Origin of the sequence: Williamsia sp. (genome assembly GCF_016462415.1) — a bacterium.
In the GTDB taxonomy this organism is placed as follows: Bacteria; Actinomycetota; Actinomycetes; order Mycobacteriales; family Mycobacteriaceae; genus Williamsia_A.
The window spans coordinates 30,237-77,242 of the sequence record NZ_JAEMTF010000009.1; the positions used below are offsets into that span (position 1 = coordinate 30,237).

The 47,006-nt window shown below is 68.1% G+C and carries 44 protein-coding genes; 21 read left to right on the forward strand and 23 right to left on the reverse strand.

Annotated elements, in window-relative coordinates; all coding sequences use genetic code 11:
- A partial coding sequence (gene sepH, locus JHC79_RS03885; RefSeq protein ID WP_296388637.1) for a septation protein SepH occupies positions 1 to 788 on the reverse strand: 788 nt, incomplete at its 3' end.
- Positions 789 to 957: 169 nt separating this feature from the next.
- A complete protein-coding gene (serC, locus tag JHC79_RS03890) occupies positions 958 to 2,088 on the reverse strand; it encodes a phosphoserine transaminase (RefSeq protein WP_296388554.1) in 1,131 nt (376 codons plus the stop codon).
- A gap of 108 nt (positions 2,089 to 2,196) precedes the next feature.
- Here serC and JHC79_RS03895 point away from each other — a divergent pair, with 108 nt between their 5' ends.
- The gene (locus JHC79_RS03895; RefSeq protein ID WP_296388555.1) at positions 2,197 to 3,369 is read left to right on the forward strand and encodes a class I SAM-dependent methyltransferase; all 1,173 of its coding nucleotides are present in this window, start codon (positions 2,197 to 2,199) and stop codon (positions 3,367 to 3,369) included.
- Between the two features lie 7 nt (positions 3,370 to 3,376).
- Here the strand turns inward: JHC79_RS03895 and JHC79_RS03900 are convergent, their stop codons facing one another.
- Positions 3,377 to 4,480, reverse strand: a complete 1,104-nt coding sequence (locus JHC79_RS03900) for a citrate synthase 2 (protein WP_296388639.1) — start codon at positions 4,478 to 4,480, stop codon at positions 3,377 to 3,379.
- Positions 4,481 to 4,663: 183 nt separating this feature from the next.
- Here JHC79_RS03900 and pdxH point away from each other — a divergent pair, with 183 nt between their 5' ends.
- The 4 genes from pdxH to JHC79_RS03920 all read left to right on the forward strand — a co-directional run bounded on the left by pdxH (position 4,664) and on the right by JHC79_RS03920 (position 10,623).
- Positions 4,664 to 5,311 (forward strand): pyridoxamine 5'-phosphate oxidase, encoded by a 648-nt coding sequence (pdxH, locus tag JHC79_RS03905; protein ID WP_296388641.1) that lies wholly within the window; start codon positions 4,664 to 4,666, stop codon positions 5,309 to 5,311.
- On the forward strand, positions 5,311 to 6,576 hold the full coding sequence (locus tag JHC79_RS03910; protein WP_296388556.1) for an MFS transporter: 1,266 nt from the start codon (positions 5,311 to 5,313) through the stop codon (positions 6,574 to 6,576). Before pdxH ends, JHC79_RS03910 begins: the two co-directional genes overlap by 1 nt.
- 63 nt (positions 6,577 to 6,639) lie before the next feature.
- Positions 6,640 to 7,425, forward strand: a complete 786-nt coding sequence (locus tag JHC79_RS03915; protein WP_366782250.1) for a phosphatase PAP2 family protein — start codon at positions 6,640 to 6,642, stop codon at positions 7,423 to 7,425.
- A gap of 153 nt (positions 7,426 to 7,578) precedes the next feature.
- Positions 7,579 to 10,623, forward strand: coding sequence for an MMPL family transporter (locus JHC79_RS03920; RefSeq protein WP_296388558.1), 3,045 nt, complete (start codon positions 7,579 to 7,581; stop codon positions 10,621 to 10,623).
- 10 nt (positions 10,624 to 10,633) lie between these two features.
- Here the strand turns inward: JHC79_RS03920 and JHC79_RS03925 are convergent, their stop codons facing one another.
- The 4 genes from JHC79_RS03925 to JHC79_RS03940 all read right to left on the reverse strand — a co-directional run bounded on the left by JHC79_RS03925 (position 10,634) and on the right by JHC79_RS03940 (position 13,922).
- A complete protein-coding gene (locus tag JHC79_RS03925) occupies positions 10,634 to 11,218 on the reverse strand; it encodes a TetR/AcrR family transcriptional regulator (RefSeq protein ID WP_296388559.1) in 585 nt (194 codons plus the stop codon).
- Between the two features lie 89 nt (positions 11,219 to 11,307).
- A complete protein-coding gene (locus tag JHC79_RS03930) occupies positions 11,308 to 12,282 on the reverse strand; it encodes an oxygenase MpaB family protein (RefSeq protein WP_296388560.1) in 975 nt (324 codons plus the stop codon).
- Positions 12,283 to 12,360: 78 nt separating this feature from the next.
- The gene (locus JHC79_RS03935; protein WP_296388561.1) at positions 12,361 to 13,257 is read right to left on the reverse strand and encodes a biotin-dependent carboxyltransferase family protein; all 897 of its coding nucleotides are present in this window, start codon (positions 13,255 to 13,257) and stop codon (positions 12,361 to 12,363) included.
- Positions 13,254 to 13,922 (reverse strand): allophanate hydrolase subunit 1, encoded by a 669-nt coding sequence (locus JHC79_RS03940; RefSeq protein WP_296388562.1) that lies wholly within the window; start codon positions 13,920 to 13,922, stop codon positions 13,254 to 13,256. The genes JHC79_RS03935 and JHC79_RS03940 overlap by 4 nt, the downstream gene beginning before the upstream one ends.
- A gap of 52 nt (positions 13,923 to 13,974) precedes the next feature.
- Here JHC79_RS03940 and JHC79_RS03945 point away from each other — a divergent pair, with 52 nt between their 5' ends.
- The 5 genes from JHC79_RS03945 (at position 13,975) to JHC79_RS03965 (ending at position 18,547) form a co-directional block, all read left to right on the forward strand.
- Positions 13,975 to 14,919: an aldose 1-epimerase family protein gene (locus JHC79_RS03945; RefSeq protein WP_296388563.1), complete on the forward strand. Its 945-nt coding sequence runs from the start codon at positions 13,975 to 13,977 to the stop codon at positions 14,917 to 14,919.
- Positions 14,916 to 15,857: a carbohydrate kinase gene (locus JHC79_RS03950; protein ID WP_296388564.1), complete on the forward strand. Its 942-nt coding sequence runs from the start codon at positions 14,916 to 14,918 to the stop codon at positions 15,855 to 15,857. The genes JHC79_RS03945 and JHC79_RS03950 overlap by 4 nt, the downstream gene beginning before the upstream one ends.
- 74 nt (positions 15,858 to 15,931) lie before the next feature.
- A complete protein-coding gene (locus JHC79_RS03955; protein WP_296388565.1) occupies positions 15,932 to 17,257 on the forward strand; it encodes a citrate synthase in 1,326 nt (441 codons plus the stop codon).
- Positions 17,254 to 17,613: an FKBP-type peptidyl-prolyl cis-trans isomerase gene (locus JHC79_RS03960; RefSeq protein WP_296388566.1), complete on the forward strand. Its 360-nt coding sequence runs from the start codon at positions 17,254 to 17,256 to the stop codon at positions 17,611 to 17,613. The genes JHC79_RS03955 and JHC79_RS03960 overlap by 4 nt, the downstream gene beginning before the upstream one ends.
- Positions 17,603 to 18,547: an ROK family protein gene (locus tag JHC79_RS03965; RefSeq protein WP_296388568.1), complete on the forward strand. Its 945-nt coding sequence runs from the start codon at positions 17,603 to 17,605 to the stop codon at positions 18,545 to 18,547. The genes JHC79_RS03960 and JHC79_RS03965 overlap by 11 nt, the downstream gene beginning before the upstream one ends.
- Positions 18,548 to 18,646: 99 nt before the next feature.
- Here JHC79_RS03965 and JHC79_RS03970 read toward each other — a convergent pair whose 3' ends face one another.
- The 3 genes from JHC79_RS03970 to JHC79_RS03980 all read right to left on the reverse strand — a co-directional run bounded on the left by JHC79_RS03970 (position 18,647) and on the right by JHC79_RS03980 (position 21,230).
- Positions 18,647 to 19,000 (reverse strand): hemophore-related protein, encoded by a 354-nt coding sequence (locus JHC79_RS03970; RefSeq protein ID WP_296388570.1) that lies wholly within the window; start codon positions 18,998 to 19,000, stop codon positions 18,647 to 18,649.
- A 102-nt stretch (positions 19,001 to 19,102) separates the two neighbouring features.
- Positions 19,103 to 20,464, reverse strand: coding sequence for a HAMP domain-containing sensor histidine kinase (locus JHC79_RS03975; protein WP_296388572.1), 1,362 nt, complete (start codon positions 20,462 to 20,464; stop codon positions 19,103 to 19,105).
- A gap of 16 nt (positions 20,465 to 20,480) precedes the next feature.
- Positions 20,481 to 21,230 (reverse strand): response regulator transcription factor, encoded by a 750-nt coding sequence (locus tag JHC79_RS03980; protein WP_296388573.1) that lies wholly within the window; start codon positions 21,228 to 21,230, stop codon positions 20,481 to 20,483.
- 70 nt (positions 21,231 to 21,300) lie between these two features.
- Between JHC79_RS03980 and JHC79_RS03985 the strand changes: the two genes are divergently transcribed.
- The 3 genes from JHC79_RS03985 to JHC79_RS03995 all read left to right on the forward strand — a co-directional run bounded on the left by JHC79_RS03985 (position 21,301) and on the right by JHC79_RS03995 (position 25,387).
- A complete protein-coding gene (locus tag JHC79_RS03985) occupies positions 21,301 to 22,728 on the forward strand; it encodes a deoxyribodipyrimidine photo-lyase (protein WP_296388575.1) in 1,428 nt (475 codons plus the stop codon).
- 81 nt (positions 22,729 to 22,809) lie between these two features.
- Positions 22,810 to 24,075: an Nramp family divalent metal transporter gene (locus JHC79_RS03990; RefSeq protein ID WP_296388577.1), complete on the forward strand. Its 1,266-nt coding sequence runs from the start codon at positions 22,810 to 22,812 to the stop codon at positions 24,073 to 24,075.
- 58 nt (positions 24,076 to 24,133) lie between these two features.
- Positions 24,134 to 25,387, forward strand: coding sequence for an alpha-hydroxy acid oxidase (locus JHC79_RS03995; protein ID WP_296388579.1), 1,254 nt, complete (start codon positions 24,134 to 24,136; stop codon positions 25,385 to 25,387).
- A gap of 77 nt (positions 25,388 to 25,464) precedes the next feature.
- Here JHC79_RS03995 and JHC79_RS04000 read toward each other — a convergent pair whose 3' ends face one another.
- From JHC79_RS04000 to JHC79_RS04040, 9 genes are all read right to left on the reverse strand, one after another.
- The gene (locus tag JHC79_RS04000; RefSeq protein WP_296388581.1) at positions 25,465 to 26,523 is read right to left on the reverse strand and encodes an ABC transporter substrate-binding protein; all 1,059 of its coding nucleotides are present in this window, start codon (positions 26,521 to 26,523) and stop codon (positions 25,465 to 25,467) included.
- A gap of 10 nt (positions 26,524 to 26,533) precedes the next feature.
- On the reverse strand, positions 26,534 to 27,337 hold the full coding sequence (locus JHC79_RS04005; protein WP_296388582.1) for an ABC transporter permease subunit: 804 nt from the start codon (positions 27,335 to 27,337) through the stop codon (positions 26,534 to 26,536).
- Positions 27,334 to 28,113: an ABC transporter permease subunit gene (locus JHC79_RS04010; RefSeq protein ID WP_296388584.1), complete on the reverse strand. Its 780-nt coding sequence runs from the start codon at positions 28,111 to 28,113 to the stop codon at positions 27,334 to 27,336. Before JHC79_RS04010 ends, JHC79_RS04005 begins: the two co-directional genes overlap by 4 nt.
- A complete protein-coding gene (locus tag JHC79_RS04015; protein WP_296388586.1) occupies positions 28,110 to 28,946 on the reverse strand; it encodes an ABC transporter ATP-binding protein in 837 nt (278 codons plus the stop codon). The genes JHC79_RS04010 and JHC79_RS04015 overlap by 4 nt, the downstream gene beginning before the upstream one ends.
- Before the next feature lie 65 nt (positions 28,947 to 29,011).
- On the reverse strand, positions 29,012 to 30,277 hold the full coding sequence (locus JHC79_RS04020; protein ID WP_296388587.1) for an ABC transporter permease: 1,266 nt from the start codon (positions 30,275 to 30,277) through the stop codon (positions 29,012 to 29,014).
- Positions 30,274 to 31,170 carry an ATP-binding cassette domain-containing protein gene (locus JHC79_RS04025; RefSeq protein WP_296388589.1) on the reverse strand — a complete coding sequence of 299 codons (897 nt, stop codon included), beginning with the start codon at positions 31,168 to 31,170 and terminating at the stop codon, positions 30,274 to 30,276. The genes JHC79_RS04020 and JHC79_RS04025 overlap by 4 nt, the downstream gene beginning before the upstream one ends.
- 37 nt (positions 31,171 to 31,207) lie before the next feature.
- Positions 31,208 to 31,909, reverse strand: a complete 702-nt coding sequence (locus tag JHC79_RS04030; RefSeq protein WP_296388591.1) for a hypothetical protein — start codon at positions 31,907 to 31,909, stop codon at positions 31,208 to 31,210.
- Complete coding sequence (locus JHC79_RS04035) at positions 31,906 to 32,184, reverse strand: helix-turn-helix transcriptional regulator (RefSeq protein ID WP_296388592.1); 279 nt, start codon at positions 32,182 to 32,184, stop codon at positions 31,906 to 31,908. Before JHC79_RS04035 ends, JHC79_RS04030 begins: the two co-directional genes overlap by 4 nt.
- A gap of 58 nt (positions 32,185 to 32,242) precedes the next feature.
- Entirely contained in the window at positions 32,243 to 32,869 is a 627-nt protein-coding gene (locus JHC79_RS04040; RefSeq protein ID WP_296388594.1) for a TetR/AcrR family transcriptional regulator, read from the reverse strand.
- 192 nt (positions 32,870 to 33,061) lie between these two features.
- Between JHC79_RS04040 and JHC79_RS04045 the strand changes: the two genes are divergently transcribed.
- On the forward strand, positions 33,062 to 34,483 hold the full coding sequence (locus JHC79_RS04045) for a lipase family protein (protein WP_296388596.1): 1,422 nt from the start codon (positions 33,062 to 33,064) through the stop codon (positions 34,481 to 34,483).
- 4 nt (positions 34,484 to 34,487) lie between these two features.
- On the opposite strand, the gene JHC79_RS04050 is transcribed toward JHC79_RS04045, so the two are convergent.
- Positions 34,488 to 35,630 carry an NAD(P)-binding domain-containing protein gene (locus JHC79_RS04050; RefSeq protein ID WP_296388599.1) on the reverse strand — a complete coding sequence of 381 codons (1,143 nt, stop codon included), beginning with the start codon at positions 35,628 to 35,630 and terminating at the stop codon, positions 34,488 to 34,490.
- Positions 35,631 to 35,671: 41 nt separating this feature from the next.
- Here JHC79_RS04050 and JHC79_RS04055 point away from each other — a divergent pair, with 41 nt between their 5' ends.
- The gene (locus JHC79_RS04055) at positions 35,672 to 36,403 is read left to right on the forward strand and encodes an enoyl-CoA hydratase (protein ID WP_296388600.1); all 732 of its coding nucleotides are present in this window, start codon (positions 35,672 to 35,674) and stop codon (positions 36,401 to 36,403) included.
- Positions 36,404 to 36,412: 9 nt separating this feature from the next.
- On the opposite strand, the gene JHC79_RS04060 is transcribed toward JHC79_RS04055, so the two are convergent.
- Positions 36,413 to 36,847, reverse strand: a complete 435-nt coding sequence (locus JHC79_RS04060; RefSeq protein WP_296388602.1) for a (2Fe-2S) ferredoxin domain-containing protein — start codon at positions 36,845 to 36,847, stop codon at positions 36,413 to 36,415.
- A 185-nt stretch (positions 36,848 to 37,032) separates the two neighbouring features.
- On the opposite strand from JHC79_RS04060, the gene JHC79_RS04065 reads away from it, so the two are divergent.
- The gene (locus JHC79_RS04065) at positions 37,033 to 38,727 is read left to right on the forward strand and encodes a hypothetical protein (RefSeq protein WP_296388604.1); all 1,695 of its coding nucleotides are present in this window, start codon (positions 37,033 to 37,035) and stop codon (positions 38,725 to 38,727) included.
- Between the two features lie 79 nt (positions 38,728 to 38,806).
- Entirely contained in the window at positions 38,807 to 40,300 is a 1,494-nt protein-coding gene (locus tag JHC79_RS04070) for a carboxyl transferase domain-containing protein (protein ID WP_296388607.1), read from the forward strand.
- A 47-nt stretch (positions 40,301 to 40,347) separates the two neighbouring features.
- Here the strand turns inward: JHC79_RS04070 and JHC79_RS04075 are convergent, their stop codons facing one another.
- Together JHC79_RS04075 and JHC79_RS04080 are read right to left on the reverse strand one after the other, a co-directional pair.
- Positions 40,348 to 40,923: a lysozyme gene (locus JHC79_RS04075; RefSeq protein ID WP_296388609.1), complete on the reverse strand. Its 576-nt coding sequence runs from the start codon at positions 40,921 to 40,923 to the stop codon at positions 40,348 to 40,350.
- Between the two features lie 100 nt (positions 40,924 to 41,023).
- A complete protein-coding gene (locus JHC79_RS04080; RefSeq protein WP_296388610.1) occupies positions 41,024 to 41,563 on the reverse strand; it encodes a lysozyme in 540 nt (179 codons plus the stop codon).
- A 218-nt stretch (positions 41,564 to 41,781) separates the two neighbouring features.
- On the opposite strand from JHC79_RS04080, the gene JHC79_RS04085 reads away from it, so the two are divergent.
- The 4 genes from JHC79_RS04085 to JHC79_RS04100 all read left to right on the forward strand — a co-directional run bounded on the left by JHC79_RS04085 (position 41,782) and on the right by JHC79_RS04100 (position 46,989).
- The gene (locus tag JHC79_RS04085; RefSeq protein ID WP_296388612.1) at positions 41,782 to 42,984 is read left to right on the forward strand and encodes a cytochrome P450; all 1,203 of its coding nucleotides are present in this window, start codon (positions 41,782 to 41,784) and stop codon (positions 42,982 to 42,984) included.
- Positions 42,981 to 43,175 carry a ferredoxin gene (locus JHC79_RS04090; protein ID WP_296388614.1) on the forward strand — a complete coding sequence of 65 codons (195 nt, stop codon included), beginning with the start codon at positions 42,981 to 42,983 and terminating at the stop codon, positions 43,173 to 43,175. The genes JHC79_RS04085 and JHC79_RS04090 overlap by 4 nt, the downstream gene beginning before the upstream one ends.
- 110 nt (positions 43,176 to 43,285) lie before the next feature.
- Positions 43,286 to 45,019 carry an ABC transporter ATP-binding protein gene (locus JHC79_RS04095; protein WP_296388616.1) on the forward strand — a complete coding sequence of 578 codons (1,734 nt, stop codon included), beginning with the start codon at positions 43,286 to 43,288 and terminating at the stop codon, positions 45,017 to 45,019.
- A complete protein-coding gene (locus tag JHC79_RS04100) occupies positions 45,016 to 46,989 on the forward strand; it encodes an ABC transporter ATP-binding protein (RefSeq protein WP_296388618.1) in 1,974 nt (657 codons plus the stop codon). The genes JHC79_RS04095 and JHC79_RS04100 overlap by 4 nt, the downstream gene beginning before the upstream one ends.
- The last annotated feature ends 17 nt before the right edge of the window (positions 46,990 to 47,006 follow it).

Sequence of the window (47,006 nt, forward strand, 5' to 3'; positions counted from 1 at the left end):
TCGGCCTCGTACGGCTCGGCCTCGATCGGCTCGGGGTCGGGCGCCTTCGCCGTGCGCGGTGCCGGCTCGCGGGGCGCGGAGTCGAACGGGTCCGGGTCCTCGTGGCGTGCACGCTGCGCACCGATGACCTCGTCGGCCTCGACGGTGAACTCGGCGGTCGGGGACGACGCGAAGGTCGCAACCGACGTGAGACCCCGCAGGGGACGACTCATGTCGGGATCGGTGATCTCGTCGGCGGTCTCGTCGAGGGGCTCGACGGCACCGCCGCTGGAACCCGGGAGATACCGCCAGTGCGCATGATTCTCGGATCGACCCACACGCCAACTCACCTGGACCACCCAGCGGTTGTCCTCGCCCTTCCAGGCGTCCCATGTGGTGTCGTCGGGGTTGTGGCCGCGGGCGCCGAGCGCGGCGGCGACCACCTCGCTCAGGGTCGACAGGGCGGGGCCGTCGACACGGATGGGGTGCGCCGACGATGCGAGCTCGGCGGCGCGGGACCGTTCCAGGAGTACCGGGTGTGCGAAGCGGGCGACCTTGTCCGCGGTGACCCCGGCTGCGGCAGCCACCTGGGCGACGCTGGCGCCGGCCCGGATCCGGGACTGGATCTCGCGGGGACGCAGCGAGCTCTCCATCTCGATCTCGATCTGGCCGAGTCGGGACAGGTCGCCGCGAGCAGCCGCGCGCAGCCGATCGTCGGCAGCGATGTGGAACTTCTCGCCCGACTCGGGATCCTGGCAGACCACCGAACTGCCGTCGGCTTCCAAGCCGATCACGCGGAGTTCACGCATCTGCCCCTCCTCCTCGAGTGAGTGCGGGAGTTTCACATCTCGCGAATGTAGATTCTGACAACCCTAGTTCAGGGCACGCCGCCGACGCGGGTGACACACCGAGAAAAGGCCAGCTCAGAAAGGCTGTATCGCCGACCCCACGTGTCCCATCCGTCACGGGTGAACTGTGCTAGAGGGCAGCGACCACGTGATCGATGCAGGCGGTCAGCTGGGAGATGTCGTCGGGCTCGACGGCCGGGAACATGCCGATGCGCAGCTGGTTGCGTCCCAGCTTGCGGTAGGGCTCGGTGTCGACCACGCCGTTGGCGCGCAGGGTCTTGGCCACGGCTGCGGCGTCGACCGAGTCGTCGAAGTCGATGGTGCCCACGACCTGGCTGCGGTGCTCGGGCGCGGCGAACGGCGTCGCGAACTCGCTCTTCTCGGCCCACTCGTAGAGCCGGCTCGAGCTGTCGGCGGTCCGGCTGGTGCACCAGTCCAGACCGCCGTTGCCGTTCATCCACTCGAGCTGGTTGGCCAGCAGGAGCAGCGACGCGACCGCGGGGGTGTTGTAGGTCTGGTTCTTCGAGCTGTTGTCGACCGCGGTGGGCAGCGACAGGAAGTCCGGGCACCAGCGGCCCGACGCCTCGATCTTCGCGATGCGCTCGAGGGCGGCCGGGCTCATCAGGGCCAGCCAGATGCCGCCGTCGGAGGCGAAGCTCTTCTGCGGCGCGAAGTAGTAGACGTCGGCGTCGGCCGCGTTGACCGGGAGGCCTCCGGCACCCGATGTCGCGTCGATGACGATCAGGGCGTCACCGGCGGCGGACGGACGCGAGACGGGCACCGCGACACCGGTCGAGGTCTCGTTGTGCGCCCAGCCGATGAGGTCGACGTCGCCGGCCTGCTCGGCGGTGATGTCGGCCGGGTCCGGTGCGGTGCCCGGGTCGGTGGAGATGACCGTCGGGTTGTCGATGAACGGGGCCTTCTTGGCGACGCTGGCGAATTTCGACGAGAACTCGCCGTAGGTCAGGTGCAGCGACTTCTTCTCGATCAGACCGAACGAGGCGGCGTCCCAGAACGCGGTCGAACCACCGTTGGACAACACGACCTCGTAGCCCTCGGGCAGCGAGAACAGCGAGCTCAGACCGTCGCGGATCGCGCCGACGACGTTCTTCACCGGAGCCTGACGATGGCTGGTGCCGAACACCGATGCACCGGTCTCGACCAGCGACTGCAGCTGCTCGGGACGCACCTTGGACGGGCCGCAACCGAAACGACCGTCGGAGGGGAGCAGGTCGGCGGGGATCGTGATCGGTGAACTCATGAGGTCGATAGTAGTGGCCGGTCGCGACGCCCCGGACGGCGCATCGCGACGTCGGAGGCGGTCGCGGACATGACCGGTCGGCATCGGCGGGGTGGCACCATCGGGCCCGTGGACGTCGACACCTTTCGCACTCTGCTGACCCCGTCGGGTCAGGCGTTGCTGGCCGAGGTGCACGACCGCGCCGGGATCGAATCCGACCACGCGCTCGGTGCGCGCTTGCGGCAGGCCCACAACGGTGACCTCGTGGCCGCTGCGGTCACGCAGAACCATCTACGCGGCCTGGCCGTCGACCGTTTCGGGACCGACGCCGGCCGGATGTACTTCACCCACGAAGCTCTGCGTCGGACCACCGCGGCCCCGGTCGCCGACCACCGCGCGTACCGGATGCGCGCCCTCGGGGTGCGACGCGTCGTCGACGTCGGGTGCGGTCTCGGCGGCGACCTTCTCGGCTTCGCTCGCGTCGGGGTGGACGTCCGCGGCATCGACACCGACCCCGTGCTCGTGGAGATCGCCCGCGCCAACCTCGAGGCCCTGGGGTTACCCGGGTCGGTCGAGGTCGGGGACGCTCGCGATGTCGTGGCCGCCGAGGACGAGGTCGTCTTCTGCGATCCGGAACGTGGGGCGGCGCGCGGCGGGGTCGCCGGGCGCAACGCACTGTCGCCCCCGTGGGACCTGGTCAGCTCGATGCTGGCCGGTCGTGCGGTGGCGTCGGTGTTCCCGGGCGTGGCGCACGGCGACCTGCCCGACGGCGTCGAGGCCGAGTGGATCGGTACCGGGGGCGACGTCGTCGGCACCACGCTGTGGGGTGCGGGACTCGTCGACGGTGGATCGATCAGGAGGGCCACCCTGCTGCCGCGCGGCGAGTCGATCGCCGGCGACGGCGACGGCGATGCGCCGATCGGGGAGGTCGGACGCTTTCTGCTCGAGCCGCACGAGGTGGTCATCCGAGCCGGTCTGACCGCGCGGCTGGCGACCGATCTGGGTGGGTGGCTACCCGATCCGCAGCTGCACTGGATCAGCACCGACGACCCGGTCGACACGCCGTTCGCCCGCGTTCACACGGTGCTGCGCGAGCTCCCGTTCCGTACGCCGAAGCTGCGAATCGCGTTGCGCGACCGTGAGATCGGTGCGGTCACGGTGAAGTCCCATGGTCTGTTGATCGCGCCGGACGCCCTGATCGCGAAGCTGCGACTGGAGGGTCCGAACACCGCGACGGTCGTGCTCACCCGTGTGGCGGGCGAGGGTCGGGCGTTCCTGGTCGAGGCGAGGCCTCCGCGGTGAGCGGAGCTCAGGCGATCTCGCTCCACCCGTCGACGTCCTCGGGACGGCGCGGGCCGGGGCCGAGGTAGATCGCGGCGGGGCGGACGAGCTTGCCCAGGCGCTTCTGCTCCATGATGTGCGCGCACCAGCCCGCGGTCCGGCCGCAGGTGAACATCGCGGGCATCATGTGCGGGGGCACCTCGGCGAAGTCGAGGATGACCGCGGCCCAGAACTCCACGTTGGTCTCGATGGCGCGGTCGGGTCGACGTTCCCGCAGCTCGGTCAGCGCGGCCTGCTCCAGGGCCGCGGCCACTTCGTAACGCGGAGCGTTGAGCTCCTTGGCCGTGCGCCGCAGCACCCGGGCACGCGGGTCCTCGGCGCGGTAGACGCGGTGGCCGAAGCCCATGAGCTTCTCCTTGCGGTCGAGGATGCCCTTGACCAGGCCACGGGCGTCGTCAGTGCGTTCGACCTCGTCGATCATCGGCAGCACCCGGGCCGGTGCGCCGCCGTGCAGCGGCCCCGACATCGCGCCGATGGCACCGGACAGCGAGGCGGCGACATCGGCGCCGGTCGAGGCGATCACGCGGGCGGTGAACGTCGACGCGTTCATGCCGTGCTCGGCCGCGCTGACCCAATAGGCGTCGATCGCGCGGGTGTGGGCGGGATCGGGCTCGCCCTTCCATCGCGTCATGAACCGCGCGGTCACGGTGTCGCACTGGTCGATCTTGGCCTGCGGTACGGCGGGCTGGTGGATCCCGCGCGCCGACTGCGCGACGTAGGACAGCGCCATCACCGAGGCGCGGGCCAGGTTGTCGCGCGCGGTGGCGTCGTCGATGTCGAGAAGTGGCTGGTAGCCCCAGATCGGGGCCAACATCGCCAGACCGGCCTGCACGTCGACCCGGACGTCACCGGTGTGGATGGGCAGCGGGAACGGCTCGGCGGGCGGCAGACCGTCACCGAAGCGGCCGTCGACCAACAACGCCCACACATCGGCGAAGGTGACGTGGTTCTCCACGAGGTCCTCGATGTCGACGCCGCGGTAGCGCAGGTTGCCGCCGGCCTTGTCGGGCTCGGCGATCTGAGTGGTGAACGCGGTGACGCCTTCGAGTCCCTCCACGAAACCCTCCGGAATGTCCGGCTGTTCTGTTCCCGTTGCCTGTGTCACTTCTCGACTCCTTCGTCGGCCACCGCTGCCGTGACTGTTCTTGTCGCGACTCTAGTGGGCGGCATGGGCCGGGTTACCGGCGAGTACAGGGTGTCTTGATGCGGGAGTAGCGTCAGGCGCGTGAGTGGTGACGCTGTGGACGTGTCCGGGATGCGGGTCAGCTACGGGGGATCCGGCACGGGTGGGCTGACGCCCGATTCGTTGTCCGGCGAACCGGTCTGGCTCGATCTGTTCGAGCGCTGGTTGGCCGAGGGGGTGTCGGCGCAGATCCCCGAACCGAACGCGATGGTCGTCGCGACCGTCGACGCCGAGGGGGTGCCGGCGACGCGCACCGTGCTGTGCAAAGGGGTCGACGCGCGGGGAATCGTGTTCTACACCAACCACGATTCGGACAAAGGCCGCGCCATCGCGACGCATCCGGTCGCCTCGGCGACGTTCCCGTGGGTCGCGATGGAACGGCAGGTGCACTTCCGGGGACCGGTCACGCAGGTCTCCCGGGAGGAGACCCGGGCGTACTGGACGACCCGACCGCGCGGGTCGCAACTGGGTGCGATCGCCTCGGAGCAGTCCCGCCCGATCGCGTCGCGAGCCGCGCTCGAGGAACAGGCCGCCGACGTCGCGCGCCGGGCCGGTGGCGTGGACGGCGACGCGCCCATCGACGTGCCCGACAACTGGGGCGGGTACCTGATCGCCCCGACGGTGGTCGAGTTCTGGCAGGGCGGCGCCAACCGGCTTCACGACCGGGTGCGCGCGTCGCTGGTCGACGGCCGCTGGGATGTGGCCAGGCTCCAACCCTGATGGCGGGAATCCTCGCCGACACCACACCCCTGAGAAGTCCCCACTTCCGACGGCTGTGGTCGGCCAACATCATCACGGTCATCGGGGCGCAGCTCACCGTCGTCGTGGTCCCCGCGCAGATCTACTTCATCACCGGCAGTTCGGCCTACGTCGGTCTCGCCGGGCTGTTCGGACTGGTACCGCTCGTCGTCTTCGGTCTCTGGGGTGGGGCGTTGGCCGACATCATCGACCGTCGCATCCTGCTCATCGCCACGACGCTGGGTCTGATCGGTTGTAGCGCGCTGTTCTGGCTGCAGGCCGCGAGCGGCGTGAACAACGTGTGGGTGATCCTGACGCTGTTCGCGGTGCAACAGGCGTTCTTCGCGGTGAACCAGCCGACCAAGTCGGCCATCCTGCCCAAGATCGTCGCGATCAAGGACCTCCCGGCGGCCAACTCGTTGAACATGACGGTGATGCAGGCGGGCGCGATCGCCGGCCCGGTCCTCGGTGGCGCGTTGATCAAGCCGCTGGGGTACTCGACGCTCTACCTCGTCGACACCATCTTCCTGTTCGCGACACTGTGGGCGGTCATCCGTCTGCCGTCGCTGAAGCCCGAACGCAGCGATGACGCCCCGCGGGTGGCCGGATTCCGTTCGGTCATCGACGGTTTCGTCTACCTGCGCGGCCACAAGGTGCTGATGGCGTCGTTCGTCGTCGACCTGATCGCGATGATCTTCGGCATGCCCCGCGCCCTGTTCCCCGAGATGGCCCACGAGAGCTTCGGCGGACCCGACGGCGGCGGCATCGCCTTCGCGCTGCTGTTCGCGGCGATCGGCGCCGGCGCGGTCGTCGGCGGCGTGTTCTCCGGGTGGGTGTCGCGGGTCGAGCGCCAGGGTCTGGCCGTGATCGTCTGCATCCTCATCTGGGGTGCCTCGATCACCGGCCTCGGCATCGTCGTCGCGTTCGCCGGCGGGTCGGCGATGCCGATGCTCCCGATCGCGGTGGCGCTGTTGATGATCGGCGGCGCGGCCGACATGGCGTCGGCCGCGTTCCGTCAGTCGATGCTGCAGTCGGCCGCCAATGACGACGTGCGGGGCCGATTGCAGGGTGTGTTCACCGTCGTGGTCGCCGGTGGCCCACGCATCGCCGACGTCGCGCACGGTGGCGTGGCCGCCACGGCAGGCGTCGCGGTCACCACGGCGGGCGGCGGTATCGGGGTGATCGTCTTCACGGTGGTGGCCGCACTGGCCATACCGGCGTTCGTTCGTTATCGAATCACCCGCTGACGTGCGCGTTCGCGCTCACGATCGACGAATGGGTGCCGCAGGTACGCTGGCCCGGTGAAAGAGATGACCCTGCGGCTGGCGGGCAGCGTCGTGCTGCTGGCCGCCATGACGGTGGTCTATCTGCTGACGGTCTGGACCACGCGCGGACAGACGGTCGATCAGCGTGTCTACCTCGAGATGTACGGCGCCGACACCTGGCGGGACCTCTTGCACCACCTCGGTTTCGAGCAGGTCACCGATCCCCGCCTGTGGCTGGTGACCGCCGTGGCGGTGATCGTCCTCGGGGTCGCCGCGCGTAGACGATGGAGCATCCTCGCCCTGCTGGTCCTCCCGGCGGCCGGCGTCGTCATCGCGCGGGCGCTGCGGACGGTGATCCTGCCGCGGCCCGAGCTCATCGACATCGTCCTCGCGGCGTTCAACACGTTCCCCAGCGGGCACACCGCCGCGGCGTTCGGCTGTGTGGCGGCAGCAATCCGGGCCGCCCCGCGGCAGGTCGCGCCGGTGATCGCCGTCGTCGGCGCCATGTGGGTGACGGTGGTCGGTCAGGGGCTCATGGAGGTCGGTGCCCACCGACCCAGCGACGTCATCGGCTCACTGTTCATGGTCGGGGCCCTGCTGTTCGTCGTCCCGGACCCACGACGGGACGTCGGGGTGAAGCCCCGGACGGCGTTGCTGGTCGCGTGCCTCGCCGCGGTCGCGCCGGTGGTGTGGTCGGTCTACACCGGACACCCGGTGCTGGCCGTCGTCGGCATCGTTGCGGCCGCGGTCTCCGGGTTGCTCACGGTCGGGGTGGGCCGGACGAGCCCTGTCACCCCGTCGTCCCGGGAGAGCGTTCAGGCCGTCGCGTAGGCGAGGCAGTTGTCGGTGTCGGCCAGGTCGGCCACACCGATCTCCAGGAAGTCCGCAGTGCACTCGACGGTCTCGTTGCGCGTGCTTTTTTATGCGTTACTATGCGTAACACCATAGTGCGAAGGACGCGCTGGACGAGGGGTTGGGCACCACATGGCACATGGTCGGAGCAGGCTTTTCGAGTCGGTGGGCGCGTTCTGCGTCCGGCATCGCTGGTGGATCATCGGGTTCTGGTTCGCGGTGATCGTCGGTCTGAACCTCGCTGTTCCCCAGATCGAGAAGACGGTGTCGGAGCGATCGGCCGCGTTCCTCCCCGACGACATGCCCTCGGTCAACGCCCTGCGCGACATGTCCACCGACTTCGGGTCCCCGGCCTCGACTGCCGTGGGCAACGTGGTTCTCGCCGCCGACCGCGGCATCGACGACGCCGACGGTCGGTACTACGCCCAGCTCGTCTCGCGTCTGACGGCCGACCGCGACAACGTCGCCTACGTGCTGGACATGTACGGCAACCCGGCCACCCGGGACGCCGCACGCAGTCCGGACGGCAAGGCGGTCACGGTGATGGTGGCCGCGCAGGGCGACGTGGGCAGCACCCGCGCGCACCACAGCACCGTCGAGATCCGTTCTGCCATCGACTCGATCCCGAAACCGGACGGGCTGTCGGTGTACTACACCGGCGCCTCGCCGACGCTGGCCGATCTGTTCTCGTCGATCGACGTGTCATTGCTGATCATCACCGTGGTGTCGGTCGTGCTCATCACGCTGATGCTGCTCATCGCCTACCGCTCGGTCATCAGCGCGCTGATCCCGCTGCTGACGATCGGCATCGGTCTGGGTGTGGTGCGGCCGATCATCTCCGCGCTCGGCGCCCACGAGGTGCTCTCGATCTCGAACTTCACCATCGCCATCATGACCGCGCTGATCCTCGGCGCCGGAACCGATTACGCGATCTTCCAGATCGCCGGCTATCACGATGCGCGACGGGCGGGGGCCGACCCGGATGCGGCGGTTGCCATCGCCAGCGCGAAGGTCTCGCCGATCCTTCTCGCCTCCGCTCTCACCATCGCCGCCGCGGCCGGCGCGATGGCGTTCACGAAGGTGGGGATGTTCAAGACCGCCGGGCCGCCCACCGCCCTCGGGGTCCTGGTCGTGATGGTCATCTCGGCGACCCTGACCCCGGCCCTGATGGCGGTGGCCGGTCGGGCCGGGCGTCTGCAGCCGAAGGCGTCGACCGAGCGTCGGTGGCGTCGTCGCGGGGTGACGATCATCCGGCACGCCGGGCCACTGACCGCGGTGTCGATGGTGGTGCTGATCCTGCTCGCACTGGTGATCCCGACGTTCCGCGTGAGTTTCGACGAGGAGTCGGTGCAGCTGTACGCCAACGACTCCACCCGCGGGTACGACGAAGTGCTCGAACACTATGGCGTCAACGAGATCCTGCCGGAGTACCTCATCGTCCGAGCCGATCACGACATGCGCAACACCAATGACCTCGCCGCGCTGGAGATGATGGCGATGTCGGTGTCGAAACTGCCCGACATCGCCTACGTCCGGTCGATCACGCGTCCGGACGGCACACCGATCCCGGAGGCGTCCACCGGCTTCCAGGTCGGCCAGGTGGGCAACCGCCTCGACGACGCCCACCGTCAACTCGTCGCGGCGTCACCGCAGTTGCAGCAGCTCGCGTCGGGGGTGACCGCGCTGCGTGACGGGGCCGACGACGCCGCGGCGCAACTCCCACGTCTGGTCGACGGCACCGATCAGGTCGTGGGGCTCGCCGACGGAGTGCTCGACGCGGTCGACACCGCCGCCCGCATCGTGACCACCGCGTCCGACGGCCGACTCACCCTGCCGCAGGGGATCGGTCAGTTGTCCTCGCTCGCCGATGTTCTCGGGTCGCTGGTGAATGCGGTCTCGACGAGCAACGGCCGAACGCTCGCCGTCGCGGGCCGACTCGACGACGTGTTCGGACCGATGCTGACCGCGGCGCCCGACTCGAAGTGCCTGGCCGACCCGGCCTGCATGACCGCGCGCGCCGCGTTCGGTGTCGTCGACCGCGCAACGGCCGGAGCCGCCTCGCGGTCGCTGCGCCAGGTCGTCGGCCTGGCCGGCGTCCCCGGTGACGTCGTGGCGACCGCACGAGCGCTGTTGCCCGACATCCGGACCGGACTGACCCAGATGCGTGGTCTCCTCGACGGGCTCGGGGGCAGGACGCCCGAGCAACTCCGTGCCGACCTCGCCCAGCTGACCTCGGGCATGGCGCAGCTGTCGACGGGGATGTCGCAACTGGCGACCGGTCTGCGGCAGGTCAAGGACGGCACCGACAAGACGGTGTCGCTGACCGGGCAGCTCACCGCCGGCCTCGACACCGCGGGCGGGTACCTGACCACGATGGCCGGCGCCACGACCTCCGGTCCGGGGTCCGGGTTCTATCTCCCGGCCCAGGCGCTGTCCGATCCGCGGTTCGTCGCCGGGACCAAGCTGCTGCTGTCGCCGACCGGGAAGACCGCGCGGATGCTGGTGATACGCAGCATCAATCCCTACAGCGACGCCGCGATGCGCAGCGTCGGCGACATCGCCACGACCGCGAGGACCGCCACCGCGGGCACCGTCCTGGAGGGGGCGAACGTCTCGTCGACCGGCCTGACGTCGCTGTCGGCGGACATGAACAAACAGGTCAACCGCGACTTCGCGCTGTATGCGATCGTCGCCATCACCGCGGTGTTCTTGATCCTGTCGGTTCTGTTGCGCAGTCTGCTGGCGCCCCTGCTGCTGGTCCTCGCGGTGCTGTTGTCGTTCGCGGCGACGGTCGGCCTCGCCATCGCGTTCTGGCAGCACGGCCTGGGCATCGACCTCGACTGGTCGGTGATCCCGCTGGCGTTCATGGCGCTCGTGGCGGTCGGTGCCGACTACAGCATGCTGTTCGCATCGCGGATACGGGAACACTCGGCGACGGGCATGGTCGGCGGCATCATCCGCGGGTTCGGCACGACCGGCGGTGTGATCACCACGGCCGGTGTCGTGTTCGCGGTGACCATGTTCGCGTTGATGAGCGCGACGGTGATCAACCTGCTGCAGTTCGGGTTCACCGTGGGTGTCGGTCTGATCCTCGACGTGGTGATCGTCCGATCGATCCTGGTGCCCGCCGCGATGGCGCTGATCGGCAACCGGATCTGGTGGCCGGCGAAGGTGTGACGAGGACGCCTCAGGCGGGGGAATCCGGAAGGGCGTCGGCGACGATGCGGCGGAGCTCCGCGGCCACGTCGGTCAGCGGCGTCAGCGACCGGCGTGAGCGGGCGAGCACCAGCGCTCCCTCGAAGGAGGCGACGACCATCGATGCCAGTGGTTCCGAGCGCGCGGCGTCGACACCCCACGCGACGAGGCTCTCGGTGAGCGCGACGTGCCAGTCGGTGAAGATCTGCTCGACGGTGGCCTGCAGTTCGGAGCTGCTCTCGGCCCCGCTGACCGCAGCGGCGACCACGGGACAGCCGTGGGTGTAGTCGCTGGAGACCAGCATGTCGGTCCAGAACTCGACGAACGTCTCGATGGCATCGAGCGGTGAGGTCTGGGCACCGTTGACCACCATCGCCGTCATCAGGTCACCGGCGGTGCGCAGGGCCTCGGAGACGATCTGGTCGCGCCCGCCCGAGAAGTGGTGGTAGACCGACCCGCGGGGAGCGCCGCTGTCGGCGAGCACCGCATCGACCGTCACCGCCGCCGCGCCGTTGCGCTGCATCAGGGTGATCGCGCTGCGCAGCATCCGCGCGCGAGTGTCTGTCCGCCGAGCCATCAGTCCACCGTTCGAGTCGAAGTATGCCCTCCAGCATAGTCCGGCCCTCCATGGGGCGACGACGGAATCGCGATCCCTCCCGACGCGGGTCAGCGCCGCTGCCAGGGCAGATCGGCGCGTCGTGAGGCGTTGACCGGGCAATAGTGCACCGGCGAGTCTCGTTGGTCGGCAGGCGGGAGGTTCCGCGCGGGTGTCTCGACGAACGGCTCGGAAGCTCCGACCCGGCCCGAGATCCGGTCCCACCCGTCCCGTGCGCGTGGGTGCATCCGATACCGCGGCGGCACGAGTCGGAACGCACGGTCGACAACCCGACCGAGCCGTCGCAACCGACGTTCGTCGCGATCGGTCCAGGTCAGCCCGAGCATCTCGCGGACGGGTTCGTCGTACAGCCCGGTGGTGATCCACATGAACCCTCGGGCCACCGGAGCTGCGAGCCGTCGCCACACCGGGACCGGCATCCACGAGATCCACGGCGGCGGTGGGAGTTCGGTGATGTCCAGGACGGTCCGTACCGCGGGGTGATCGGTGAGGACGGTGCGGCACATGTGATCCCAGTAGACGAGGAAGTCCTCGTAGGTGTCCGGACACGGCCGCATGCTGACGCCGTAGGCGGCGTACCAGGTGCGGGATTCGGCGAACAGGGCACGTTTGTCCGCCTCGGTGATCGGCGGACCGAAGATCTCGGCGCATCGGATGTTGCCGTACCAGAACGTGGCGTGCGCCCAGTAGAAGACGTCGGGGTCGAGGGCGTGGTACCGACCGCCGTCGGGCATGTCCCCCTTGATGGTTCGGTGATAGTCGCGCACCTCGGCGCCGGTCCCGGTGGTCTGGTCGAACACGACGCCGATGATCGGGTAGAGCGAGCGCATCAGGCGTTCCCAGCGCTCGTCGAAGAAGTCGGAGTGCTCCCACACCGCCGCACCGAGTTTCGGGTGCATGTTCTGCATCGAACCGGACCACAGGCCCATCACCATCCCGCGCCAGCCGCCGAAGAACCGCCACGTGACCGAGTCGGGTCCCAGTGTCGTGTGGGCATCGTTCGTGGTCGCGGGCGAGGCCGTCATGAGACGGAACGCTATATTCGTCTCACCCGGCTGTCAACGGCCCGGCTGTCAACGGCTCGGCTGTCAACGGCCCGGGTGTCAACGGTGCAGTCGGACCCGTTGGCCGGGCACCAGCTGTGCGGCCCGATCGACCGAGTCGGCGGTCAACACCGCGGCGACGGGATAGCCGCCGGTGACCGGGTGGTCGGCGAGAAAGACGACCGGCTGACCGCTCGGCGGTATCTGCACCGAACCCAGCGCAACCCCCTCGGATGCGAGGGTCCCACCGTCCGAGCGGGTCTCGGGCAGCGGACTGCCGGGATCGTCGCGGTCGAGACGCACGCCGACGCGATTGCTCGACGGGTTGACCATCCAGAGACCGACGTACAGCACTTGTGGGTCGATCAGCGCCTGGGCCCGCGGACCCGGCTCGGCGTGCAGCGCCACGATCTCGTCGGTCGCCGATGTCATGGTGCCGGGCGCCTCGGTGGTGCTCGGCCACGCGCCGCGATCGGAGCCCACGGCGACGCGATCGCCGACGCGGAGCGGGGCGGGTCCCAGGTCCGAGAGGGTGTCGGTCGACCGTGACCCGAGTACCGCCGGGACGTCGATGCCGCCCCGGACCGCCAGATAGCTGCGCAGCTGCGACGGGGGAGTGCCCAGCGACACCGTCTGCCCGTCACGCACGACGAATGCGGCGCCCGGGCCGGTGGGCCGACCGTCGATGACCACCGCGCAGGGTGCGCCGGTCACGACCATCAGCAGGTCCCCGGCGACGGTGACCGACAACCCGCCCAGGGTGACCTCGATGGTCGCGGCGCCCTCCGGGTTGCCGACGAGGCGGTTCGCCAGTCGCTGCGCGCCGCGGTCGGCGGCCCCGGACAGGGGGACCCCGAGGTGTGCGTACCCGGGGCGGCCCAGGTCCTGCACCGTCGACAGCGCACCGGTGGCGAGGATGCCGAGGTGTTGCGGATACGCGCCGGACGGCGGGGTCATGTGGCCTCGAATCGCACGCGTCGGCCGGGCGTGAGAACCGCCGGCGGTCGGGCGTCGACGTCCCACAGCGCGATGTCGCTGCGACCCAACAGATGCCAACCCCCCGGACTCGACCGCGGATAGACCGCGCTGTACCCGGCAGCCACGGCCACCGATCCTGCGGGCACCGACGTCCGCGACTCCGGGCGACGGGGCACCGACCGCAGTGCGCCGAGGGGATCCGACCCCGATCGGTCAGGGACGAGATAACCGAAGCCCGGGGCGAACCCCATGAACGCGACTCGCCAGATCGTCTCGCGGTGGGCGGCGATCACCGCGTCGACGTCCAGGCCGGCCAGGTCGGCGACCGCGTCGAGATCGGGTCCGTCGTAGCGGACACCGATGACGACCGGGTCATCGCCTGACCCCTCCGTCTGGGCGGTGGCCCGTGCGGAGCGCGGGCTGCGCAGCGCCCTTCGCAGTCCGAGGTGGTCGAGTCCGCGGCCGGGGACCGCCTGCACGAGCACGGTCGTCTCGGCGGGCACCACGTCGATCACCGTGGGCAGCTCACCGCCGGTCATGGCTGCGCGTAGGCGGCCCGCGACCTCGAGGGCGCCGCGCCAGGGGGTGTCCTCATCCGAGAAGTCCAGCAGCAGCGCATCGCGTCCCGCGGGTAGCTCGCGCATGGGTCCAAAGCTATCGCAGAACGGCGCCCGATCCGTGTGCCAGACTCGCAATGTGGGTGAATACAGAATTGCTGCAGGCGAGTACAGCGCGCTGATCGTGGCCCGCGGTGCGGCGCTGCGCGAGGTGCGACACGGTGACCGACTGCTGACCGAGACCTGGGATGTGCCCGAGGGCGAGAAGCCGCCGCTGTCGGCGGGGTTGGTGCTCGCGCCCTGGCCGAACCGCACCGCCGACGGGAAGTTCACCTTCGACGGTGTCGACCACCAGCTCGACATCACCGAGAAAGAGCGCAACAACGCCAACCACGGGTTCGTCCGCACCGTGGAGTGGAATCTGCACGACGCCACCGAGCGGTCGGTGACCCTCGGTGTCCCGGTCGGGCAGCACCCGGGATGGCCCTTCGACATCACCCTGACCGTCGAGTACGCCCTCGACGCCGACGGCGGCCTCACCGTCACCCACACCGCGGCCAACACCGGCGACGTCCGGGCGCCGTTCGCGCTGGGGCAGCACACCTTCATCCGTGCCGGTGACGCCGAGGTCGACGACTGCACCCTGACCCTCGCCGCGGACTCCACCCTCCCGCTCGACCCCGAACGCCAACTGCCGCAGGGCGAACCGGTCGAGGTGGCCGGCACCGACCTCGACTTCCGGGCCGAGCGACGCCTGGCCGGGGTGTGGATGGACAACCCGTTCACCGATCTCGTCGTGACGGATGGCCGGCACCGCAGCCGGCTCACCGCACCCGACGGCGACTCGACCGAACTGTGGACCGACCGCAACTTCGGGTGGGCGCAGGTCTTCACCGCCGACCCCGACCACGGCCAGGGGTTCCCGGGCCGCGGCCGTGCGCTCGCCGTCGAGCCGATGACCGCCCCGCCCAACGCCCTGGCCAGCGGCACCGACCTGATCGTCCTCGAGCCGGGCCAACAGTGGTCGGGGACATGGGGGCTGCGCACCATCGCCGCTCACCCGGTGAGCACCCAGGTCTCATGAAGGAGATCGTCGTCTGCGGTGAGTCCCTGGTCGACCTCGTCCTCGACGCCCGCGGGTTCGACGGGCCGGGTCAGCCCCCGCTGCACCCCGCGCTGGGTGGAGGGCCGTTCAACGCCGCCATCGCGCTCGGTCGGCTCGGATCGGCGGTGTCGTTCTGTTCGCGGGTGTCCACCGACCACTTCGGCGACGAACTCGTCGCCTCGCTGCGCGCGGCGGGGGTGGACCTGTCGCTGGTCCAGCGTGACGACGCCCCCACCTCGCTCGCGCTGGCCGCGATCGGCGAGGACAACGCCGCGAGCTACACCTTCTATGTCGAGGGCACCGCAGACCGGCTCGTGACCGACCCCGGCGCCCTGCCGCGATCGGTGGCCGCACTCTGCTTCGGCACGCTGTCTCTGGTGCTCGAACCCGGGGCGTCGGTCTACGAGCAGATGATGCACACCCACCACGCGCAAGGGCGGCTGATCATGGTCGATCCCAACATCCGCACCGTCGCCATCGATGCGCCGGACGCCTACCGGGCGCGGTTCCGGTCGTGGCTGCCGTCGATCGACATCGTGAAGGTGTCTGACGACGACGCCGAGTGGCTCGGCCTGGGCCCCAACGGTTCTCACCCCGGCGACTGGCTCGCCGCGGGGGTGGGTGCGGTCGTCGTCACGCGGGGCGGCAAGGGCATCTCGGTTACCACCGCGGGCGGAACCGTCGACATCACCGCGCCGACGGTCACCGCCGTCGACACGATCGGGGCGGGTGACACCGTCGTCGGCGCCCTGCTGCACTGGCTCGGTGGGCACGGGTCCCTCGGCCAGCACGAGGTGCGGTCGATGGACGACGACGCCTGGCGGGAGGCCCTCACCTACGCCGCGCGGGCCGCCGCGATCACCGTCTCCCGGGCCGGCGCCGACCCTCCGTGGGCGAGCGAGCTGACGAACGACTAGGTTGTTCTCAGGCTTAAGTACACCCTTGTCAACCGGTCCACAAGACCGTTCCAGCCATTCGAAAAGGGGCCCGAGTGTCCGCCGAAGCAGTGTCGTCCAACGATTCGACAGCCCAGTCCGCACGTTTCACCTACCCGGGTGGCGAGCTCGATCTCCCCATCGTCGAGGCGACCGAGGGCAGCTCCGGCGTCGCTCTCGGCAAGTTCCTCTCCGAGACGGGGCTCACGACCTTCGACGGTGGTTTCGTCAACACCGCCTCCACCAAGTCGGCGATCACCTACATCGACGGTGACGCGGGCATCCTGCGCTACCGCGGGTACCCGATCGACCAGCTCGCGAAGCAGTCGACGTTCATCGAGGTCAGCTACCTGCTGATCTACGGCGAGCTGCCGACCCCGAGTGAGCTCGACGACTTCACCAACCGGATCCAGCGGCACACCCTGCTGCACGAGGACCTCAAGCGGTTCTTCGACGGCTTCCCCCGCAACGCCCACCCGATGCCGGTGCTCTCCAGCGCCGTCAACGCACTCAGCGCCTACTACCAGGACTCGCTCGATCCCAAGGATCCCGAGCAGGTCGAGTTGTCGACGATCCGTCTGCTGGCCAAGCTGCCGACGATCGCGGCGTACGCGTACAAGAAGTCGGCCGGACAGCCGTTCCTCTACCCGGACAACTCGCTGAGCCTGGTGGAGAATTTCCTGCGGATGACGTTCGGGTTCCCGGCCGAGCCGTACGAGGTCGACCCCGAGGTCGTCAAAGCCCTCGACATGCTGTTCATCCTGCACGCCGATCACGAGCAGAACTGCTCGACGTCGACGGTGCGGCTGGTCGGTTCGTCGCAGGCCAACCTCTTCACGTCGATCTCCGGTGGCATCAACGCACTCTGGGGCCCGCTGCACGGCGGCGCCAACCAGGCCGTGCTCGAGATGCTCGACGACATCAAGGCCAATGGTGGCGACACCAAGGACTTCATGAACCGCGTGAAGAACAAGGAAGCCGGCGTCAAGCTCATGGGCTTCGGCCACCGGGTCTACAAGAACTACGACCCGCGTGCGGCCATCGTCAAGGAGACCGCGGACAAGATCCTGCAAACCCTCGGTGTCACAGACGATCTGCTCGACATCGCCAAGGGGCTCGAGGACGTCGCCCTGCACGACGACTACTTCATCGAGCGCAAGCTCTACCCGAACGTGGATTTCTACACCGGACTCATCTACCGCGCCATGGGATTCCCCACGCGCATGTTCACCGTGCTGTTCGCGCTCGGCCGCCTGCCGGGCTGGATCGCGCACTGGCAGGAGATGAACGCCGACCCCGGCACCAAGATCGGCCGCCCGCGCCAGATCTACACCGGATACACCGAGCGCGACTTCACAGCTATGGGAGACCGTCAACAGTGAGCAAACCCGAGATCGATTTCCAGGAAGGCCCCGCGCCGACCGACCTGGTGGCCACCGACCTGGTCGTCGGCGACGGACCGGAAGCGGTTGCGCACGGCATGGTCGACGTGCACTACGTCGGCGTCGAGTTCGACACCGGCGAGGAGTTCGACTCGTCGTGGGACCGCGGCCAGTCCGCGAACTTCCCGCTCGATCGGCTGATCCCGGGTTGGCAGGAGGGGATCCCCGGCATGAAGGTGGGCGGTCGTCGTCAGCTCACCGTGCCGCCGGAGCTCGCCTACGGACCCGCGGGTGCCGGACACCGTCTGTCCGGCAAGACGCTGGTGTTCGTGATCGATCTGCTCGGTGTCGGCTAAGAATCTCGTCGCCGGCGTCGATGTCGGGGGAACCAACATCGAGGTCGGACTGGTCGACTCCCATCACCGGGTGATCGACCGCGCGAAGGCGAACACCCCGACCGAGGGCCCGGATGCGGTGCTCTCCACGATCGCCGAACTGGTGTCGTCGTTCGACGCCGATCCGGTGGCCGTGGGTGTCGGGATCCCGGGCGTCGTCCATGACGGCGACGTCCTCACCGTGCCGAACCTCTCGAACTGGCACGAGAAGGTCGAGATCGGGGACGAACTCGGCAAGTCGCTCGGCATTCCCGTCGCACTCGGCAACGACGCGAACGTCGGACTCCTCGGTGAGTGGCTCGCCGGAGCGGCCGACGGCGCGGACAACGTTCTCGGACTCTGGATGGGTACCGGCATCGGCGGCGCCCTGATCATCGACGGCAAGCCGTTCAACGGTTCCCGCGGTGCCGCCGGCGAGATCGGGCACGTGGTCGTGCAGGAACGTGGCGCGCTCTGTGGTTGCGGCCGACGTGGCTGCGTGGAGGCCTACGCCGGACGCCGCTCGATGGAGACCGCGGCGGCCGACATGGTCGAGGCGGGACGGTCGACGAATCTGTTCGACATCCGCGACGACCTCGGCAAGACCAAGATCACCTCGAAGGTGTGGAAGAAAGCGCTCGACTCCGGCGACGAACTGGCGGTGTCGTTGTTCGACACCGCGATCGACGCCCTGGGCGTCGCGATCGGGTCGACACTCAACGTGCTCGACCTCGACCTGGTGGTCGTCGGCGGCGGCCTCGCCGAGAAGCTCGGTCAGGATCTGGCCGATCGGATCGAAACCGCCACCGCGCCATGGGTTCTCCAGCCCAACCCGGACCGCAGGTTCGCGGTCTCGGCGCTGGGTGACGATGCGGGCATCGTCGGTGCGGCCTCACTCGGCCGCGCCCTCCTCTGACCTGACCTCTCACACGGAAATCGTCCGACCTGAGGCTCGCCTCCGGCACAGTGCCGACGGCGACGCTCCTGCCGGACGATGTCCGTCATCAGGGGTCGATCAGAAGCGGCTGCAGGTGTTCTCGATGACCGCGATGCGGTCCTCGATGGCCGGGCGGTACTGCCGCAGCTGCGGGTAGCGGTCCAGGTATCGCTCCGCCTCGGCACGCCGGGCCGCGTCGGGCAGGGTCACTACTCGCTCGAACTCGGCCTTGATGCGCGGGTTGTCCAGGTACCGCGACACCTCGGGCGCGTTGGCGTCGATCGACCGCTCGACCTGGCCCAGGGTGCAATTGGTGCCCGGCACCGGGGTGGTGGGGGGAGCGGCCGACGCGGTTGCGGGCACGGCCAGCGCGGCTGCGCCGATTCCCAGGGTGATGGCGCCCAACTTGATACGTGTGAAACGTGAACTCATGTGTGCCTCCTCGCGGGGTACGGGCTCATCGAGGGCAACACCGGCGTAGCTGCAGCGGCACCTCGGGCCCGGGATCCACCGTAGCGAGGAAAATCGGACATGTCAGGTCCATGCATCGATGGTGATGGCCAGCCGGGTGCCCCCGAGGGGGCTGTCGGACAGCTCTGCGGTGCCACGGTGCAGCGTCGCCTGCTGCGCGATCAGGGCGAGTCCGAGACCGGATCCCGATGCGGTCGTGGTGCCGCGCTCGAAGCGTCCGAACAGCCGCGCCCGGTCGGCCGGGGGGATGCCGCGCCCGTTGTCGTCGACCAGGATCACCGCGCCGCCTCGGTCGCCGAGCGAGTGCGCGGACAACCGGATCTCGGTCGCCTGTCCGTGACGGACCGCGTTGATCACCGCGTTCTGGACCGCCATCGCGATCCCGGTCTCGACCACCGCGGCCGGCACCGACTGGTCGCCGTCGAGCGAGAGGGTCACACCGTGCAGGCGGGCGGCCGATTCTGTCGCCACCCGGTCGAGGATGTCCACGATGTCCATCCGCACACGGTCGCGGCCCCCGAGCTCGCCCTGCGCCAGGTTCTCCAGCGAGGCAAGCGTTTCCAGGATCCGGCCGTGGGACCGGCGCAGGTCGGTGATGATCTCGGCGCGTGACGCGGCGTCGGGGGAGAAGGTGTCGAGGACCTCGAGGTCGGTGCGCATGGCGGTCAGCGGGGTGCGCAGTTCGTGCGCCGACACCGATGCGAAGTCACGCGCGGTCGTCAGTGCCTCCTGCGTGCGGGCCCGCTCGTCGTCGACGCGACCGAGCAGCGAGTTCATCGCCGCGGCGATCTCCTCGGCCTCGCGTGCGCCGCGAACGGTGTGCAGCGCAGCACGTTCGGGGTCCTCGGGTCCGGCGTCGACGGGTAACGCCTCGGTGTGTTTGGCCAGGCGGCGCAGCGGGCGGATGGCCAACCCGCCGAGCAGCCACGCCAGCACGGCCGAGGCCACCACGGCGGCCAGGCCGATCAGCAGCAGGCCGCGCCGGAGTCCGTCGATCCGATCCAGCGTCGCCTTCAGTGGGATGGCGACCGATATGTTGGCTCCGCCGTCGAGGACCGAGCTCTCGAGTACCGACACGGTCTTCACCCGGTACTTGGTCCCGTTGATGGTGGTGTCGCGGACTCCGACGCTCTGCTGAGGTATCTGGGTGGCGGTGCTGAACAACGACAACGGACCCACCCTGATCGTGGCCAGTGAGCCCGATGCGACGTTGTTGGCGATGGTGGTGGAGTTCGGGTTGGAGATGCTGGGTTGCGTTGCCGCCGAAAGGGTGTCGACACGTGCGTCGAGCTCCCGGTAGCCGCTGGTGCGTACCTGGGTCCAGGCGACCGCGCCCACGAGCCCGACGATGATCACCGTGACCAGGGCCGCGGCCAGCGTGACACGGGTCCGCAGAGAGGGCGAGCGCCGCCGCGCGCGCCGCATCACGCGGACCTCCGGATCATGCCGATCTCCTCAGGACGAACCCGACCCCCCGCACCGTCTGGATGATGCGGGGTTGATCGTTGGCCTCGAGCTTGCGGCGCAGGTAGCCGATGAACACGTCGACGACGTTGGTGTCGGCGGCGAAGTCGTAACCCCAGACCTGGCTGAGCAACTGGGTCCGGCTCAGCACCATCCCGGGGTGCTCGGCGAGCACAACCAGTAGTTCGAATTCGCGGCGCGTGAGGTCGACGGCGTGCTCGCCGCTGTAGACCAGCCGTGCCGGGATGTCGACGCGGAGGTGATCGAAGGCGAGGTGGTCGTCGGCGCTGTCCTCGCGACCGGTCTCGGGCGCCGGCGATGGCCTGCGGCGCAGCAATGCCTTGATGCGAGCGATGAGCTCGCCGAGATCGAACGGTTTGGTCAGGTAGTCGTCGGCGCCGGCCTCGAGTCCGGCGATGCGGTCGTCGACCGACGTCCGGGCCGAGAGCACGCACACCGGGATGTCGTCGCCGAGGGCGCGCAACGCGGTGACGACGCCGACGCCGTCGAGACCGGGCATGTTCATGTCCAGGATCAGCAGGGCGGGGCGGCGCAGCGTCATCGACCGCAGCGCCTCCGCGCCGCCGGTCGCGGTGCTGACGTCGAACCCGGCCAGGCGTAGGCCGCGCTCGAGCGAGTTGAGGACGTCGGGATCGTCGTCGACCACGAGGACGCTGACGTCGTTCCCGCGCTCGGGCGATGCGATCTGTTCGGTCATGGCCCCCATTGTGCCTGGGGGAACCGTCCGAACCGCCGATGGTGACGGCGTGCGGCGAGGCAGCAGGCAGGATGGATGCATGAGTTCCTCTACATCGCTGCTCTGGTTACGACGCGACCTGCGCCTGGCCGACCTCCCGTCGTTGCTCGCCGCCGCAGACGCGGCCGACCGCGTGTTGGCCTGTTTCGTCCTCGACCCGTGGCTGGTCAAGACCGCCGGTGACCGACGGCTGAAGTTCCTCTACGACTCGCTGCGGGAACTCGACGACAAGCTCGACGGCCGGCTGTTGGTGGTCCGGGGCAAGCCGGAGAACCAGATCCCGAAGATCGCGAAGGCCGTCGATGCGAACTCGGTGCACATCTCCGCCGACCACGCCCCCTACGGTGTCGCCCGCGACAAGCGTGTCGAGGAGGAGCTGGGTGGCATCACCGGCGGCGGCATCGAGCTGCACTCGACGGGGTCGTCGTTCGCGGTCACCCCGGGCCGGGTCACCAAGAACGACGGTGAGCCGTACAAGGTGTTCACGCCCTACTTCCGTGCGTGGCGCGAGCACGGTTGGCACTCCCCGGCGCGGTCGAGCGCGACGTCGGCGGACTGGATCGACCCGAAGGACGTCGTGGGTACCGGGTCGTCGGACGTCCACGCCGTCGACATCCCCGACATCGACGTCGAGCTGTCCATCCCCGCGGGCGAGGACGCGGCGAGCAAGCGCTGGAAGCAGTTTCGGCAGGGTGCGGGGGACTACTCCGAGCACTCGGTGGAGGACTACGACGACGCCCGCAACCGGCCCGATCTCGACGCCAGCAGCCGGATGTCGGCCTACCTGAAGTTCGGCAACATCCACCCGCGCACCATGCTCGCCGACCTCACCGAACTCGAGAAGGACCCCGACCACAAGGAAGGTGCGACGGCCTACCTGCGCGAACTCGGGTTCCGTGACTTCTATGCCTCGGTGCTGCGCGAGTGGCCGCACAGCGCGTGGCACAACTGGAACCGGAGCTTCGACACGATCGAGGTCGACGAGGACAAGGGCGCCCACGAGGCCTTCGACACCTGGAAGGCGGGCAAGACCGGCTTCCCGATCGTCGACGCAGGCATGCGGCAGCTCTCGGAGTCGGGGTTCATGCACAACCGGGTCCGGATGATCGTCGCGTCGTTCCTCGTCAAGGACCTGCACGTGCCGTGGCAGTGGGGTGCCCGCTGGTTCCTCGACCAGCTCATCGACGGTGACCTCGCCAGCAACCAGCACGGGTGGCAGTGGACCGCCGGCTGCGGAACCGACGCGTCGCCGTACTTCCGGGTGTTCAACCCGACCACCCAGGGTCTGAAGTTCGACCCGAGCGGCGACTATGTCCGACGCTGGGTGCCCGAGCTCGCCGACGTCGAGGGCAAGGCGGTTCACGAGCTGAAGGACGGTCGGCCCTCGGACTATCCCGAGCCCATGGTCGACCACAAGGCCGAACGTGAGGAGGCCCTGCGTCGCTACGGGCAGGTCTCCGGCAAGTGACCTGAGCAGCAGAGTTCGGGTGGCCGAAGAATATTATTCGCCCAAGTTGAAGAATGTCGGCCGCTGTGCGAGATTGTTCGGATGGCAGCTCCTCCCGTGGCACCCGAGACCGGCGAGAAGCCCGGTCGACCTGCGCGCCGGCTCGCCGGCGTAGCGCTGCTCGGGCCGGCCTTCGTCGCCGCGATCGCCTACGTCGATCCGGGCAACGTCGCGGCCAACATCACCGCGGGCGCGCGCTACGGCTTCCTGCTCGTCTGGGTGCTCGTGATGGCCTGCGCGATGGCGGTGGTGATCCAGTACCAGTCGGCCAAGCTCGGCATCGTCACCGGAAAGACGCTGCCGTCTCTGATCGGCTCGCGCCTCAAGCGCAAACACCGACTCGCGTTCTGGGCGCAGGCCGAGATCGTGGCCGCCGCAACCGACATCGCCGAGGTCATCGGTGGCGCCATCGCGCTGCACCTGCTGTTCGACCTGCCGCTGTTGCTCGGTGGGGTGATCGTCGGTGTGATCTCGATGGGGCTGTTGACCTTTCAGTCCCGCAACCGTCAGCGGACTTTCGAGTCGATCATTGCCGGACTGTTGTTGATCATCGTGGTCGGATTCCTGGCCGGGCTCGTTGTCAACCCGCCGTCCGCGGGCAACGTCCTCGGCGGGCTCGTGCCGCGACTGCAGGGCACCGACACCGTTCTCCTGGCGACCAGCATGCTCGGCGCCACCGTGATGCCCCACGCCATCTACCTCCACTCCGCGTTGGTGGTCGACCGCCACGGGTTCAGCCCGAGCGTCGTCCGCCGGCGTCGGCTCGTCAAGGCGACGCGGTGGGATGTGCTGGTGGCGTTGGTGATCGCCGGTGCGGTCAACATCGCGCTGCTGCTTCTCGCGGCGCAGAACCTCCAGGGTAAGGACGGCACCGACACCATCGAGGGTGCCCAGCGTGCGGTGGGCGACGCGATGGGACCGGTGATGGCCACGGTGTTCGCCGTCGGTCTGCTCGCATCCGGGCTCGCCTCGACGTCGGTCGGTTGCTACGCGGGTGCGTCGATCATGCAGGGTCTGCTCAACATTCACGTCCCCATGTTCGTCCGCCGGCTCATCACGCTGATCCCGGCGCTCGTCGTGCTCGGCAGCGGGGTGGACCCCACCTGGGCGCTGGTCATCAGCCAAGTGGTGCTGAGCTTCGGCATCCCGTTCGCGATCATCCCGCTCGGACGGTTGACCCGCGACCGCGAGATCATGGGTGAGTTCACCGACGCCGCTCCGCTGCGTGTCATCGCGATCGCGATCTCGGTCGTCGTGGTGCTGCTCAACATCGCGCTGATCTTCCTCACCGTCACCGGTATCGGCTGACCGCAGGCGGGCGCCTTCGATACGTTGGAGTCCTCGGGGCGATCGGAAGGTGTGTGCAATGAACCGTCGGGTACCCAGGGTCGCCGACCTCGCCCCGCTGATGCAGTTCAAGAAGCCGCAACTCAACGCGAAGCGTCGCCGTCTGGAGAAGGCGTTGACGATCGAGGACCTGCGCACGATCGCCAAGCGGCGCACACCGAAAGCCGCGTTCGACTACACCGACGGCTCCGCCGAGGCCGAGCTGTCCATCGAGCGGGCACGACAGTCGTTTCGCGACATCGAGTTCCACCCCGCGATCCTGCGCGATGTCTCCACCGTGGACACCAGCTGCCAGATCCTCGGAGGCAGTTCGAGCATGCCGTTCGGGATCGCGCCCACCGGCTTCACGCGGATGATGCAGACCGAGGGTGAGTACGCCGGGTCGCGGGCAGCCGCGCGTGCGGGTATCCCGTTCTCCCTGTCCACCATGGGCACCGCGTCCATCGAGGATGTCCGAGACGCCGGCCCGCATGGGCGCACATGGTTTCAGCTCTACATGTGGAAGGACCGGGACAAGTCGATGGCGTTGGTCGAGCGCGCCGCGGCGGCTGGATACGACACCCTGTTGGTGACCGTGGACGTCCCCGTGGCCGGTGCGCGTCTGCGGGACAAGCGCAACGGGATGTCGATACCGCCTGCATTGACCCCCGCCACCGTGCTGAACGCGCTTCCCCGCCCGCAGTGGTGGTTCGATTTCCTGACCACCGAGCCGCTGGCGTTCGCGTCGTTGGATCGGTGGTCAGGGACCGTCGCCGAGTTGCTGGACACCATGTTCGACCCGACGGTCACCTTCGACGACCTCGCCTGGATCACATCGCAGTGGCCCGGCAAGCTGGTGGTCAAGGGCATCCAGACCCTCGACGACGCGCGTGCCGTCGTCGACCTGGGTGTCGACGGCATCATCCTGTCGAATCACGGCGGGCGACAGCTCGATCGGGCGCCGATCCCGTTCCACCTGCTCCCCGAGGTCGCGGCCGAACTCGGCGGGCGTACCGAGATCATCCTCGACACCGGCATCATGTCCGGCGCCGACATCGTCGCGGCCATCGCGCTGGGCGCCGACTTCACGCTCGTCGGACGGGCCTACCTCTACGGTCTGATGGCCGGCGGCGAGGCGGGTGTGGACCGGGCCATCGAGATCCTGAGCGAGGAGATCACCCGCACCATGCGGTTGCTCGGCGTGACGTCGCTGGACCAGTTGTCGCCCGAGCACGTCACGCAACTCGTGCGGCTGGCACCCCGGCCGGCCGGGATCGACCGCTCACGAGGCTGAACGCGCGCCCATCGTTCGCCCGCGCGCGAACCTGGGCGCGCGTCTGATCGGTCGACGCGCGTTCACCGCGGGTGGCGTCAGACCGACTTCTTCAGGTCCGGGTTCTCGGCATAGACCTCGCCGAGCACCGACATGTCGAAGATGTCGGCCGCGGCGATGGTGTAGCCGGCCTTCGCCAACGCCTCGATGTTCTGCTCGATCAGGGCGTCGGTCATGGTCAGCAGACCGTTCGCCTTGGTGTCGGCGGAGACCACCAGTTCGTTCTGCGCGGTGGCCTCTTTGGTCTGATCGGCGACGTCGAGCTTCAGTGTCTTCCCGTAGACGTTGGCCGCGAGCTCCGCCGACTTCTGCGGGTTCGCGACGGCGTCGTTCCAGCCCTGGACCTCGGCCTTGAGAAACTTCTTGAGTTTGTCGCGCTCGTTGTCGATGGTCTCCTGGCGCACGACCAGTGTCTCGGCGACCAGGGGCAGGTTGTGGTCGGCGAAGAGCAGTGTCGCGGTCGGAAAACCGTTGGCGGCAAGTGTGATCGGCTCGTTGGTGCTGTAGGCGACCCAGCCGTCCACCTCGCCCTTGGTCAGCGGCGTCGGGTCGTACTGCACCGTGATCTTCTCGACGTCGCTCTCCGAGAGATTGTTCGCGGTCAGCAGGGCGCGGAAGACGTTCTCGTTCGAGGCCTGGACACCGATCTTCTTGCCCTTCATGTCGGCCGGTGTGTTGATGGGCCGCTTGGCGTCGGACATGATGCAGAACGGGTTCTTCTGATAGGTCGCCGCGACGGTCTTGAGCTTGGCGCCCTTGAGGATCACCGGTGCGGTGAGCTGTGGCGCGGTCATGCCGATCCACACCTTGTTCGACGTCAGGCCGGTCTCCACGCCGGTTCCCGCGCCGCCACCGGTGATGAGCTCGGGATCGCTCAGTCCGGCCGCCTTGTAGTAGCCGTTGGACAGCGCGTGGTACTCGCCGGCGAACTCGATGTTCTTGATCCAGGAGAGCTGTACCTTCACCGCGTCCGAACTCGATGACGAGGAACCCGAGCTGCACGCGGCGAGAACACCTGCGCCGCCGACGGTCCCGACGGCGCCGCCGGCGATGAGGGAATACCGCAGGAACGAGCGGCGGTCGAATGTGTGGGTCATGGGTGTCTCCTCATGTCGGTTCGGTGCCCATCCGGGCGAGGACGATCTTCTCGATGACGCCGACGATCGCGTACAGGACGATCGAGCTGACGGTGATGACGACGACCGAGGCCCACAGTTCGTCGTAGGCGGCGGCGGGCAGCGCCTGCTGCAGGCTGGCGCCCAGACCTTTGTTGGTGCCCAACCACTCGGCGACGGTCGCGCCGATGATGGCTCCGGGGACCGAGATCTTCGCCGCGGCGAACAGCGCGGGCACCGCGGATGGCAGAGCGGCCATCCGCATGGTGGTCAATCGCGTTCCGCCGTAGGCGGTGATCACGTCGCTGATCTGCCGCGGCGCGTTGTTCAGCCCGGTCATGATCATCACCAGGGCCGGGAAGAACACGATGATCCCGCCCATCACCGCGATACATGCGGGACCACGCCCGACGATCATCGTGATCAACGGCGTCATCGCGACCAGCGGCACCGACCGCAACAGCATCGCCAGCGGCATGAACGTCTGCGCGGCCGGTCGGAACATCACGAACACCGCCGCGACGACGACCGCGGCGAGCATCCCGGTGACGAATCCGATCGCCGTGTCACCGAGCGTGATCCACAGCTCGCCGAGGATGTCCGAGCGCTGGGTCGATGCGTCGGCTCCGGTGAACAGATAGCTGAACACGTCGATCGGGGTGCGCCCGATGATCGGTCCGATGTCGGGGAACGCCAGCAGGAACAGCGACCAGATCACCAGGATCAGCACGAGCGAACCCAGCAGCGCGCCGAGGAACTTGGCGGTCGCGGTCAGGGCGGGCATCCGAGTGGTCATGCGAACACCGCGTTCCCGGTCGACCATCGTGTCGCGAAGACGGAGACGACCGACACGATCGCGTAGCCGATGCCCGCGATGACACCGGCCAGCAGCGCGATCGCCCACACCTGGGGGATGGCCGCCTGCTGCTGCGCGAGGATCAGCGCCGGGCCGATGCCCTGCTCCGGCATCGACAGGAACTCTCCGAGAACCGCACCGAGGACCGCGGCCGGGCCGGCGATCTTCAGCGCGCCCAGGATGTTCGGCACCGCCGCGATGAGTCGGATGCGGACGAGCTGGGAGAAGGCGCCGCCGCCGTACACGCGAACCAGGTCGAGACTGGCCTGCTGTGGTGACCGCAGGCCGGTGAGGGTGCCGATCATCGTCGTGAAGAAGACCGAGATGGCGGCCAGGAACACGATCATCGTCTGCACCTCGGCGAACGCGACCTGCACGATGGGTGCGACCGCGATCAACGGCGTGCAGTAACTGATGATGGCCAACTGCGTGGCCAGGCCTTCGATCAGCGGGATGATCACGACCAGCAGAGCGAGCACGATCGCCAGCAGGTTGCCCCACAGGAACCCCCGCAGCGCGAGCTCGATGGTCGGGGTGAAGTTGGTGGAGTAGAACTCCGACCCCTGCTCACCGATCGCCCGGAGCACGGCGAACGGGGTCGGGATGGTGCCCTTGAACCACTCGAACACGCCCGCGATCCACCACACGGCGACGACCGCCACGAGCCCCACAGCGCCTGCGCCCCAGCGGGACCCGAAGGCGCGCACTCCGGTCATCCGGCGCCGTCCGCGTGCGCGAGGTCGGCGGGTGCCTGCGAGCGGCCGAACAACAGGCCGCTCAGGTGATCGTGCAGCGCATGGAACTCCGGCGTCCGCATCATCTCCGGCACCCGAGGACGGGGGAGGTCGATGGGCAGGATCTCGATGATCCGACCAGGGCGCGGGCTCATCACCGCGACCTCGTCGGACAGGAACACCGCCTCGGCGATGCCGTGGGTGACCATCAGGGTGGTGGCCGGCTTCTCGGTCCAGATCCGCAGCAGTTCGATGTTCAGCCGCTGCCGCGTCATGTCGTCGAGTGCGCCGAACGGCTCGTCGAGCAGCAGCGCCGTCGGTCGGACCACCAGTGCCCGGGCGATCGAGACCCGTTGACGCATACCGCCGGACAAGGTTGCGGGTTTGGCCTTCTCGAAGCCGTTCAGTCCGACGAGGTCGATCAATTCGGCGATCAGCTCGTCGTCGGCGGGGAGCCCGGCCACCTGCAGTGGCAGCTTGATGTTCGCCTCGACACTGCGCCACGGCAGCAGCGCCGAGTCCTGGAACGCGATGCCCAGGCCGTGATCGCCCTGCAGTTCCTTGGGGGAGCGTCCGTTCATCAACGCGGTACCCGAGGTGGCGGCCTCGAGACCGGCGAGGACACGGAGCACGGTGGACTTACCGCATCCCGACGGACCGAGCAGCGCGAGGAACGATCCCTCGGAGGTCTTCAACGTGACGTCCTCGAGCGCGGTGACCGTCTTCGAGCGACTGCCGAACACCTTGGTGAGGCCGCTGATGTCGATGCCCGTCCCCGGGGGACGGGCACCGGACTGCGGGGCGAGGTCAACCATGAGCGCGACGCTAGGCCGCGCGCGTTGCTGCGGTGTTACCCGACGGTTACGCCGATCTCACCCGCTCATCCGACCGGGGTCGGCGTGGACTTCTCCGTGGTCCGCGAGCCGCGCAGCGCCTCCGACCAGCTCACCTTGGATCCGGTCCGCAGGATCGACCGCTGATAGACGCGCGAGGCGACCCAGACGGCCACCAGGCACGCTGCGATCATGATGACGATCGTGCCCACCACCTGGACGGTGTTCGTCTCGCCTGCGGCGATGCGCATCGGCATCAGCGAGGCGGAGAACGGCGGGATCCAGCTGAGTGCCTTGATGAACGTGGAGTCGAGCGAGTTGATGCCGAAGATGCCGGCGTAGAGCACGCCGATCGACAGGATGGTCAGCGGCGCCGCGGTCGACCCCAGTTCCTCCTGCCGGGACACCATCGCACCCGTCGCGGCGTACAGGATGGCGAAGAAGAGGAAGCCGAGGAGGAACCACACCACGACAGCGCCGAGCATCGATATGGCCGCGCTGGGGACGGTGAGGACACCGGTCACCGACGCGGTGATCAACCCTGCACCGCCGAGAACCACCAACTGCGCGAAGGTGATCGCGCCGATCCCGAGGATCTTGCCCCACAGCAGGTGCAACGGACGGATCGTGGCGAGCAGCAGCTCGACCACCCGCGAGGTCTTCTCCTCGACCACGCCTGCCGACACCATGCCGCCGCCGGTCATGATCGCGAAGAGCAGCAGGATGACGCCCACGTAGGCGATCGCAAGTCGCTGGCCCTCGTCGGGCTTGTCCGGCTTGGTCTGGGTCACCTCCAGCGCCGACGCCGTCTGCTGTTGCTTGGCGAAGGACGCCGGATCGATGTTGCTGCGAGCCAGCGCCTCACGCTGCGCGAGCTGGGCGAGCGCGGTCCGCACGATCGTCTCCGACGTGCCCGACAGACCATCCTTCGTGATCGCCGTGTACGCGGGGCCGCCAGGGGCCCCGGTGCCCAGGGCGACCGAGACGTCGCCGGCGTCGACCTGGGTGCGCGCGGTCGCGGCGTCGGCCAGGGGGACGACCTCGACCGAGGTGCCGCTCAGCGTCCCGGCCTGCGTGATCGACTGCGACAGCGCGGCGTTGGTGCCGACCACGCCGATCTTCTCGGGCTTGTCGTCGCCGCCGGTGAAGATCGACGCGACGATGAGACCGCCGATGATGAGCACCAGCATCAGAGCGTTGGTGATCAGAAACGATCGGGTGCGGACGCGGGTCGTGATCTCACGGCGGGCGATCAGCGAGATCGCGCGGGTGGGGCCGAGGGTGGCCCCGCCGGTGGTCTTCGGTGTGCTCATGCTGAAACAACCTCTCGGAACAGATCGGTCAGATGGGGGTGGCTCGTGGCGAACCGATGAACCGGCCCATGGGCCAACGCCGTCGCGAGGAGCCTCTGGTCATCGGCGGTGTCGTCGATGCGCAGATGGGTGTCGGCGCCTCGGTAGTCGGCCTCGATGACGCCGGGCAGACCGTCGGCCCACCGCGTGGAGGTGTCCGGGCCGGTGACGTGCAGCGTCTTGCCGCCGCCGGCACGCAGCTCGTCGACGCGTCCCTGCGCGCGCATGCTGCCCTTGGTGATGATGCCGACGCGGTCGCACAGCCGCTGGACGAGATCGAGCTGGTGGCTGGAGAACAGCACCGGGACTCCCTCGGCGGCCTTCTCCTTCAACACGTCGCTCATCACGTCGACGGCGACCGGGTCGAGACCGGAGAACGGCTCGTCCAGCACCAGCACGGTCGGCTCGTGCACGAGCGCCGCGGCGAGCTGTGCGCGCTGCTGGTTGCCCAGGCTCAGGTCGCCGACGTTGTCGTCGATGCGCTCGCCGAGGCCGAGTCGGGTGACCCAGCGGACGACGTTGTCGCGTGCGTCGGCCGACGACAGGCCGTGCAGCTCGGCCAGGAACCGGAGCTGCTCACCGACCTTCATCTTCGGGTACAGGCCGCGTTCTTCGGGCATGTACCCGATCTGACGGCGCATCTCGAGGTCGATCGGGCGGTCGCCGAGGAGCACTCGCCCGGAATCGGCGGCCAGCACCCCGAGCACGATGCGCATGGTGGTGGATTTGCCGGCGCCGTTGCTGCCGACGAAGCCGAAGATCTCGCCGGCGTTGACCGTGAAGGTCATGTCCGACAACGCGGTCAGGGTGCCGTATCTCTTCGACAGGTGGTCGATGATCAGTGGATCGTTCACGATCTGCCTTTCTCGGGTGGATCGGGGGACGGATGGGTCACCAGGGCGCTGGGGCCGGTGGGTCCAGGTCGCGGGCCGCTGCCCTCGGTGTCGGCTCGGGTGCCGGTTGAGTCTCTGCTGCAGGGGTTTCGGGATGGGGATCGTCTTCCGCGACCTCGTCGACGTCGTCGTCTACGAAGTCATCCGGATCGGGATCGGCCTGCCACCACGAGGTGAGAATGGTGGGCGTGCAGGATCCGACGAGAACGAGGCTGATGAGCAGCACTCCGATCCCGTAGACGTTCTGACCTGAGACGAGATCGTTCGCCGAGCCGAGGAAGATCAACAGCAGGTACGGGATGAACATGAGGCTGAAGAGCACGATGTAGCCGATCGACCGAGCCGAGTTCCGCTGTGCGAGTTGGATCTCGTCGAGCGCAGAGACGGGCGCGTCGGCGACCGACCCGGTCACGATGCGAAGGATCGTGAGGGTGCTGACCGTACCGATCAGCCCGATGAGAAACGGGATCCAGAACCACAGGTGGGTGAACAGGGCGGCCACACCGGCGATGACGAGGGCCACGAGGAACGCCCCCAGCGTCAGGGCCAGTCGTCGGAAGGCCCGGCGGTTGCGCATCGTCGGGTAGCGACCCGCGTACTTGGCGATGGTGCGCTCGTACCGAACCGCGCGCCAGGTCTCGTATCGACGCCAGAGCTGCGGCTTGGCGTGCTCGGGGATCGCCGAGTTGGGATCGCTCATGATGACGCTCCGTTTCGTTTCGCGTACAGCTCGGACGACATGGCACCGAACTCTGTGCGGCTGAAGACGGCCTCGACCGGGAGGTCGAAGACCGCGCAGATCCGAAAGGCGAGGTCGAGGCTGGGGTAGTTGTCGCCGCGTTCCAACGCCCCCACCGACTGCACGTTGATCTCGACGAGGTCGGCGAGCTCGGCACGTGACATGCGCCGCTCGGCGCGGAGGACACCGATGCGGTTGTAGATCGGGAGCGAGGCTCCCCGTCTGACTGGGCTCACGCAATCAAGTATTAGGAAAACACAACACAAAGTCAACAGGTGACAACGAACCGTTTGCTCAGGAGGGGGTCACGCCGTAACTCTCGGCGAGCAGCATGAGCATGTCGATCCGGGCGGTGTCGGCGTCGGGATCGGGGGCCAACGGCTTGCGCAGCGCCTCGCCGTCGAACGCGGCGATGAGGACCAGGACCAGGGTGCGTCGCCGTGCGGCGGTGAGGTCCCGGAGTTCGGGCATGCCGTCGGCCAGCAGGGTCATCTGGGCGTAGTAGTTCTCCAGGATGGGACTCAGGCGGGTCCGCAGCGCTTCGTCGATACGCGCGTGAAAAGCCAACTCGCGCAGGACGATGTTGAGGTCGGAGGTGGCGAGGTCGCGGACCAGCAGCACGGCCTCGCGCATGTCCCGAGGCGTGGCCTCGGCGCTCGATGTGCCGAACTCCGCGGTGAAACTGCTGATCTGGCGCTCGCCGACTTCCTGGGCCACCGCGATCATGAGATCGAGGCGGGTGGGGAAGTGGCGGAACAGAGCACCCTGGGACAGGCCGGCCCGTGTCACGATCTCGACGACGGTGGTCTTGGCGTATCCGATCTCGGCGATCGAGGTGATCGCGGCGTCGAGCAGGGCCCCGATGGTGGTCGCACGGCGCTGCGCCTGCGTCCGTCGCGGCGCACCTCCTGGGGAACTCACCTGCCAACTATAAAAGCGCCTGGCCACTCCACTGCCGGTCACGCCGCGAATGGGCGTGCTCAAAGGGGCTTGTGGACACTTAGAAACCATGTACTCTCTTTTTATCTTGGTGAGGTGAGTCACACAAGCGCGATACCCCGTGGCTGACCCGTACGGCGATTCAAAGGAGAATCTGTGTTCCTGGTGTCGGGCGTGAGAACGGTTCGTGGCCGAAAACGATTGTTGGCGTTGATGGTCGGCGTCACTGCGGTTGTCGGACAGGGTGTGGTCGCCACCGACGCCGCCGCTGCGCCCCCGCCGCTCGTGGCACCGTCGACGGCGCCGGTCCCACTCTTCCCGCCACTGCCGGACGCCGACCGCGGGTTCTATCTCCCACCCCAGCGGGTGGTCGATGCCGCCGCACCCGGCGAGATCCTCGCGGCGCGTCGGGTGAACCTCGCCAACGCGTCGGTGCTCCCGGTCAACGTCGACGCCTGGCAGATCTCCTACCGGTCCACCAACACCCGCGGGCAGGCGATCCCGGCGGTCTCGACGGTCCTCAAGCCGCGTGGTGCCGCGCCGGGTGGTTCGCGAAAGCTGCTGTCGTATCAGATGGCCGAGGACTCGACGGCCGGCTACTGCGCGCCCTCCTACGCGATGCGGGTGGGGTCGATCCCGGCGCCACTGACCGGCGCGATCACGGTTCCGCTCAACTTCATCGACGTGGTGGCCGCGGTCGCCAAGGGCTGGGCCGTCGTCGTCCCCGATCACCAGGGGCCGGACTCCGCGTTCGCCGCGGGCCCGCTCGCCGGGCGGATAGTTCTCGACGGCATCAGGTCCGCGGAACAGTTCGCGCCCCTTCAGGTCGACGGCACCGCGACGAAGGTCGGGATGTGGGGCTATTCCGGTGGAGCGATCGCCACCGGGTGGGCCGCCGAACTGCAGCAGAGCTACGCCCCGGAGCTCGACGTCGTCGGTGTCGCCGAGGGCGGCGTGCCCGCCGACCTCGGAGCGCTGGTGAACCTCGGCAGCGGCAACCTCGGCGCCGGGTTGGTGATGGCCGGCGTCATCGGCGTCAGCCGGGAATACCCCCAGTTGGCCGACATCCTGGCCCGCAGGATCAATCCGCTGGGCAAGGCGCTCGTCGCCGCCAAGAACCCCCTCTGCCTCGCCTATCAGTCCGTGCTGGCCCCCTTCCTCAACATCAAGGGTCTGTTCCTCGGTGGTGATCCGCTCCGGGATCCGCGTGTGAAATCGGTGTTGGCGCAGGTGCGGATGGGCCAGACGGTTCCCCGCTCGCCGATGTTCGTCTATCAGTCCCATCCCGACTGGCTGGTCCCCGTCGGGCCGGTGGACACTCTCGTGACGACCTACTGCCGTGACCCACGGGCCCGGGTGCAGTACACCCGCGACCACTTCAGCGAACACATCTCGCTCGACCCGGTCGCTGCGCCGGCGGCGTTGCTCTGGCTGGATGAACGGTTCGCCGGGAAGCCGGTGAAGGCAGGGTGTTCGACGACCGATGTGGGGTCGATGGCCCTGGACTCCCGGTCGTGGTCGGCCTTCTCCGACCAACTGGGCGCCAACGTGGCCGCACTGTTCGGTCAGGCGATCGGGCGCACCCCGACCCGGTAGCCGGCTACGACCGGACGGACTCCCCGTCGAGGACGGCGCGCACGTGTCGCGCCGCCTCGCGACCGGCCCGGTTCGCACCGATGGTCGACGCGGACGGGCCGTAGCCGAGGAGTTGCACGCCCGGCTCGTCGGCCACGACGGTCGCCAGTGTCCCGGTCATGGTGATGCCGCCGCCCGCGGCGCGTAGGTGCAGCGGCGCGAGGTGGTCGAGCGCGCTGCGGAACCCGGTGCACCAGAAGATGACATCGACATCGAGTTGCGCCGGGGCGTCCTCCCGGACGCCGTCGAAGCGGACGCCGTCGGCAACGATCCGGGTGAACATCGGCAGCCACTCGAGGATGCCGTCGGCCTGCGCCGCGGCGATGGCCGGGGTCGTGCGCAGGCCGGTGACCGACACCACCGACGTCGGCGGCAGTCCGGCGCGCACCCGGCGCTCCACCCGGGCGACGGCCTCGCGGCCCTCCTCCGGGCTGAACGGCACGTCGGTGAACACCGGACGGGTTCGGCTGCACCAATACGTCGTGACGTCGGTCGCGGTGCGGGCGATCTCCATCAGCAGCTGGACCGCCGAGATACCCGCTCCGACCACCAGCACCCGCTGCCCGTCGAACTCGTGCGGTCCGGTGTAGTCGTGGGTGTGCAGCTGGCGGCCGGTGAACCGCTCGGTCCCGGGGATGTAGGGGATGAACGGTCGATCCCATGTCCCGGTCGCGTTGACGATGGTCCGGGTGATGATCGTGGAGTCGATCCTCGTGTCACCCGGCCCGGGGCCGGTCAACAGCACCTCGTATTCGTCCGTGGTGCCTCGGCGACGTCGCACCGCGGTGACGTGTACCGGACGGCGGACGTCGAGTTCGAACCTCTTCTCGTACCGCTCGAAGTAGTCGGGCACCGCGGTCGCGGCCGGCCACTCGTCGCACTCGACCCCGAGGGCCTCGGTGAGTCCGTATCCGGGCAGATCGTGGACGTGGTTGGCGCCGGCCAGGGTCAGTGTCGGCCAACGGAACTGCCACGCGCCACCGGGTTTCGGGGCATGGTCGAGGATGGCGAATCGCCCGGTCAGTCCCCGCCGTCGAAGAAAATACCCGGCCGACAGTCCAGCCTGCCCGCCGCCGATCACCACACAGTCGAGCCGCTCGTCGGTCACGCCCCGAACTGTACGTCGCGTCGAGTATTAGGCTGACCACCATGATCGGGAGCAGCAGAGACGGTCTTGTGACCACCATCGAGATCCGACGCGAGAACAAGCGCAACGCCCTCGACCACGCCGTTCTCGACGGCCTGGCCGCCGCGGTCACCGATGCGGTCGACACCGGCAGCCGCGCCATCGTTCTCACCGGCCAGGGCGCCGTGTTCAGCGCGGGTGCGGACCTGTCCGGCCCGGTCTACGACCCGGACTTCCTCGCGACGTTGGTGGCCACGCTGCAGCAGATCGAATCGTTGCCGGTTCCGGTCATCGCCGCACTCAACGGAAGTGCGTTGGGAGCGGGCCTGCAGCTGGCCATGGTCGCCGACCTCCGTGTGATGGCGCCCGGCGCGACGGTCGGCATCCCGGCGGCGAAGCTCGGTGTGGCCGTCGACGAGTGGACCATCCGCCGACTGACCTCTCTGGTCGGCGGCGGCATCGCGCGCGGCATGCTCATCGGATGCGATCCGCTCACCGCCGATCGCGCGCACGCCATCGGGTTCGCCAACCGCATAGGCGATCTCGCCGAAGCGCAGGCGTGGGCGGCGTCGATCGCCGACCTCGCCCCGCTCACGCTCGCGCACTACAAGCTGGTGTTCGCCGGCGACGGGGCACGTGATGAGGCCCCGGCCGATCGCATGGATGCGATGATGCGGGCCTGGGACAGTGACGATCTCGTCGAGGGACGTACCGCGCGGGCCGAGAAGCGCGTACCGAGATTCACCGGCCGCTGAACGCGGCTCCTACTTCGGGCGTTTGACCGACTTACCCGGCCGGTAGACCAGTCGTCTGATCTCCGACGGCGGGTCCGCGATCCCCGGCCCACCCGCTCGCATCCACTCGCCGACCTCGCTCATCGCCGAGTCGGTCAGTACCCGTTGCAGCCAGACCGGGCGACCGCCGTTGGCTCGCCCCGCCCGTGACGGGGACACCACGATCACGTTCGAGCGCTTGCAATCGTCGAGACAATCGCTGGTCCGTACCCGAGCGGCGTCGTCGACCGAGTGTCGCAGAGCGTCGAGCTGGCTGTCGTGGTCGATGTCGGGATGTTTGCGCACGGTCCCGCAGCAACAGCCACGACAGACGGTCGCCGTCGGGATCGACGTACCGGTCTTCTTCGCCGACAGCCCGTTCTCCGATGTTCGAGCCGGGTGATCGTCCGGCATGGTGGTGATCACCGACGAGCCTACGACACCCGCGATGACGGGCTTTACGCCACCCAGAGTTGGTGCGCAAGGCTAAAGGGTGGAGTTTTCGTAGCCGAAACATGCTCGAACTGTTCGGGATACACGGCGCCTCTAGCGTCGCGATATTGCCCGTCAGGGGGCGGACATCATCTGCGATTGCTGATCGAGGAGTGCGCATGACCCAGGAAGTAGCGGAGCCGAATCCGGCTCTCACCGGACCGCAGGCTGCGGCCACCCGAGAAACGCTGGAGGACTACACCCTCCGGTTCGCTCCACGGAGTTATCGCAAGTGGGGGCCGGGCGTCGTCTCGATCTCCGCGCTCGGCGGCATCGCGTACCTCGCCGATTTCGCGATCGGTGCGAACATCGGTATCGCCAACGGCACCGGTAATGCGTTGTGGGGCATCCTGTTCTTCGCCGTCGTCGTGGTGTTGACGGGCTATCCGCTCGCCTACTACGCGGCGCGGTACAACATCGACCTCGACCTCATCACCCGTGGCAGCGGATTCGGCTACTACGGGTCGGTGCTGACGAACGTCATCTTCGCGTCGTTCACCTTCATCTTCTTCGCCCTCGAGGGCTCGATCATGGCCCAAGGCCTCAAGCTGGGTCTCAACATCCCGCTGTGGCTGGGTTATCTGGTGTCCTCGGTGCTCGTCATCCCGCTGGTCATCTACGGCATGAACACCCTGGCCAAACTGCAGGTGTGGACCACGCCGCTGTGGCTGGTCATGATGGTCCTGCCGTTCCTCTACCTCCTGATCACACACCCCGACGCGGTCGGTGACTTCCTCGCCTTCAGCGGTGGCACCGACGCCCAGGGTGGCAACGGTGTCTCGTTCGCAGGCACCATGCTCGCCGCCGGTGTCTGTCTGTCCTTGATCGCCCAGATCGCCGAGCAGATCGACTACCTGCGCTTCATGCCGCCGAAAACCGCTGAGAACAATCGCAAGTGGTGGATCGCCGTCATCGCGGCCGGCCCGGGCTGGGTCTTCTTCGGTGCCATCAAGCAGGTGGTCGGACTGTTCCTCGCCGTCTACCTGATCCTGAACTTCGCTGACCAGGCCGGTGTCGCCAATCAGCCCGTCGAGCAGTTCCTCGCCATCTACGAGGACTTCATGCCGCACTGGCTGGCCCTGACCCTCGCGGTCATCCTGGTGGTCATCAGCCAGATCAAGATCAACGTGACCAACGCCTACTCCGGCTCGCTCGCGTGGACCAACAGCTTCACCCGCGTCACCAAGACCTACCCGGGTCGCCTGGTCTTCCTGGTGTTCAACGTCGCCATCGCCATCGTGCTGATGGAAGCCAACATGTTCAGCTTCCTCAACAACCTGCTGAACTTCTACGCCAACTGCGGCATCGCGTGGATCGCCACGGTGGCCTCGGACATCGCGATCAACAAGTTCCTGCTGAAGCTGTCGCCCAAGCAACCCGAGTTCCGACGCGGGATGCTCTACAACGTCAACCCGGTGGGATTCGGCAGCGTCGTCCTGGCCGGCGGACTGTCGATCATGACGTACTTCCACGTCTTCGGCGACGCCATCCAGCCGTACTCACCGATCGTGGCACTCGTTCTCGCCGTGGTGCTGCCGCCGATCTTCGCCGTCGCGACGAAGGGCAAGTACTACCTGCGTCGTACCGACGACGGCATCGACCTGCCGATGCTCGACGAGGACGGCAACCCGTCGGACGTCAAGCTCATGTGCTGCGTCACCGGCATCGAGTTCGAGCGGCCCGACATGATCGCGTCGGCGAAGCCGGGGCCGAACGGGGAGAAGCAGTACATCTCCTCGCTGGCCCTCTCGTGCGACAAGACCGGCGAGCACGTGTTGCCCGAACAGAAGACGGAGACCGCTCTCACCCAGTAGGTCCGACACCGTCGGCCACCGCCCCGTCATCGACCCGCAGGTCGGTGATGGGGCGGTCTGCGTTTGCGAGAATGATCCGATGACACGGCGCAGCGCGGTCGAGGTCCGAGATCTCATCGTCGATCCCGGTAGCTGGTCGAGCTGGGACGACCCGATCTCCGCGGCGTCGGCCGGCGACGACTACGCCGACGACCTCCGTGCGGCGCGTGACAAGACCGGTCTCGACGAGTCGCTGATGACCGGCGCGGCCACCGTCCACGGCCACCGTGTGGCCCTGGTGATCAGCGAATTCGGCTTCCTCGCAGGATCGATCGGCGCTGATGCCGGCACCCGGATGACCGCCGCCATCAGGCGGGCCACCACCGAGGGCCGTGCGCTGGTGGCGCTCCCGGCGTCCGGGGGCACCCGGATGCAGGAGGGGACCGCGGCCTTTCTGCAGATGGTCGGCATCACCGCGGCGGTCGTCGAACACAAGGCGGCTCATCTGCCGTACCTGGTCTACCTGCGCCACCCCACCACCGGTGGGGTGTTCGCCTCGTGGGGGTCGCTCGGCCACGTGACGCTCGCCGAACCCGGTGCGCTGATCGGCTTCCTGGGCCCGCGCGTCTACGAGGGGCTCTACGGCGAGGCGTTCCCGGAGGGCGTCCAGCAGGCGGAGAACCTGCGGGTGCAGGGGTTGGTCGACATCGTGACGCCGGTGGACAACCTCGCCGAGTTCGTCGACGCGATCCTGCGGGTGCATCGCGCCGGCATCGAGCCGGCCGAAATCGCAACGGCGACAATCCCACCTGCATCCGACACGCCTCGGGTGCGCACGGCGACCTGGGACGCGGTCATCGCGTCCCGACGCGCCGACCGGCCCGGCGTGCGTGACCTCGTGCGAGCGGTCGCCGACGACGTGGTGAACCTCAGCGGGACCGGCGAAGGCGAGAGCGACCGTGGCCTGCTCGTCGCCATGGTCCGCCTCGGCGGTCGGGGAGTGGTTCTCATCGGCCAGGACCGACGCCTGCAGACGCCGGGGTCGCTGCTGGGGCCGTCGGCGCTCCGGGTGGCGCGACGCGGCATGCAACTCGCGGCCGATCTCGACATCCCGCTCGTCACGGTCATCGACACCCCCGGCGCCGAGTTGTCGAAGGAGGCCGAGGAGGGGGGACTGGCGGGTGAGATCGCCAGGTGTCTGGCCGATCTCATCGCTCTGCCCGTGCCGACGGTGTCGGTGCTGCTGGGGGAAGGTGCCGGTGGGGCCGCGTTGGCGTTGATGCCGGCCGACCGTGTGGTCGCCGCGTCGAACGCCTGGCTGTCACCGCTGCTGCCGGAGGGAGCGAGCCTCATCGTCCACCGTGACACCGACCACGCGGCGGAGATGGCCGATGCGCAAGGGATTGGCGCGGCCGCCCTGTTAGACCGCGGATTCGTCGACGTGGTGGTCGACGAGAAGCCCGATGCCGCAGACGAACCCGGACCGTTCTGCGTCCGTGTGGGCGCGGCGGTCGTGGGCGCACTCGGGGAGATCGAGCGACGGGACTCTGCGGACGTGATCAGATCACGAACCGAACGCTTCGGCCGCCGGTAGACGACCGAAGCGTTCGGCTGTTCACACGCGGTCAGGGCAGGGGTCGATCAGGGCCAGACGAGGCGCTTGCCGCCCTCGAAGTCCTGACGGAACTGATTGCCGACCTTGTACTCGTCGCCGACCGGGAGGCCGAACTTGTCCGGACCGCCGGCGGCCGCGTACTTGGCGAGGATCTGACCCCACACCGGATGTGTACCGGTGTTGGCGCCGTAGTACATGTTGCCGCCCTCGAAGAACTGCTTACGTCCTGTGCCGCCGGCGAGCTCGTCGCTGGTCGGATACTTGAGGGGGCCGCGCTCGTAGTTCAGGGTCGCCCAGCGTGCGCGCAGGGCGCCGCCGATCTGGTGGGCGACACCGCCGGAGACGTTGGCCTTCCAGTAGAACGACGTCTGCTTCTCGAACCGCTGGAATCGTCCGCCCTGGAACGCGGCGGCTTCGTTCATCGTCGGGTTGCCCCACGTGGTGGGCCCGCCGGTGGCCTCATAGGCCTCCAGGATCCGTCCGCCGACGCTGTATTCGCCGAAATCCTTGTCGGCGCTCGCGACACCCACCTGGGTGGAACCGAGCAGGGCCACGGCCATCGCCGCGACGGCCACCGCCGTCATGCGTTCTCTGATGCGCATATGTAGTCACTTTCATGTGGTCGAGTCCTTATGAGGGTACGAAACGAAAACTTCGGCCTCCCGCGATGGGTGGCCGAAGCGTCCGATACCTCAGTGCGGATCAGGGGAAGACGAGAACGCCACCCTGGAAGTTCTGGGCGTAGTTCCTGCCCACTCGGTACTCGTTGCTGACGGGCATGCCGAGCTTTCCGGTCGGGCCCTTGGCGGCGGCATATTTGCCGAGGATCCCGCCCCACACCGTGTACGTCTTGGTGGTGGTGCCGCTGTAGATGTTGCCGCCCTGGAAGAACTGCTTGACGCCCTTGTCGGGGATGCCGATCGGGTCGGAGGTGGGGTATTTGAGAACTCCACGCTCCCACTGGAGCGTTCCGTACTTCGCGAAGATCGCGCCGCTGACCGGGTGTGCGACGCCGTTGGTGACCGACGCCTTCCAGTAGAAGTGGGTGTTGTCCTTCTCGAAGGTCTGGAAGCGTCCACCGAGAGCGGGTCGCTCGTCGCCGGTGGCCTCGCCCCACTTCGCGACACCGCCGGTGGCCTTGTAGGCCTCCAGGATGCGTCCGCCGATGGTGTATTCACCGGACGGCTCATCGGCACTCGCGATGCTCGTCACCTGCGTCGACGCGAGCACGGTAAAGGCCATTGCGGCCACCGCAGCTGCTGTCACGCGTTGTTTGATGCGCATTGGAATCACGTCACTTTCCTTGTAGTCAGGCCACCGACCCGGATCGATTGTTCGCGATAGCAACTGTTTGCACAATCGCTCAGGCGAACGATTGTCCGAAACGCAATGCGTTCGTTGCGGAACTGACGGCCTACGAGTACGTATAGTTGGTGAGCGCAATTAATTAGGGAGGCTATATGTCCGACGTGGTTCGCGAGTATCCGATGGCCCGCACCTGTCCGTTCGACCCGCCCGCACAGCAGACCGAGGACGGTCCGGTGTCGAGGGTTCGGATCGAGACCGGGGCGACGGCCTGGCTGGTCACGGGGTATCAGGAGCAGCGTGAGGCGCTCGTGGATCCGCGTCTCAGCTCGGACTTCCGGCGTGAGGGCTACCCCTCGCGCATCACCACCCAGGCCCGGACGCGGTCGTTCATCTCCATGGACAACCCGGAGCACCAGCGGCAGCGTCGGATGCTCATCAAGTACTTCACGGTCAAGCGCATCGAGTCGATGCGCCCGGCCATCCAGAAGGTGGTCGACGGCCTCCTCGACGAGATGCTGGCGGGATCGGGATCGGCCGACCTGGTGTCGCAGTTCGCTCTGCCGCTGCCGTCGCTGGTGATCTGCGACCTCCTCGGCGTGCCGTACGCCGACCACGACTTCTTCCAGGAGTGCAGCAGCGTGCAGCTGACGATGTCGGCTCCGATGGCCGACCGCGAGGCCGCCCGCGACGCGCTCAACGGATACCTGCTGAATCTGGTCGAGTCCGCCGTCGACAACCCCGGCGATGATCTCATCGGCGACCTGGTGACCAACCAGGTCCGGCCCGGTCACCTCACCACCGGCGAGGTGGCCGACATGTGCAGCCTGCTGCTCATCGCCGGACACGAGACCACCGCGAACATGATCGCGCTGGGCACCCTGGCGCTGCTGCGGCATCCCGGTCAGCTGGCCGAACTGCGCGAGTCCGACGATCCGGCGCTGATGGCGTCGGCGGTCGAGGAACTGCTGCGCTATCTGACGATCGTCCACCAGGGGCTGCGCCGGGTCGCTGTCGAGGACATCGAGATCGGGGGAGCCCAGGTCGCCGCGGGCGACGGGGTCATCATCTCCGCCGACGCCGGCAACCGCGCCCCCGACGCCTTCGACGGCGATCCCGACGAACTCGACATCCACCGCTCGGCCCGGCACCACGTGGCCTTCGGGTTCGGTATCCACCAGTGTCTCGGCCAGGCGTTGGCTCGACTCGAACTCGACATCGCCTACTCCACCCTGTTCCGGCGGGTGCCGACGCTCGCCGTGGACGCGTCGCTGGACGAGATCGACTTCAAGGACGACATGTTCGTCTACGGCGTCCGCGCGTTGCCGGTCACCTGGACTGTGGACTCGGACCGATGAGCATCGAGATCGACCGCGACACCTGCGTCGGGGCCGGACAGTGCGTGCTGGCCGCGCCGGATGTCTTCGACCAGACCGAGGACGAGGGCATCTCGTTCGTGCGACCCGACGCGCCGGCGGGCCGGGACGCCGCGATCGCGGACGCCGTCGACCGCTGCCCGGCACGGGCCATCGCTCTGGTCGAGGGGTGAATCGGACATCGCTCCGCGCAGCGGAAAACGACGCGCCACCACGTGGTCGGCGTTGGTAGCGTCGACCGGGTGAATCCTGCTCACCCGCACTGTCCCGGGTCGCGCGCCCGATGCTGATCCGCCTGCTGCGCACGTATCTGCGCGCCTACAGCCGTGAGCTGACCGCGGTCGTCGCCCTGCAGTTCGTCGCGACCCTGGCGATGCTGTACCTCCCGACCCTCAACGCCGACATCATCGACAAGGGCATCGCCCGTGGCGACACCGACTACATCGTCGACATCGGCATGTGGATGTTGGGTATCTCGCTGGTGCAGGTGCTGTGCAGCATCGCGTCGAGCTACTTCGGCGCGCGGGCTTCGTTGGGCGCCGGCCGCGACATCCGCCGCGACCTGATGCATCGCGTCGGGACCTTCTCCGCCCGCGAGGTGGGCCGCTTCGGCGCACCGTCGCTGATCACCCGCACCACCAACGACGTCCAGCAGGTGCAGATGCTCGGCGTCATGGCCTGCACGATCCTGGTCACCGCGCCCATCATGTGCATCGGTGGGATCGTCATGGGCCTGCACGTGGGCAGCAGCCTGGCCATCGTCCTCATCATCGCGGTCCCGGTGCTGGGCGGATCGATGGCCGTCATCATCGCGAGGATGATCCCCGGCTTCCGGGCCATGCAGGAGCGCATCGATGCCGTCAACCGCGTTCTGCGCGAACAGATCACCGGCATCCGCGTGGTGCGGGCGTTCGTCCGGGAACCCTACGAGCGCAAGCGATTCGCCTCCGCGAACGACGATCTCACCGCCTCGGCCCTCAAGGTCGGGCGGTTGATGGCGTTGATGCTGCCGGTCGTCACCGTGATCACGAACGTCACGATGGTCGCCATCGTCTGGTACGGCGGCTACCGCATCTCCGCAGGCGCGGTCGAGATCGGTGCACTCACCGCGATGATCAGCTACGTCATGCAGATCATGATGGCGGTGATGATGGCGTCGTTCCTCGCGATGATGGCTCCCCGCGCCGCGGTCTGCGCCGAGCGCATCACCGACGTCCTCGAGACCGAGACATCGGTCGTGCCCGCCGCCGAGACGACGCCGTTCGCCGGCGACCCCGGATCGGTCGAGTTCCGATCCGCCCAGTTCCACTACCCGGGCGCCGATCAGCCGGTGCTGTGCGACATCTCGCTGTCGGCGCGACCCGGCAGCACCACCGCCATCGTGGGCTCGACCGGTGCGGGCAAGACCACTCTGCTCGGACTCATCCCGCGCCTGATCGACGTCACCGACGGATCGGTGGTCGTCGGTGGTACCGACGTGCGGTCCCTCGATCCCGACGTGTTGCGCAGTGCGATCGGTCTGGTCCCGCAGAAGCCGTATCTGTTCTCCGGCACCATCGCGACCAACATGCGCTACGGCAAGGCCGACGCCACCGACGATGAGATCTGGGAGGCGCTGACCATCGCGCAGGCCGCCGATTTCGTCCGCGACATGCCCGACGGTCTCGACACCGCGGTGGCCCAGGGCGGCACGACGGTCTCCGGTGGGCAGCGACAACGCCTCGCGATCGCCCGTGCGGTGATCCGTCGTCCCGACATCTACCTGTTCGACGACTCGTTCTCCGCACTCGATCTGACCACCGACGCCCGACTACGCGCCGCGCTCAAGCCCGTCACCCGCGACGCGTGCGTTATCATCGTCGCCCAACGCATCTCGACCATCATCGACGCCGACTCGATCGTCGTCCTCGAGCACGGGCGGGTGGTCGGCACCGGCACACACGACGAACTGCTCGGCAGCTGTTCCACCTACGCCGAGATCGTCGAATCGCAACTGTCCGTGGAGCAGGCCCGATGACGCGGCCCGGTGCCGGGGTCGGCGGACCCCGCGGCGGACCGATGATGGGTGGTGTACCCGGTGAGAAGGCACGCTCGTTCAAACCCTCGGTGAAACGACTGCTCGGACTGCTTGCCGCACGCCGACTCTCGTTGTCGGTGGTGGTCGTCTCGGCGATCGGCTCGGTGGTGCTCACCGCGTTGTCGCCGCGCATCCTCGGCCACGCCACCGACCTCATCTTCTCCGGCGTCATCGGGGCGCAACTGCCCGACGGCCTCACCAAGGCGCAGGCGGTGGACCGACTCCGCCAGAACGGCAACGGCACCTTCGCCGACCTGGTCTCCTCGATGGACGTCGTGCCGGGTCGCGGCGTCGACTTCGGCGCCGTCGGCCAGACGCTGACCGTGGTCCTGATCCTCTACCTCGGTGCCGCGGTGCTCATCTGGCTGATGAGCCAGCTGCTCAACATCACCGTCCAGGGGACCGTGCGGGAGCTGCGCAGCGAGGTCGAGGACAAGATCCACCGACTCCCGTTGCGCTACTTCGACACCACGCCGCGCGGCGAGCTGCTCAGCCGCGTCACCAACGACATCGACAACGTGTCGCAGTCGCTGCAGCAGACCATCTCCCAGCTGCTCAACTCGCTGCTGATGGTGGTCGCGATCCTGGTGATGATGCTCGTCATCTCACCCCTGCTCGCGCTGATCGCACTGGTCACCGTCCCGCTGGCGATCCTCGCGACGACCATGGTGGCCAAGCGGTCCAAGCCGCACTTCATGGCCCAGTGGAAGAGCACGGGCGCGCTCAACGCGCAGGTCGAGGAGGCCTTCACCGGGCACGAGCTGATCAAGGTGTTCGGGCGTCAGGACGAGGTCGAGGAACGCTTCGACAACCGCAACGAGGCGCTCTACCAGTCGAGTTGGCGTGCGCAGTTCATCTCCGGGATCATCATGCCCGCCATCATGTTCCTCGGGAACCTGAACTACGTCGCGATCGCCGTCGTCGGTGGGCTGCGGGTGGCGTCGGGTCAGCTGAGTCTCGGCGAGGTACAGGCGTTCGTCCAGTACTCACGGCAGTTCACCCAGCCGCTCACCCAGATCGGGTCGATGTTCAACCTGATGCAGAGCGGAGTCGCGTCGGCCGAGCGCATCTTCGACATCCTCGACGAGGACGACGAGACAGCCGACCCGAAGACGCCGGTCTCACCCGAGGTCGTCGCCGGCGGACCCTCGGGTGCCGTTGTCTTCGACGACATCTCGTTCCGATACCGCGAGGATCAGCCGCTCATCGATCAGCTGACGCTGGCCGCCGAGCCGGGTCACATGGTGGCCATCGTCGGACCCACCGGCGCGGGCAAGACCACCGTCGTCAATCTGCTGATGCGCTTCTACGACGTCGACTCGGGCGCGATCACCGTCGACGGTGTCGACACGCGGTCGATGACACGCGCTGATCTGCGCGGCCGGACCGGCATGGTGCTGCAGGACTCATGGCTGTTCGGCGGGACGATCCGCGACAACATCGCCTACGGCGATCCGTCCGCGAGTGAGGAGGCGATCCTCGAGGCCGCCCGCGTCAGTCACGTCGACCACTTCGTGTCGATCCTCCCCGACGGGTACGACACCGTCATCGACGAGGAGGGCGGCGGCGTGAGTGCGGGGGAGAAGCAGCTCATCACCATCGCGCGTGCGTTCCTGGCGCAGCCGACCGTCCTGATCCTGGACGAGGCGACCAGCTCGGTCGACACCCGCACCGAGTTGCTGATCCAGAAGGCGATGCAGGCGTTGCGCGCCGACCGCACGAGTTTCGTCATCGCGCACCGACTCTCGACCGTCCGCGATGCCGACACGATCCTGGTGATGGAGAGCGGGAAGATCGTCGAGCAGGGGTCGCACGACGAACTCCTCGACGCCCGTGGCGCCTACTACCGGCTCTACAACAGTCAGTTCGTCGGTCCGATCGACGACGAGGAGATGTCGACCGTCCCCTGACCGCCGAGCGTGCCCTA

What these genes read in the sequence shown, in the direction of transcription:
- serC (WP_296388554.1), bottom strand. Translation starts at nt 2,088, where the DNA reads ATGAGTTCACCGATCACGATCCCCGCCGACCTGCTCCCCTCCGACGGT.
- pdxH (WP_296388641.1), top strand. Translation starts at nt 4,664, where the DNA reads ATGCGGGTCAGCTACGGGGGATCCGGCACGGGTGGGCTGACGCCCGAT.
- JHC79_RS03910 (WP_296388556.1), top strand. Translation starts at nt 5,311, where the DNA reads ATGGCGGGAATCCTCGCCGACACCACACCCCTGAGAAGTCCCCACTTC.
- JHC79_RS03915 (WP_366782250.1), top strand. Translation starts at nt 6,640, where the DNA reads ATGACCCTGCGGCTGGCGGGCAGCGTCGTGCTGCTGGCCGCCATGACG.
- JHC79_RS03920 (WP_296388558.1), top strand. Translation starts at nt 7,579, where the DNA reads ATGGCACATGGTCGGAGCAGGCTTTTCGAGTCGGTGGGCGCGTTCTGC.
- JHC79_RS03925 (WP_296388559.1), bottom strand. Translation starts at nt 11,218, where the DNA reads ATGGCTCGGCGGACAGACACTCGCGCGCGGATGCTGCGCAGCGCGATC.
- JHC79_RS03930 (WP_296388560.1), bottom strand. Translation starts at nt 12,282, where the DNA reads ATGACGGCCTCGCCCGCGACCACGAACGATGCCCACACGACACTGGGA.
- JHC79_RS03935 (WP_296388561.1), bottom strand. Translation starts at nt 13,257, where the DNA reads ATGACCCCGCCGTCCGGCGCGTATCCGCAACACCTCGGCATCCTCGCC.
- JHC79_RS03940 (WP_296388562.1), bottom strand. Translation starts at nt 13,922, where the DNA reads ATGCGCGAGCTACCCGCGGGACGCGATGCGCTGCTGCTGGACTTCTCG.
- JHC79_RS03950 (WP_296388564.1), top strand. Translation starts at nt 14,916, where the DNA reads ATGAAGGAGATCGTCGTCTGCGGTGAGTCCCTGGTCGACCTCGTCCTC.
- JHC79_RS03970 (WP_296388570.1), bottom strand. Translation starts at nt 19,000, where the DNA reads ATGAGTTCACGTTTCACACGTATCAAGTTGGGCGCCATCACCCTGGGA.
- JHC79_RS03975 (WP_296388572.1), bottom strand. Translation starts at nt 20,464, where the DNA reads ATGCGGCGCGCGCGGCGGCGCTCGCCCTCTCTGCGGACCCGTGTCACG.
- JHC79_RS03980 (WP_296388573.1), bottom strand. Translation starts at nt 21,230, where the DNA reads ATGGGGGCCATGACCGAACAGATCGCATCGCCCGAGCGCGGGAACGAC.
- JHC79_RS03985 (WP_296388575.1), top strand. Translation starts at nt 21,301, where the DNA reads ATGAGTTCCTCTACATCGCTGCTCTGGTTACGACGCGACCTGCGCCTG.
- JHC79_RS03990 (WP_296388577.1), top strand. Translation starts at nt 22,810, where the DNA reads ATGGCAGCTCCTCCCGTGGCACCCGAGACCGGCGAGAAGCCCGGTCGA.
- JHC79_RS03995 (WP_296388579.1), top strand. Translation starts at nt 24,134, where the DNA reads ATGAACCGTCGGGTACCCAGGGTCGCCGACCTCGCCCCGCTGATGCAG.
- JHC79_RS04000 (WP_296388581.1), bottom strand. Translation starts at nt 26,523, where the DNA reads ATGACCCACACATTCGACCGCCGCTCGTTCCTGCGGTATTCCCTCATC.
- JHC79_RS04005 (WP_296388582.1), bottom strand. Translation starts at nt 27,337, where the DNA reads ATGACCACTCGGATGCCCGCCCTGACCGCGACCGCCAAGTTCCTCGGC.
- JHC79_RS04010 (WP_296388584.1), bottom strand. Translation starts at nt 28,113, where the DNA reads ATGACCGGAGTGCGCGCCTTCGGGTCCCGCTGGGGCGCAGGCGCTGTG.
- JHC79_RS04015 (WP_296388586.1), bottom strand. Translation starts at nt 28,946, where the DNA reads ATGGTTGACCTCGCCCCGCAGTCCGGTGCCCGTCCCCCGGGGACGGGC.
- JHC79_RS04020 (WP_296388587.1), bottom strand. Translation starts at nt 30,277, where the DNA reads ATGAGCACACCGAAGACCACCGGCGGGGCCACCCTCGGCCCCACCCGC.
- JHC79_RS04030 (WP_296388591.1), bottom strand. Translation starts at nt 31,909, where the DNA reads ATGAGCGATCCCAACTCGGCGATCCCCGAGCACGCCAAGCCGCAGCTC.
- JHC79_RS04055 (WP_296388600.1), top strand. Translation starts at nt 35,672, where the DNA reads ATGATCGGGAGCAGCAGAGACGGTCTTGTGACCACCATCGAGATCCGA.
- JHC79_RS04065 (WP_296388604.1), top strand. Translation starts at nt 37,033, where the DNA reads ATGACCCAGGAAGTAGCGGAGCCGAATCCGGCTCTCACCGGACCGCAG.
- JHC79_RS04070 (WP_296388607.1), top strand. Translation starts at nt 38,807, where the DNA reads ATGACACGGCGCAGCGCGGTCGAGGTCCGAGATCTCATCGTCGATCCC.
- JHC79_RS04075 (WP_296388609.1), bottom strand. Translation starts at nt 40,923, where the DNA reads ATGCGCATCAGAGAACGCATGACGGCGGTGGCCGTCGCGGCGATGGCC.
- JHC79_RS04080 (WP_296388610.1), bottom strand. Translation starts at nt 41,563, where the DNA reads ATGGCCTTTACCGTGCTCGCGTCGACGCAGGTGACGAGCATCGCGAGT.
- JHC79_RS04085 (WP_296388612.1), top strand. Translation starts at nt 41,782, where the DNA reads ATGTCCGACGTGGTTCGCGAGTATCCGATGGCCCGCACCTGTCCGTTC.
- JHC79_RS04090 (WP_296388614.1), top strand. Translation starts at nt 42,981, where the DNA reads ATGAGCATCGAGATCGACCGCGACACCTGCGTCGGGGCCGGACAGTGC.
- JHC79_RS04095 (WP_296388616.1), top strand. Translation starts at nt 43,286, where the DNA reads ATGCTGATCCGCCTGCTGCGCACGTATCTGCGCGCCTACAGCCGTGAG.
- JHC79_RS04100 (WP_296388618.1), top strand. Translation starts at nt 45,016, where the DNA reads ATGACGCGGCCCGGTGCCGGGGTCGGCGGACCCCGCGGCGGACCGATG.